Consider the following 57671-nt stretch of genomic DNA (forward strand, 5'->3'; position numbering starts at 1 on the left):
ATAAACGGTGCTAAACTGTTCTCAGTTAAGTAACAAAACAGAATATCCAACGTGTAACTGATTCGATCAGGCATGAGTGATTTACAGTATTTTGGTTGTTTAACCCCTTGTTGGGGTAATCTAACTTTAGGGTTAGACTACAACCTGTATGCTGTATTGCTCATGCCTTTTTTGACTTTGTTGGCTTCTGTTGAATGGACATTAAGATACTAAGGAAGTGACCACAATGTTCAAAAAGCTATTTGGCGTCCTGCAAAGAGTCGGCAAAGCGCTGATGCTTCCAGTGGCGATCTTGCCTGCGGCTGGCCTCCTTCTTGGGATCGGCAATATGCTGGTGAACCCTGACTTCCTTCAATACGTGCCTGCGCTGGAGAATAGCGTAGTGCAAGCCATCGCTAACGTATTGATGAACTCGGGGCAAGTAGTCTTTAACAATCTGTCGCTGCTATTCGCAGTCGGTGTAGCCATTGGTTTGGCTGGCGGTGAAGGCGTGGCGGGACTTGCAGCGATCATTGGTTATCTCGTTATGAACATTACGATGGGTACGGTAGTAGGCGTTAATGATTACGTACTCAAACAGGGCAACTTTGCCTATGCTAATGTGTTAGGGATTCCAACACTGCAAACCGGGGTCTTTGGCGGTATTCTCGTCGGGATTCTAGCTGCATCAATGTACACGAGGTTTTTCAAAATCGAGCTGCCATCCTACCTCGGATTTTTCGCGGGTAAGCGTTTCGTTCCAATCATGACTGCGGTGACGTCGCTGATCCTTGGCCTTGTCTTGACGCTAATATGGCCACCGATTCAGCACGGTTTGAACTATGTATCGCAAAGTATGATCGATACTAACAAGACACTAGCCGCCTTTATTTTCGGTTTGATCGAGCGTTCGCTCATTCCGTTTGGCTTGCACCATATCTTCTATTCGCCGTTCTGGTATGAGTTTGGCAGCTATGTGGATAAAGCTGGCGACCTGATTCGCGGCGATCAGCGCATCTTCATGCAGCAGCTTCGCGATGGTGTGCCGTTCACAGCGGGTACTTTTACTACAGGTAAATATCCGTTTATGATGTTCGGACTTCCGGCTGCGGCGCTGGCGATCTACCATGAAGCAAGACCAGAGAACAAGAAAGTTGTCGGCAGCTTAATGATCTCTGCCGCGCTGACTTCGTTCCTGACGGGGATTACCGAACCGCTGGAATTCTCATTCCTGTTCGTAGCTCCGCTATTGTTCGCGGTACACGCCGTATTCGCAGGACTTTCCTTTATGACCATGCATCTTCTGAATGTGAAGATCGGGATGACGTTCTCCGGCGGTTTTATCGACTATGTGCTGTTCGGAATTATTCCGAACCGTACACATTGGTGGCTGGTGATTCCGGTAGGACTGGTTCTCGCAGTGATTTACTACTTCGGCTTCCGGTTCGTTATCCGCAAGTTCAATCTCAAGACACCGGGTCGTGAAGACAAGAGTGAAGAGAGCGCTGAGGTCAATACGGCCAGCGTGTCTACTAGCGGAGATGATCTCCCACGCAATATTTTGGCCGCCCTGGGCGGCAAAGAGAATATCACCCATCTGGATGCCTGCATCACCCGCTTACGGGTCGAGGTCAAGGATAAAGGTGGGGTCGATAAGAACCGGCTGAAGAAGCTGGGCGCCTCTGGTGTGCTGGAGGTCGGTAACAACGTGCAAGCAATCTTCGGCACTCGTTCCGATACAATCAAGTCACAGATTCAGGATGTCATTAACGGCAGAACACCTTCTCCGGTCACAGCTGCGCCGCAGCCAGTGATTGAGGAGCAAGTCGGTGAAGAGGGCGAGGGCATTATCCCAGAGGATATTGTGTCTCCAGTAAACGGGGAGCTGCTAGATATTACGCAGGTGCCAGATGCCGTGTTCTCGCAAAAAATGACAGGTGATGGCTTCGCCTTCCTGTCAGATGACGGTAAAATCGCTTCACCGGTTTACGGTAAAGTATTCAACGTATTCCCGAGCAAGCATGCCATCGGCATCATGTCCGATGGAGGCAAGGAGGTTCTTGTTCATATCGGTGTGAATACCGTCAAGCTGAAAGGACAGGGCTTCACTATTCTTGTAGAAGAAGGAGATCTTGTGGCGGCCGGACAGCCGATTATGGAAGTGGATCTGGAGTATGTGAAGGCTCATGCACCTTCCGTTATTTCACCGGTTATTTTCTCCAATCTGCCTGAAGGTTCCTCGGTTACGCTCAAGAAACCAGGCAAGGTATCTATTGGCGACAAGGATATTATTACCATACAGTAATGTGCAATGGCCTAGCACTTCCTTTATAATTTAAAGGGAGTGCAAGGTCTTTCACCATAAATTAACTTATACCTAGAAAGCGAGTTGGATATTATGCAAACAACATTCAGAATTATTGACGAAGATGGAATTCACGCTCGTCCGGCAACAGCGCTGGTGAATACAGCTACAAAATTCAAAGGTACTGAAGCTTTTGCGGAAGCTAAAGGCAAGAAAGTAACCCTGAAATCGATCCTGGGTGTATTGTCCCTTGGTCTTGAAGCTGGCGACACCTTGACCCTGATTACAGAAGGTAGCGAAGAAGCAGAGGCTTTGAACGCACTTCAAGAAATCATGGTTAAAGAAGGGCTGGGAGAAGTTCATGAGTAAGATTTCAGGAATCGCGGCTTCAGCAGGGATTGCAGTAGCCCGTGCGTTTATCCTGGAACACCCGGATTACTCCATTACTAAGGCTGTCATCACCGATACTGAAGCGGAAGTTGCCAAGCTGAATGATGCACTGGAGAAGTCCAAAGCCGAGCTTACGGCCATCAAGGAACGCACTTTGGCTGAACTGGGCGAGAAGAAAGCGGAGATTTTCGAATCACATCTGCTGATTCTTGAAGACCCAGAGCTGATAAGCCCTGTTATTGATAAAATTCGTGAGGAACTGGTCAATGCGGATTATGCATTGAACGTGGTTGCCGCACAATTTATTGAAATGTTCGAGAACATGAAGAGTGCGTACCTGCAGGAACGCGCTGCCGACATGCGAGATGTAACCAAGCGTGTGCTGAACCATTTGCTGGGTATTCACTATATCAGCCCAGCTGAGATCAGCGAAGAGACCATTGTCATTGCTGAAGATTTGACGCCTTCGGATACGGCGCAACTAAATCGTCAGTATGTCAAAGGCTTCACCACCAACATTGGTGGACGCACCTCTCACTCAGCGATCATGGCCCGCTCGCTGGAGATTCCGGCGGTAGTGGGAACCAAGAATGTTCTTTCCCAGGTGAAGGCTGGCGATCTTGTGATCGTGGACGGACTTAACGGGGATGTTATTATTAACCCAACTGACGACGAAGTTGCTGAATATAAGAAGAAGCAGGAAGCTTACAATCTGCAAATTGCAGAATGGAAAAAGCTTCGTGATGAGCCGACCGTTTCGGCGGACGGCAAGCATGTTGAACTGGCTGCGAACATTGGAACTCCGAACGATGTGAACGGAGTTATCGACAACGGCGGGGAGGGCGTAGGCCTTTACCGTACGGAATTCCTCTACATGGGCCGTGACAAACTGCCTTCCGAAGAGGTTCAGTACAATGCGTATCGCACAGTGCTGGAGAACATGAAAGGCAAGCCGGTTGTTGTGCGTACCCTGGACATCGGCGGTGACAAGGAACTGCCGTATCTGGATCTTCCGAAGGAAATGAATCCATTCCTCGGCTACCGTGCGATCCGTCTTTGTCTGGACCGTCAAGATATCTTCCGCACACAGCTCCGCGCGCTCCTGAGAGCAAGCGTACACGGCGATCTGCGCATTATGTTCCCGATGATTGCTACGCTCGGTGAATTCCGTGCAGCCCGCGATCTGCTGCTGGAAGAGAAAGCTAAGCTGGTTGCTGATGGCAAGGAAGTTTCTGAGAACATCCAGCTCGGCATTATGGTGGAGATCCCATCCACAGCGGTGCTGGCTGACCAGTTCGCTAAGGAAGTGGACTTCTTCAGTATTGGAACGAACGATTTGATCCAATACACAATGGCTGCTGATCGGATGAATGAGCAAGTATCCTACCTGTATCAACCGTACAACCCGGCCATTCTGCGCCTGGTCAAAATCGTTATCGATGCTGCCCACGCCGAAGGCAAGTGGACCGGCATGTGTGGCGAAATGGCTGGCGACAGCACAGCGATTCCACTGCTGCTAGGTCTTGGTCTTGATGAATTCAGTATGAGTGCAACCTCTATCCTGCCGGCGCGCAGCCAGATTTCCAAGCTGTCCGCAGCCGACATGAAGGAATTAGCTACTCAAGCGCTGCAACTAAGTACCGCTGAAGAAGTGGCTGCACTGGTGCAAAGTATCAACAAGTAAGATTCGCTAAGGAGTTCCCGTTTTACTCACTTTTCCGACTTCTTTTACCGGCCCTTTGGGGCCGGTTTTTTTATTGATTTAGGTGCTCCGCCCGCGTTATGAAATTACTTCTGGTATCAGCCATCCGGCGGACGTTATACTTTCTAGACAACTTAAGTGCACAGAGGTGTACGTCGATAGTATAGTAGTAGGTAGGAAGTAGTGATACACCCAGACATGTGAACTTACGGTTACATATTATAGTAATATGTAGGGGCCAACGAGTCATGAGCAGAAGCAATACCAGATTTCTTATAGATGTCTTGCAGAGCAGTGCAAGTATTAAGATGGCGTCTAATGGAAATATATGGACTTATAAGCTCCTCGCTATATGGACAGGGAGTGACTCAGGATGGTGATTACGAATGAACAGCAATTATATAAATGCAGAATCTGCGGTGGAACTTTACGAGGGCAAGGATTTGGGTCTGACGTATACACCTGGGAGCAGCCTATTTAAAGTCTGGGCCCCTACGGCATTTGCCGTATCCCTGGTGTTGTATGAGACCGGTGGCAATAATAATCTTCTGGAAGCTGGAAGCGGCATCAAGGACAATGGTAAGATCATTCAGATGCAGCGTCACAATACGGGCGTATGGCAAGCCACGGTTCACGGTGATGTCAAAGGGAAGTATTACATGTATCGGGCTGTTTTCTCGGATGGAACCATCCGGGAGGCTGTGGACCCGTATGCAGTGGCCGTATCGGCCAATGGTACGCGGACAGCCATTGTGGACCTGAGAGATACTGATCCCCTGAACTGGAACAGCGATATCTCGCCGACGCTGGCTCACCCTGCGGATGCTGTTATCTATGAGCTGCATGTGCGTGATTTTTCCTCGCATAGTAGCTCGGGCATGAAATATAAGGGCCTTTTCAAAGCCTTCACTGAGAATGGGCTGACTGATGCTGACGGTAATGCCATCGGCATTGACCACCTGGTTGAGCTGGGCATCACTCATGTGCATTTGTTGCCAGTGTTCGATTATCAGACAGTTGACGAACTGAAGCAGGATGGCCCCAATGCGGCAGAACCGCATTTTACCGACTATAACTGGGGTTATGACCCACAGAATTATAATGTACCGGAAGGTTCTTATAGTACCAATCCTTCTGATCCGGTAGCCCGTATCCTTGAACTCAAGGAACTGGTGCAGGCGCTGCACCGTCACGGGATCTCTGTGATCATGGATGTAGTCTACAATCATACATTTTCGGTGGAAAAAGGACCCTTTGATGGCCTGGCACCGGATTATTTCTACCGCCGTGATGTGTATGGTCAATTATCGAATGGTTCAGGTGTAGGAAATGAAGTTGCTACGGAGCGTCCGATGGTGCGCAAATATATTAAAGACTCTCTGGCCTACTGGGCAACAGAATATCATATCGACGGCTTCCGGTTTGATCTTATGGGACTGATGGACCGTGTAACGATGCGGGAGATTGCCGAGGAGCTGCGGCTGGAGATTAATCCTGAGCTGCTCTTGTACGGCGAGCCATGGACAGGCGGAGATTCTCCGCTGCCGGACAAGACACTGAAGGGTGCGCAGCGGGGCAAAGGCTACGCCGTGTTCAACGACAACTTCCGTTCGGCCATCAAAGGGGACAGTGACGGCTGGGGCAAGGGGTTTGCCACCGGAGAATGTGGTAAGGAAGGCGAGATTGCGTCAGGTATCCAGGGGGCGATTTATGATTTTGCCGACTCGCCAGTGGAAACAGTGAACTATACTACAGCGCACGACAACCTGAACTTGTGGGATAAAATATTGACGGTTCAAGGTTTGCGCGAAAATGCCGCTCTGCCGGAACTGGAGAACGGTAGGCTGAAGAATGGAGGCAGTGTAGAGGCTGCTGTCGCCTTGGCAGATCCCTATGTTACCGTGGACAAAGGGGACATTTTGAAGAATGAAACGGTTCGCCGTTCTCTTTTGGCCAATGGGATTGTGCTGACTTCACAGGGTATACCGTTCCTCCATGCCGGAGATGAATTGTTGCGCAGCAAATATGGCGACCATAACAGCTACCGGAGCAGCGATGCGATCAATGGGATTCGTTGGGGTAACAAGCAGGTATTCAAACCTGTATTTCAATATTATAAAGGCTTGATTGCCTTACGGCGGTCCCATCCGGCCTTCCGTCTTCACGGACGTGAGGAGATTGAACGCTGTCTGGAAATTCTACGCTGTGACAGCGGAATTGTATCCTATATACTCAAGAATCATGCGGGGGGCGACTCGTGGCGGAATATTGTTGTTATTTTTAACGCCAATCCAGGGGCTGTAACCCTCGGTCTTCCAAATGTCGCTGAACGCTGGAATGTAGTGGTGGATCACTCTTCTGCCGGTCAAGATGCTTTCCGGCTGATTGAAGGCGGCGAGGTGGAGATTGAAGGGCTGTCCATGATGGTGCTATACGATGTGTATGGAGAACCTGCTCCCCGGTCCAAGACAGTCGAGGTGCATTATGAGCGACCGGATGGCGATTACCGGGGCTGGAACTTGTGGGTATGGGATACCGGCATTCAAGACGGTCAGTGTGATTTTCGGAATCTAGAGGATGGACGCGCGGTAGCCCGCATAGAAGTGATGCCGGAAGTGGAATCTATCGGCTACATTCTGCGTCTGAATGACTGGGAAGAGAAAGACGGAGAAGGCGATCGCTTTATTGACTGTCCCCCAGGGGAAGCTGTTATCCGGGTGCTGATTCTGGAGCGTGAACAAGGGAACGGTGAGGCGACCGTTGAACATTTGCAATTGATGATTTAACAGGGGAAAGTTAAGCAAAAAAGGCTGTTTCCCCGGACCTATCGTAATAATGGTCCGGGGAACAGCCTTTTACATGTTGGACAGAAGTAAGCTGCTGCCACCTCAGCCATTCTTCTGCTCGGCATATTCTTCTTCCATATTCTGTTTGTAGATGTTGGACTGATTACCGCCGCAGTTCTTGGAGTAGTACATCGCAACATCGGCGGCATGCAGCAGTTCATTGACCGTGTTGCCATGCTGCGGATAGAGCGCTACGCCGATGCTGGCTGAAGTGTGGAAGCCGGGACTATTCTGTAAAGACCATGATTTGCTGAACAGTTGAAGTATCCGCTTCAACGTTTCCTCAAGTCTCTCAGGGTTGTTGAAGCGATGTAGTACCACTGCGAATTCATCTCCGCCGATTCGGAAGGCCTGGCCTACGCCTTTGACCGTCTGCTGCAGCTCCCCCGAGAGTAGTTGCAGGAACTCGTCACCAGCAAGATGTCCCAATGTGTCATTAAGCTGCTTGAACCGGTCGCAGTCGAGCATTGCGAGGGCAACCTCCTGCCTGCGTTCCGGCGGCTGCGAGATCAGCTTTTCCATGTACATGATGAAATGGGCTCGATTTGGGATGGAGGTCAGATGATCATAGAAGGCTAACTTGTGCAGTCGTTCTTCGTATTGCTTCCGCTGGGTGATTTCCCGGGATACTAGCATGAATTGCGCTGGAAAAGCACCACTACCCTGCACGGGCGTGACTTTGGTCTCCAGCCATACCCAATGCCCCTCGGACCCACGCATGCGTAGCTCGGAAGTCCGAGGCGTGCCCTGAACAACGCTTTTCAACTTGGCCCAGGCGATCTCCGGCTCACGGATATAATTGGACAGGGGGGCGCCTTTTTGTGGAACATAGCCCAGAATGACTGAATGGGAAGGGGAAGCGTAGAGGATCAGGCCATTCGGATCGGTCAGAATAATGAAGTCAGACATTTTCTCACCGATTAACTGATAGAGGTTCTGTTCCTCGAGTTTTTCATTTTGGAGGGTAAGGATTTTGCGGCCCAGATAAACAATGATTAATAAGAGTCCGGATAGCAGAAGTGTGAACAGTGCAAAAAGTATGATTTTCTTTATTTGGAATTCTTGACGCATCTGTTCGGCAGGGTTGAGCGCTGCCTGATGGAGATCACGGTCAGTGCTCGGGATTTGTTCGGAGCTATGGTACAGACTGCTGTCCAGGAAACCGGATAGCTTGTTGATGGTGCTATTTAAATAGACCAGTGAAGCGATGCTGATGCCGATCAGAAGCACAGAGATAGAGGAGAATAATAAAATTAGTTTTCTTCTTATGCTAACTTCGTACATATCAGCCAATTTCATTCACTCCCCGCATAGGACAAATTGAGTACGCGCATAATTAACACGGCTGTTGGTTGTGAAATGTGATGAATTCCATTATATGCTCAAACATATTCGCAGCGGCGGTTTTAGTTTCATCATATTAACCAGTACAAATGGTAGTTTTCTTTACTATACCAGAATTTACATATCTCACATATAGGTTTATCTATTATGTAATGTTTGCGGGAAGCAGCAAGGAGGATTGTTTCATCTGCTCTAAAATTCATATTGCCTTATTCATATTCCGGTTCCTGAGACCTAGTACATCGTTTTATAACCAAATGGTGTAGAGGATTGTCCATCTAATCGCAAAAAAACTGCCACCCACCCATCTTCATGGAAGGTGACAGTTGACTTAACCAGTCCTTAGTCTTTAGACTTTTGCATTTGCTTAGTCAATACGAAGAGCATGAATCGGCCGCAGTCTTGCAGCCTTATTCGCAGGCATCATTCCGAAGACCACACCGATCAACAGGGAAAAGAGGAACGATGCCAGCACCATGTTCCAAGCGATGGATACCGACAGAGGGGAATAGGTACCGAGCAGCCAGCTGCCCCCGACACCAATTCCGACACCGATGATCCCGCCGAGGCCACTAAGGACAACGGATTCGATCATGAACTGGGCCAGGATATCAAGCTTTTTGGCTCCGATCGCTTTGCGGACCCCGATCTCTCGTGTTCTTTCGTTAACGGATACGATCATAATGTTCATGATGCCGATACCGCCAACCAGTAGCGAGATTCCGGCAATACCAGCAAGTGCCATCGACAGCGTATTGGTTGTGGAATTAACTGTATCGAGCATTTGCTGAGAATCAAATACGGTGTAGGCATTGGTAGCATTGCTGAATTTGGCAGCTAGAAGGCCTTCAAGTCGGGTTTTAACCGTAGCTACAGTATCTGCCGAAGTGGTAGCAATTGTAATGGAACGTACGCCTTTGCTTTGTAACTGACGTTCTGCTGTAGAGATCGGAATCAGGATCTTATCGTCATTGGAGCCACCTAGGCTGCTGCCCTTGGTCTCCAGCAAGCCAACAATTTTATAGCTGATGCCATTTAATTGGACAGTCTGTCCGACCGGGTTATCTGTACCGAACAAATCATTCGCTGTACTGGAGCCGATCAGGGCTACCTTTTGCCGATACTGGGTATCAATATCCAGCAGAAAACGTCCAGATTGGACGTGAAAATCCTTCACATCCTCATAGGAGGGCGTAATCCCTTCCACAGAGACACTGACATTATCCGTATTATGCTTGGCCGTCACATTGCCGCTGATTACCGGCGCGACCTCCTTGATACCTGGTATATCGCCCAGTGCCAGCGCTTCATCATAGGTAAGGGAGGTGGTTGCTCCGCGTCCGGTGATGTTGACAGTTAATTGGTTGGTCCCTAACCCGTTCAACTGCTCGGTAATCTGTGAGGTGGTTCCTTGCCCAACGGATACGAGAATAATGACGGAAGAGACGCCGATAATAATCCCCAGCATGGTTAGCAAAGAGCGGACCTTGCTGCTGTAGATGCTTTTTAATGCCATTCTCATGCTTTGAAATAACTTCACCTACGCCTTCCTCCGATCTTCCACGAGATTGCCATCCTGTATGCGTATGATGCGGTTGGCCTGTTCGGCGATCTCCAAATCATGCGTAATCAGAATAATCGTATGGCCCTGCTCGTTCAGTTGTCTGATCATTCCCATCACTTCCTTACCGGTCCGGGTGTCAAGCGCCCCGGTGGGCTCGTCGGCAAGCAGGATAGGCGGGGAGCCTGCCATCGCCCGCGCAATGGCCACCCGCTGCTGCTGTCCGCCGGACAGTTCAGCTGGACGGTGGTGCATGCGGTCACCGAGCCCTACCTTGGTCAAGGCTTCCTCGGCAAGCTGCCGCCGTTGCCGGTGCGAAAGTCCCCGGTAAACGAGTGGAAGCTCCACATTCTCCACAGCTGAGAGCTTCGGAAGCAGATTGAAGCTCTGAAAAATAAAGCCAATCTTCTCGTTGCGAATGGCTGCCAGCTTGTTATCGGACAGCTTGCGGATCTCCTGTCCGTCCAGAAGATAGCTGCCTGTATCCGAAACGTCCAGGCAGCCGAGCATGTTCATAAGCGTGGACTTGCCGGAACCGGAAGGACCGATAATTGCTACGAACTCCCCGAAGTCTATCGTGAACGACAGGTTCTTCAGGACCGTCATCCTCTCACCAGCCATGGTATAGCCATGGCTCATGTCACTAACCTCGATTAGCGTGCCTGATGTACTCATTGACCTCCACCCCGAGTTCCTGTACCGCCACTGCCTGTACCAGTCCTGGCTCCGCCAGAGCCCCCACCGCTAAAGCCACTGCCTGTACCAGCCCCGGCTCCGCCAGAACCACCACCAAAGCCACCGCTGCCTCTTCCGCCTGCACCGAAGCCTCCGGCCGCACCGCCGCCAAAGCCGCCGAAACCACCGAAGGCACCGCCGCCTTGGACCTGTTGCGCTGCTGCTCCATTACCGGAAGAAATGACGGTTGGAATAACGACTTGATCCCCTTCTTTAAGGCCGCTGGTAATTTCCATGCGACTCTCGTCATGAAGGCCTACTTCAACAGTGATCATTCGCTGGGCGGGTGTTGTACCGGCTCCAGTTCTAGTGCCGGTTCCTGCTTTTCCGGCTTGCCCCATACCCTCGCGAGTTCCGCGGGCACCGCCACCGTAAACCCCGGTTCCACTGCCTGTACCCCCAAAGCCGCCACGATTCCCTGCTGAAGGGGTACTGCCCGAACTGGCACTGCTACCGTCTGTTCCGGGAGCTGCGCCGCCTGCACTACCTGGAGCCTGTCCAGCACCTGCGAATCCGGTACCCTCCCCGGTACCTACCTCTCCGGAGGTTGCTGGTACGGCGATCATGTAGGTACCGTTTCTATCCCGGACTGCTTCAATCGGTACGGTTAGAACATCCTTTTTCTCCGCGGTCGTGATAGACACTTCCGCTGACATTCCTGCACGTGCACCCTTGGAGTCTGTCAAATCTACCGTGACATCGAACAGCGACACGCCGCCCGAGCTGGTGCCTTCATTAGCAATAGCGGTCACTTTTCCCTGATACTTCTTATCGGGCAAGGCATCCAGCTTAATGGTGGCTGGCATGCCGAGCTCGACCGAAGGAATGTCCAACTCATCAACCTGAACGACAGCGCTGAGGTTGGCATAATCGGTAATGTCGATCAGTTCCGATCCATCCATGGCTTTTTCGCCGTTCGCAATATTTACCGCTGTAACGGTTCCGTCAATCGTTGCAGTCAGTGGAGCAGGTGGCACCATAGATTCCTCCACAGAGGCAACTTTGTATTGCTGGTTCTCGACATCTGTCTTTGCTTTATCAAGCGAACGTTTGGAGCTTTTTACTTGATCCTCTGGAGCACCGCTATCAGCCAGCTTGTGATATTGTTCTCGCTTGTCTTCGAGGTCAAGCTGGAGGTTGGCAAGGTTGTTTTTTTCCTGCCGGAGATTATCACTGAGATCTGCTCCTTCGAACGTAATCAGAGTTTGTCCCTTCTTGACGACATCGCCTTCCTTGACCAATACCTTCAAAACTTTGCCGGAATCCTTGGTCTTGACTTTGCCTGTACGGGGAGCCGTGACAGATCCTGCACCGGTAACACTTACCACAATGTCGCCTTTCGTTACAGTAGCCGTATTGAGGGGGACTTCTGCCAAAGCACTGCTTTTGTCAGGCAGATAGGCATATACCAGCAATCCAGCTGTTACGACAGCCGCTGCCCCAATGGACAGTAGTGCTACTTTCTTCTTCTTCATCGTTGTCCTCCGTTTAATCGTTAAATTTCTGGATCATGACCTGCTGCCGTAGAAAATATCAAATGTGGCTGAATGCTAGCTGAAAATTGCTGCCAAAACCGGCCTTGAACCTTAAAGCCAGCTTAAAGGAAGATAAAGATTTGCCCAAATTTGTCCGGCTTGCCAATGCCAATGAATTTGCATATAATAAAGTGACATATCTTTTCATAGGGAAAGATTCATGAACATTTGAAAGAACTGCCAAATGCAGTGATGGAGAAGAGTACGCAGTGCCTGACTTACAGGGAGGAGACGCCGGTGATTGAGAGCGTTTCTAAGAGTGCAGAGCTGCTGAAGTTCACTCCGGAGCAGTTCCCTGAAATTATCTAAGAGGCTTAGGTTCTCTGGAAATGGGTAGGGGATACCGGCCGCAGACCGTTACTTCTGCATAAAGTGAGACAGGGCTAATGTCTGTGGTGAGGGTTGATTATACTCTTGAAGCAAACAGGCTATGCTGTCTAACAAGGGTGGTACCACGGTCTTTTCGTCCCTTACCGGGAGGAAAGGCCTTTTTTTGTTGGCTTGGCTGACTACACAATGATTGAAGGGGGCTGTACACGGCCATGAAAGAAAAGTTGGAAGCATTGAAGGCTGAGGCGCTGGCGAAGCTGCAGGAGGTCTCGGACCCGCAGGTACTTAATGACTTGCGCGTGAAATACCTGGGGAAAAAAGGTGAACTGACAGAGGTGCTGCGCGGCATGGGCAGCTTGAGCGCTGAGGAACGTCCGGTTATCGGGCAAGTCGCCAACCTCGTTCGGGGTGCGATTGAAGAGATTATTGGAACGAAGCAGGATGCTTTCCAGCAGCAGGAGACGCAAAACCGTCTGCAAGCGGAGAAAGTGGATGTTACCCTGCCAGGTCGTCGTTTGCAGCAGGGCGGCATTCATCCGCTCAGCAGAGTGGTGCAGGAGATTGAGGATATTTTCATCGGCATGGGCTATCGTGTGGCTGAAGGTCCTGAAGTGGAGACCGATTATTATAACTTTGAGGCGCTCAACCTGCCGAAGAACCATCCGGCACGTGATATGCAGGACTCCTTCTACCTGACGGAAGACCTGCTTATGCGCACCCAGACTTCTCCGGTACAGATCCGTACGATGCAAGCCATGAAGGGAGAAGCTCCGGTCAAAATCATCTGTCCAGGTAAAGTATTCCGCCGCGATGATGACGATGCGACCCACTCCTTCCAGTTCCATCAGATTGAAGGTCTGGTGATCGGACGGAATATCCGGATGAGCGACCTGAAGGGCACGCTGCAACAATTCGTGCAGGAAATGTTCGGACCGAGCACAGGCATTCGCCTTCGTCCAAGCTTCTTCCCCTTCACAGAGCCAAGCGTTGAGGTAGACGTGAGCTGCTTCAAATGCGGCGGCGAAGGCTGCCGTCTGTGTAAGCAAAGCGGATGGCTGGAAATCCTTGGTGCAGGAATGGTGCATCCAAATGTGCTGCGTATGGGTGGCTATGACCCTGAGGAATTCAGCGGTTTCGCGTTCGGTATGGGTGTAGAGCGGATTGCTATGCTTAAGTACGGTATCGATGATATCCGTCACTTCTACAACAATGACATGAGCTTTGTGAAGCAGTTCAAGGGACTCTAGGCATTTGTCAGATGGCTGGCAATGTCTTTTGTACGGGATAAATACATTGAATTAAGAGGAAGTGAGCCGAAATGAAAGTATCAACGTCATGGTTGAGTGATTATATATCGCTAGATGGAGTAACCGCCGATGAGCTGGCTGAGAAGATTACGGCTGCAGGCATTGAGATCGACGGTGTGGAAAATCGTAATAAAGGCATTACCGGCATTGTTACCGGCTATGTTAAATCCAAAGAAAAGCATCCTGATGCTGACAAGTTGAATGTCTGCATCGTGGACGCCGGACAGGGCGAAGATCTGCAAATCGTCTGCGGCGCGAAGAACGTCGATGTCGGTCAGAAGGTTCCAGTTGCTCTTGTAGGAGCCAAGTTGCCGGGTCTCGTAATCAAGAAAGCGAAGCTGCGCGGCGTGTTGTCCCAAGGGATGATCTGTTCGGCCAAAGAGCTAGGTCTGAACGACAAGCTACTGCCTAAGGAATTGCAGGAAGGTATTCTTGTGCTGCCGGAATCCACAGAAATTGGTCTGGACATTACCAAGGTGCTGGATCTGAACGACGAGGTGCTGGAATTCGACCTGACGCCGAACCGTTCCGACTGTCTTAGCATGATTGGTGCTGCCTACGAGGTGAGTGCGATTCTTGGCCGTGAGCTGAAGCTTCCACAGCCAGAGAAGGATATTGTAGAGGCGGGAGGTTCCGCTGCGAATGACATTTCCGTCCGAATCCTCAATGAAGAGCTGTGCAGTCATTATTCGGCACGTTATATTACTGGTGTTAAGCCGGCGGCTTCTCCGCTATGGATTCAGAACCGTCTGATGGCGGCAGGTGTACGTCCTATCAACAACATCGTGGATATCACGAACTACGTGATGCTTGAATACGGACAGCCGCTGCATGCTTTTGATGCGGATACCATCGATGGAGGCGTCCTTGGTGTGCGTCTTGCGGATGAAGACGAAGTGCTGACTACGCTGGACGGACAGGAGCGGAAGCTGGAGCCGCATATGCTGGTAATTACTGACGCGGCAAAAGCTGTGGCGCTGGCCGGAGTGATGGGCGGTTTGGAGACAGAGGTTACCGATAGCACCGTGAATATCGTGCTGGAATCGGCCAAGTTTGACGGTGGTACGGTTCGCAAAACTTCGCGCCAGCTAGGTCTTCGTTCCGAAGCCTCGCTGCGTTTTGAGAAGGAAGTGGACCCGAATAGAGTGATTCCGGCTCTTAATCGTGCAGCAGCGCTTATTGCGAAGTATGCAGGTGGTACAGTGCATGAAGGTATCATTCAAGCAGGAACTGACGTTGTGGAGGAGAAGGTTATCACGCTGTCGCTGGATAAGCTGAACCGCTACCTTGGCACTGACTTGTCCCTGCTGGAAGTCAAAACACTGTTCGGACGTCTGCATTTCAAATGCGGGGATGCCGCACAAGGACTTATTGAGGTGCAAGTGCCAACAAGACGCGGTGACATCAACTATGATGTGGATCTTATTGAAGAAATCGCTCGTCTTTACGGATACGATAATATCCCTACAACGCCGATTGAAGGCCCTACGACTCCTGGAACCTTGACAAGATCGCAAGCGATCCGCCGTGAAGTCCGCCGCCTGCTGTCGCATGGCGGATATCAGGAGGTGCTTGGCTACTCCTTCATTCAGCCGGAACAAAGCAAGCTGTTCCCTGCATTGACAGGTGAGGGTCTGGCCGTGAAGCTGGCAATGCCGATGAGCGAAGAGCGCAGTGTGCTGCGCACGAGCCTGCTGCCGCAATTGCTTGATATTGCTGGTTATAATACGAATCGTCGCCAAAGCGATCTGGCACTGTTCGAGATCGGAAATGTGTTCTTCACGGAGGAAGAAACACTGACTCGTCAGCCGCATGAGCTGCCGATGCTTGGCCTGCTGCTGAGCGGAACCCGTGCTGCTAAACAATGGAACGTGCCAGTGCAGCCAGTCGACTTCTTCGATCTGAAGGGTGCGCTGGAGACAGTCTTCGACCACTTGGGTCTTACTGGCCGAGTGGTATATGAAGGGGATGCGCCGGAAGGCTACCATCCGGGACGCTCTGCTTCCATCCTGCTGAAAGGTACGGAAGGTACTGTCAAAATCGGAACGCTGGGCCAGATTCATCCTGAACTGCAGCGGAAGCTTGATCTGACCGATACTTATGTCGCTGAAGTTTCGCTGCAGCCGCTGTATGAAGCGGCACGGAACAAGCTGCAATATCATGAGCTGCCAAGATTCCCAGGGATGGAGCGGGATATCGCGGTGGTTGTGGACACAGCTGTACCAGCCGGTCAATTGCTGGATTCCATTCGTGAGAACGGAGGAAGTCTGCTACAGAACGTACAGGTATTTGATCTCTATACCGGCGGCAAGCTGGAGAGTGGAAAGAAGAGCGTGGCTATTTCTCTCTTGTACCGTCATAATGAACACACCTTGACGGATGAAGAGGTTGCAGAAGTGCATGATAAGGTACTAACCGAGCTTCAGCAAACTTTTGGCGCAGAATTGAGAAAGTAGCAGGAATTGTGTAAAGCCGCAGCGAATCCATTTAGAACCCGAGATTCGCCGCGGCTTTTTTTCATGCGGCAAACATGCGGAATCCCGGTTCAATCTACTGATTCGAGCAGCATTTTGCCAAATGTTTAACTATACAGATACAATGGAAGCAGAGGAAACCAGCTTAGAATCCGCACATATATAAAGGAGGGCACAATTGTGGCTATGGACCGGACACGTGTCGCCGTGGAGATATACGGAACTTCTTATAAACTTGTAGGAAGCAGCACTGAATATATGAAACAGGTTGCACACTATGTGGATGAACACATGCGTGCAATCTCTAAATCCCATAATCGATTGGATACACCGCGCATTGCTGTGCTTGCTGCTGTACATATGGCCGAACAGGCACTTCAGGTACAGGATATTAAGAACGAAGTTAATATGCTGACTGGGGAACGCAGCGAACTACGGGTGGAGGTATCGCGCCTGCTGGAGGTGCAGCGGGAACGGCAAGAGGAACATGAACGTCTGGATGCAGCAGCGAAGGAAGAGGCGAAGCGGCTGATCGCTGCTGCAGAGGAAGAACGCAAGCGGCATTTGGAAGCGCAGGAGCAGAAGCAGGCCCAGCATCTCCAGCAGTTACTGGAAGCGGAGCAGGCTGCAGAAGACGCTCGTCGCAAGCTGACTGAGGAACTTCAGTCCCGTGAGCAGGAACTTAAGGAGCTGAAGTCTGGTTACGAGCAGGAGCAGACGTCCCAGCGAGAGAGTCGCCATCAGGAGTTGGCCGAGGCAGAGGCTGCCCGTCTGGCGGAGCTTGAAGACCTGAAGACTGCACATCTTCTCGAACTGGAGTCCATCCAAGAGGCCCTGGTGAAGGAGAAAGGGGAGGCGCTGGCTGCTGCAGAGCAAGAGCTTGCGGCAACTCGTGAATCTCTTGGCAAAGAGCTGGAGGATACGAAGACCCGGCTTGAACAAGCGATTGAAGAAGCCAAGTCGACCCTGGGCAAGCAGCTTGAGGATACAAAAGTTGAGCTAGATAAGGAACAGGCTAAGAACAAGGAGCTGCGCCAGACGCAGGGATCGCAGGAACACAGGCACAAGCAGAATGTGCAGGAACTGGAGAAGCAGCTGGCCGAGCTACGCGGCGGTACTGGGCAGCTCCAGTCCAGACTGCGAGCTGCAGAAGCGGGCGTCAAGAGCGAACGCGAAGCGCGTCTTACTTTGCTGGAACAATACGAAGTTATTGTCAAGCGAGAGGAACAGCTCAGCGGAGAGCTTCAGGCAGCCACGGAACTTGGCGAAACGCTCAGCAGCGAACTGGAAGAAGCTCGTCAGCGTTATGATTCTTCGCAGAATGAGGCTGTGGAACTGCGCGGTTCCTTTGAGGAAGCAGCGAGCGGCTTAAGTGCTGTTCAGGCAGAACTGCGCACAGCTAACGAACTGGGCGAGATGTTGGATACTGAGCTGGGAGAGTTGCGTCAGCGATATGACGCCTCGCAAGAGGAAGTGAAAGAGCTGCGCCAGCGCCATGCTGATTCACAAGAAGAAGTGAAGGGGCTGCTTGGTTCTCTCGAGAAAGCAGAGAGCAATCTGAGCACTGTTCAGGAAGAATTGCGCACAGCCAATGAGCTTGGCGAAGCATTGGATGCTGAACTGAGTGAACTGCGCCAGCGTCATGCTGATGCACAGGAAGAAGTGAAAGAGCTGCGCCAGCACCATGTTGCTTCGCAAGCGGAGGTTACGGTGCTGAGTGAAGCTCTGGAAGAGGCTAAGAGCAGCCAGGGCCACGTGCAGGAAGAACTGCGAACAGCTAACGAACTGGGCGAGATGTTGGATGCTGAGCTGGGAGAACTGCGTCAGAGATATGACGCCTCGCAAGAGGAAGTGACAGAACTGCGCCAGCGCCAAGCTGATTCACAAGAAGAAGTGAAGGAGCTGCGTGGTTCACTAGAGGAAGCAGAGAGCAATCTGAGCACTGTTCAGGAAGAATTGCGCACAGCCAATGAGCTTGGTGAAGCTCTGGCGGAGGCCAAGAATATTCAGGGCCGTGTGCAGGAAGAACTGCGCACAGCTAACGAACTGGGCGAGATGTTAGACACTGAGCTGCAAGAGCTGCGCCAGCATCAAGCTGCTTCGCAAGAGGAAGTGAAAGAGCTGCGCCAGCGCCATGCTGATTCACAAGAAGAAGTGAAGGAGCTGCGTGGTTCTCTCGAGGAAGCAGAGAACAATCTGAGCACTGTTCAGGAAGAATTGCGCACAGCCAATGAGCTTGGCGAAGCATTGGATGCTGAGCTGAAAGAGTTGCGTCAGCACCATGTTGCTTCGCAAGCGGAGGTTGCGGGGCTCCGCGAATCTCTACAAGAAGCCCAGGGTAACCTGAGCAGTGTGCAGGAAGAACTACGCTCTTCCTCGGAGCTAGGTGAGCTGTTGGATGGTGAGCTGGAAGTTCTGCGTCAGCAGTATGCTGCTTCACAAGAGGAAGATACGTTGCTACGTAGTTCTCTTAAGGAAGCAGAGAACAAACTGAGCGCGGTGCAGGAAGAGTTACGTACAGCCAATGCGCTAGGCGAAGCATTAGATGGTGAGCTTGACGAGCTGCGCCAGCGCCATGTCGCTTCACAAGCGGAAGTTGCGGGGCTCCGCGAATCTCTGCAAGAAGCCCAGGGTAACCTGAGCAGTGTGCAGGAAGAACTACGCTCTTCCTCGGAGCTAGGTGAGCTGTTGGATGGTGAACTGGAAGAGTTGCGTCAGCAGTATGCTGCTTCACAAGAGGAAGTTAAGACGCTGCAAGGTTCTCTTGAGGAATCTGAGAGCAATCTGAGTGCGGTTCGGGAAGAATTACGCACAGCCAACGAGGTTGGCGAAGCTTTGGATGGTGAGCTGGAGGAGTTGCGTCAGCGTCATGTAGCATCGCAAGATGAGGTCGCGGTGCTCCGCGAATCTCTGCAAGAAGCCAAGGGCAGTCTGATCCAAATTCAGAAGGAACTTCAGTCTTCAACAGATCTCGGCGAGATGTTAGATGCTGAATTGGAAGAAGTGCGTCAGCGTTATACTACGTCACAGAATGAAGTAACAGTGCTGCGGGATGCTCTGGATGAAACTAAGAATAGCTTAGTCCGTGTCCAAGAAGAGCTGCGCTCGACAACGGAACTTGGCGAGGTGCTAGATTCGGAGCTGGAAGAGTTGCGCGAGCGTTATGATCTTTCGGTGCAGGAGGTTTCGGGCCTGCGGATCTCCCTTGGCGAAGCTGGTGACAATCTGAGCCAGGTACAGCAAGAACTTGACCGTGCTGCGAGTGAGGCGGCTTCTTATAGAGAGCTTGCTGACAAGCGAGTGGAAGAAATCAATGAGCTGGAAACGAGTCTCCTGGAGACGGAAGACAGGGCTCAGGGACTGAACCACGAAATCGAGAACCTGCGAGGCCAGTTGAACAACTTGGCGAACAAGCTGCATGAAGAAGTTCTCCGGCGTGAGGAAGTAGAGCTGCTGAACGAGGTGCAGATTAGTGAAGGTGAGCAAGTGCGTAAGGAGCTGTTAGGACTTCAAGCCCGTTATGAAGACATGATCTCACAGTACGATGAAGTTCTTCAGAATGGGGAGCGTCTGCAGGAGCGATTCCGTCTGCTGGAGGAAGAGCGTGAGGAAATGGCGGTTCGCCTCGAAGAGATGTCCGAGGCCGGGCGCGAAGCGGCGGCAGCGGCAGCCGAGCAGCAGGATGTGCTGAAGGAAGCCCGGGACTATGGGGAATCATGGAAGCACAGGTATGATGAGCTGGCAGCACGTCAGCAGCAGTGGGCCGAGGCAGAAGCCAAGCTGCGCGAGGAGATCGAGATCTGGCAGCAGGAGGCTACAGAGGCTGAAGCGAAGCGGGAAGCCGCACATCAGGAACGCAGCAAGGTACTGGAGCAGCTGAACGAGGTTGGGGAGCATTATGAACTGGCGCAAGGCCAACTTCGCTTGCTCCAGATTCAGTCCGAGATTAAGCAGGACGAATTGGACAAACTGAATCAGGAACATCGCAGCCTGCAGGCGGAATATTCCAAGCTGCAGATTGAATATAATGAATGGATTCAACTGATCGAGCAGGACAGTTGAATAACGGATGAAGGTAGAAAAGCCGGTCCCGACGCATACGCGTTTGGGGTCGGCTTTTTTTAGGGAGAACAATGAGTTCACCTTCCAGTTTCTGCAACTTTGTCCAGCTTGAAATCGTCTGGAGATCGAGGTGATATTTATGAAACTAAAGCGTAATTTTTTGCTACTACCAGTCATACTTATTCTGATGATTTCAGGCTGTGTGGATGTGGAGAGAGGAAGTGTTCCTACATCAACTGGTGCTACCGTATCGAAAACCGTGGAGGGAACTGATAAAGCGGGGCCAGATGCAACATCCGAACCGAATAGGGACGATAAACCAAACAACAAACAAAACCGAAAATGTCCTTACGAAATTGTAGAGTGGGTAGATGTCCTGATGATCAACGACATCAAATACCAGCGGAATTATGAAGGTACACAAGAAGTTAAAGCTGATCAGGTCGGTAAAAAGGTAGGGGAGGTAGCCTACATGCTGAACGATAATGCTTGTTCTGACCACATCACGGTGAACGGAGATGCAGCTTTTCTCCCAGTTGGCACCGAGATTTATGAGCTGAAAGGATACCGGCCCGAGTACCGGGTTGTGGCTAACCATTACATCTATGAAGTGAGCGACAATTCCCAAGCACGCACTGTCGGCGATTTACTCGATATTGGGGGAAGGATTAGTAAAGTCAGTATTGAGAGTGGGATTGATGGCAGCCTAATTCGGTACTTTGATCCTGAGGCGGCAAAGGTCTTTGAAGAAGAGCTTTTGAGATTAAAAGCATCTGATTTCAAGGAAATCTATGCTGTAACAAGCCGTACAAAGAATGAGCGGCAGATTTTTTTGCGCGTGCATCTTCAGGATGGCACCTCGCTGCGGATGATCTTTTATGCGGAAGCCAATGCTATTCATCCGGGAGGATTCGGGACCGAGAAGCTGAAGGAGGTTATCCTCTCGCAGAAAGATGCTCAGGGGAAATAGGTTGGATTGTCTGTTAAAGTAACTAACTATGCTGGATTGCTGAAGTAACTGATCGAAGTAACTGATCGAAGTAACTGATCGAAGTAACTGGGTGGAGTAACTGAGTGGAGTAATTGAGTAGAGTAATTGAGTAGAGTAACTGAATGAAGTAGCTGATTGGAGTAACAGACTGAAGTAAATAGCTGAAGCGACTAATCTGAAGTAATTAGCTCAACTCTTGACTTTAGCAGCACTGTCCCTAGCGGTTCGGCGTCGAATAACTGGAAAAACTCCCGTTAATATCGCATGTTGGAGCAAATGAGCAGTCCAAGGAGCGAAATAACAGGAGTTTTTCCAGTTAAGGAAAGCAATTTCGGTTGATTTGAGAAAATAACAGGATAAATTCCCGCTAATTCCATAAGATGCGTGCTAATTGAAGACAAATAGATGCTACAGCCGAACGTGAGATGCAGACGTCTGGAAATGGAAGCTAAACCGAAGCGCTAGACGCTGCCCCCTAAAATGGGTATTGTTCAAATACCAGAGGCAAACGTCAAACGGTATGTAGCGTGATTGTCATCCACTAAGTCCTTCACACTAACCTAGCCGCTATCTCCTGCATGCTGTCGCTAAACCCCACTCCCAGTTCTCACTCCTCGACGATTACATTTGCGACCATGCCAGTGTGGCCGGCGCCGCACATGATGGAGCAGGTCATTTGGAAGGTTCCGGTTTCTTCCGGAACGATGACCTTGTTATTTTTTTTGCCGCTTAGTTGCAGATTTAATTCGGGAACGAGAATGCCGTGATTACCGCTTTCATTTTCAAAAATGATCTTGACGGGTACGCCCTTCTTCAGATGGTACTCCTCTTGGTCGAAGCTATAATTCTTGGCCTTGATGACGAGTTCGGTCTCTGCTTGAATTTCAGGTTCCTTTACAGCGTTAGTGCTGCTCCCCGCGTTGCTCCCGCTATTGGCGCAGGCGGCGAGAATCAGAATACAGAACAATGACAGAAAAAGTGCAATTTTAGACTTCATTATGCTCCCCCTCACCTATGGAACGATTAAATGTGACAATTCTGTAGACATCATAACTTATAAATTTAGGAAGCGCTCCATAAAGTTGTGAAAAGTTGGTGAACAGAGGGGGATATCAAGTCTATAAAATTCGACATTTTTCGCAATGTCATTGTCGAAGAATGCAAAAATATGATGCAAAAACAATTTAAATTTATTATAATGTAACCTATTATATCATGGGCTAGAAGTAGGGGATCCACATGATCGTTGTAACCGATTCGCTGAACGCAGAGGCCTGGCATCGTAGAATATTGAATGGGTATTGGATTGTGTTGGCTTTCATGCTGATCGCCCAAGTTCTCTTTGTGCTGTGCGCGGATCAACTTAGACTGAAAAGCAGCCCAGGGACGGAAAGCGGCTATTTATTCATTGCTTCTAATATCCTAATCGTTTTGTCGGTGGCTGCTGCGGAGATTTGGCTGCGTTCCACTTTGCAGTATCACAAGCAAGCCATCGTTGGCTGCGGTTTTATCATTTCTTATTTATTTTATTTTGTAATAGAGCCTTTTGTGGACGGCGCCCAGATGGCGCTGATGCTGCCGATCATGATTTCGTTAATCTATTTTGATCGCAAGCTTCTGTACACATTGGGCCTTTTTAGCATATTCTTTTACGCTGCGGTATACTTCGGCCTGGAACGAGTGTACCTGAAGAAGCCGCTGCTCGAATTTATGGCTGTGGAGTTTGTTTTTTTACTCGTTATGCTTATGGCACGGGCTGTGATTGTGAGGTCGAAGGAAACCGGAGAATACTTGGAGCAACTGACGAAATCGGAACAGGGGTTACTAGTGGAACGGGCTATTTCGGACAAACTGTTGAAGATTGATGCGTTGACGGGACTGTACAATCACAAGACCTTTCATGAATATCTCGATTCCTTGCTGGAACAGTGCGAGAGCAATGGCCTTAAGCTGCAACTAGCGTTGTTTGACATTGACAACTTCAAGCAGGTCAACGACACTTATGGGCACTGGGTCGGTGATCTGGTGCTGAAGGAAGTCGCGGCTAAAGTGGGCGGGATGATTGGGCTTAATGATTTTGCGGCGCGTTATGGCGGGGAAGAGTTTGCAGTGATTTTTACAGACCTGGACTGTCCCGAGGCCTACAACGCTGCTGAAGAGCTACGGATGACCATTGAACGGATGGAGCATCCTTATGCTGGAGGCCGTCCTGTCACGGTTAGTATCGGTTTATGCCGTTATCAGCTTGGCGATGGCAAGGAACAGCTATTCCGCAAGACAGATGAAGCGTTATATCAGGCGAAAAGATCTGGCAAGAACAGGGTCGTCACCGCTTCTGTCGAACCACAAGAAAATTTCAACCTGTCGATTGGATGAAAATGAACAGCCCCCCTTAAACCGGATAACCGGAACAAGGGGGGCTGTCTTCGCGCCTAAAGTGATCGTTATTTCGCAGCTTCAAATGGTGTAGATACCGGCAGGAATAGGTCGATAATACCGATGACCAGAGCTGCCAGAATCGCACCGAGAATGGAAACACTAACTCCGCTGACTACAAACTGTGCGATCCAGATGACTAGCGCACTGACGAGAAAACCGACAATACCGCGACCAAATGGTGTCGCTTTTCCGCCGAAAATTCCTTCGACCACCCAACCAAGCAGGGCGATCACAAGTGCCAGCACCAAAGCGCTCCAGAAGCCGCCGACGTGGAATTGGGGAACGATCCAGCCGACAATGAGCAGCACAATCGCTGATACAACAAAACGGACTACATGACCTAAAAATCTCACTGGTTTAACCTCCTTTGGCCCAAGCTGAGGATATGTGCAGTTGTTATTATGACCCGGATACGGAATTGTTATGTTGGGAAACGATACCCAAATAGCGAAATTCGCCCATATTCGGTATAATGGATTCATATATGAAGGGAGTTGTGACTGTAATTGGACGACAAAATTTTGCATACGCTTGAATATCGCAAGATTTTAAATAAATTAATGCAATATACGCAAACCTCGATGGGGCGTGAAACCGCGGAACAGCTAAGACCTTCTGGTGATTTTGAAGGTGTTAAGCTGCTGCTGAAGGCTACCGATGAGGCTGCTAACGTGGACCGCCTGAAGGGCATTCCATCGTTTGGCGGAATTACCGACATCAAGGCGGCGCTGAAGCGGGCGTCTATTGGTGGATTGCTTGGAACGCATGAACTGCTCTCCGTAGGCTTCACCATTGGCGGGGCACGCAGAATCAAGCGTTTTTTGGCTGCTATGCATGAGGATGAGGCTGTCGAATCTCTATTTGCCCTCAGTGATCTCTTGTCCGAGCAGAAGCATGTTGAGGATGCTATCCGCGCGTGTATTGACGAGAATGCCGAGGTGATGGATTCCGCCAGCCCTGAGCTGGCGAATATTCGCCGTGAGCTGCGCGGGGGAGAGGCCAGAATCCGCGAGAAGCTGGACTCGATGATCCGTTCCTCCTCGGTATCTAAAATGCTGCAGGATCAGCTTGTCACAATCCGTGGCGACCGATTCGTGATCCCGGTCAAAGCGGAATACCGCGCCCACTTTGGTGGTATTGTGCATGACCAATCCGGTTCCGGTGCGACCCTGTTCATTGAGCCTGAATCCATTGTGGCGATGAACAACAAGCTTCGGGAGACGCGTCTTCGTGAGGAACGGGAAGTAGAGATTATTCTGCATCGGTTGACGGCACAGGTTGGCGACATTGCGGAAGAGATGACTTATGATGTTGATATTGTGGGCGAACTGGATTTCATTTTCGCGAAGGCTCGTCTGGCCCGTGATATGAAGGCTTCCCAGCCGCGCATGAATGACCGGGGATACCTCAAACTGCGCAAGGGACGTCATCCACTGATTCCGGCAGAGCATGTAGTGCCGCTGGATGTGGAACTCGGGAACCAATACAGTACGATTATCGTTACCGGACCCAATACCGGTGGTAAGACGGTGACCTTGAAGACCATTGGGCTGCTGAGCCTAATGTCCATGTCGGGTTTGTTTATTCCGGCCGAGGAAGGCAGCCAGATGTGTGTGTTTGACGCGATCTATGCTGACATTGGCGATGAGCAGAGCATTGAGCAGAGTCTCAGTACCTTCTCCAGCCATATGACCAATATTATTTCCATTCTGCGCAAAATGACTCCGAAGAGCCTCATCCTTCTGGATGAAGTCGGCGCGGGTACAGACCCGGCGGAAGGATCGGCGCTGGCTATTGCGATCCTGGAGAACATCCACCGGACAGAATGCCGGATGGTGGCGACTACTCACTACAGCGAGCTGAAGGCCTACGCTTACGAGCGCAAAGGGGTTATCAACGCCAGCATGGAGTTTGATGTGCAGAGCCTTAGCCCGACATATCGGTTGCTGGTCGGTGTGCCCGGACGAAGCAACGCGTTTGCCATTGCTGAACGCCTCGGCTTGCCGAACGCTATTCTGGAGCATGCGCGCGGCGAGGTTAAAGAAGAGGATCTGCGGGTGGAGCACATGATTGCTTCCCTTGAAGAGAACCGTCTTGGTGCGGAGAACGAGCGGGAGAAAGCGGAGCATATCCGCCGTGAAGCCGAAGAGTTCCGCAGTAAACAGAAGCAGGAACTGGAGAAGCTGGAGAGCCAGCGCGACAAGCGTCTGGAGAAGGCCGAGAAGGAAGCCAGTGACATTCTGGATAAAGCGCGCAAGGAAGCCGAACAGATCATTAGTGATCTGCGCAAGCTGGCGCTGGAGGAAGGGGCTTCGGTTAAGGAGCATAAGCTGATCGAAGCTAGGCGCCGTCTGGATGAAGCGGAGCCTGCGCCGCGCAAGAAGGCGGCTTCCCGTACAGCGGTCAAGCCGCCGCGACAGATTGGACCTGGAGACGAGGTTCGGGTCTACAGCCTGAATCAGAAAGGTCATGTCGTGGAAATGAGCGGGACCAAGGAAGCGGTAGTACAGCTTGGCATTATGAAAATGAAGGTGCAACTGGATGATCTGGAGCTAGTCTCTGCCCAGAAATCGGGCAATCCTGCGCCGCTACGCCAGGCAACGACTGTGAAGCGTACGCGCGACGAGAATATCCGCAGGGAGCTGGATCTGCGCGGAGCCAATCTGGAGGAAGCGCTGCTGGAGACGGATCGCTTCATCGACGAGGCGTTCCTCGGCAATCTGGGTCAAATTGCGATTATTCACGGCAAGGGAACCGGGGTATTGCGATCAGGCATTCATGATTACCTACGCAAGCACCGAAATGTTAAGAGCTATCGTCTAGGTAACTATAACGAAGGCGGGGCAGGCGTGACGGTAGCCGAGCTGCAATAGCGAAGGAAGCATGTTGAGGAGAGAAGGGTGAGCATGCAGGAAAATGTTGATCTTTTGCTGAGGCATCCGCTGGGGTCGCTGCTTGGCTACTTCACCGTAGCAATCTTGGGGCTGGTCGTATTCCTCTCCTTTTTTGAAATGGTGACGAAGTATAACTGCTGGGAAGAAATTCGCAAAGGAAATGTAGCGGCGGCCATGGCAACCGGGGGCAAAATCTTCGGAATTTGCAACATCCTCCGCTTCAGCATCCAGGCCGGGGCTTCAATTTACGAGACGATGAAATGGTCAGTTGTAGGCTTTTTATTGCTGTTGTTGGCCTATTTCCTCTTTGAGTTCTTGACGCCTGTATTTTCTATTGATGAGGAGATTGCCGCAGACAATCGGGCCGTGGGTTTGACAGCGCTGCTGATCTCGGTATCCTTATCGTATGTTATTGGAGCTTCCATCATGTAGGAGGAAACCATGAAGATTCTAACCCGGGTCCTGTTTGGTTGCGCCGTTGCTTTTTTGATCGGTGGCATCATATATTTGACGATTAATTAAATATCAAGCATGTTAAGAAGGAGAACTTAAAGATGGAAACGACTGTATGCCCTTGGTGTGATACCGAAATTGTGTGGGATGAAGAATTTGGACCCGAGGAGTATTGCCCGCACTGCAACAATGAGCTGAAAGGCTACCGGACAGTGAATGTCACCAGTGACGATCTGGAGGACGAACTGGAAGTGAAGGAAGACACGGACGAGGAGTCTATTAATGATGACGACCTGTGGGATGATAGCGAGAAGGACGGCGTAGTGCCTATCTTCAACACGCTGGAACAATTCCGGGACGATTACGATCTTAAGAAGTATGAGCAGAACAGCTCGGCTATTCTGTCGCAGCAAGAAGAAGCACCGGAATGCCCACAGTGCCATGAATTGCTGCTACTGGCTGGAACACAGGAAGTGACAGAGTTTGATCCTTCAACCCCGGCTGTTCTTGGTGGACCTGTGCTGAAAGCACCGTTCTCGTTGAACGTATTCGTATGCCCGTCTTGCTTCCATATTCAGCACAATCTGGCGCAGAAGGACCGGGTACAGCTTGTTCGTAATTTGAGCATCGGCAGTGAGTAAATTGATCAATTCCAGCCTGTATGGGCATGATATTCAGAATCATGGCTATAGGCAGGGGGAAAATCATGAAAGCTGCATCAACGAAGGTTCAGGCTTCGCTGCTGCTGGGAGTGAACGGTTTGTTTCTGCTAGCGGGGGCGTTGTCGGGTACCTTTCTTAACGTTTATTTATGGAAAAGCCGTCAGGATTACATAATGATCGGCTGGTTCACCGTGGCCCAGCAGATTGCGCTGGGCCTTAGTTTTTGGCTCGCAGGCAAATGGGTCAAGGAGCGTAACAAGATGAGTGCTCTTAGGCTGGGGATTGCCGTTTCGGGCCTGTTTTATCTGATCGTACTGGGTATTGGCGGGAATGCGATCCAGTATATCTGGCCGCTGGGCCTGCTCCTGGGTGTAGCTATTGGATTATTCTGGTTAGCCTTTAATATCGTCTATTTCGAGATTACGGATGCTGCGAGTCGTGATTTCTGGAACGGCTGGATGGGACTGCTGGGCTCGTTGACAGGCATCATTGGACCTTGGCTGTCAGGGTGGCTGATCTCGTCGCTATCTGGAGAACGCGGCTATCGGATCGTATTTATGATCTCGCTGGGTATCTATGGGGCAGCGGCAGTGCTCAGCTTCTTTCTCAAGAAGCGTAAGAGTGAGGCGAATTATGGCTGGCTGGAGCCATGGCGGCAGCTAAAGGGTTCGGGGCAGTGGCGAAGGGTGGCTGCAGGCCTTTTTTTTCAGGGATTGAGGGAAGGGGTATTCTCGTTTCTAATTGGTCTGCTGGTCTTTGTTGCGGCTAAGGAAGAGAGTAAGCTCGGGCAATTTGCGTTGGTGACATCGGCGGTATCCCTTGTCAGTTACTGGATCGCAGGCAAGTTGTTCAAGCCAGCATACCGGTCTGCCGGCATGCTGATTGGTGGGGCGCTTTTGGTTGGAGTGATTACCCCGCTGCTCTGGCAGGTTAACTACGGAACTTTGCTGATTATGGGGATCGGCACTTCACTGTTTATTCCACTGTATATGTTGCCTATGACTTCAACGAGCTTTGATCTGATTGGAGAGTCTGAAGAGAGCGTGAGCAATCGGGTGGAGCTTGTCGTGCTGCGGGAGTTAAGCTTGATGAGTGGCAGGCTACTGGGTATCCTGATTTTCATTGCAGTGTTGTCTGTTAACCGATCGCCACGTACGATAACAGTGCTGCTGCTGTTGCTTGGTGCGGCACCGCTAGGAAGCTGGCTGATCCTTAGGCGTTCTTTATCCCGACAAGAGGACAGCCATCCGGTCTAAACTGCTTTATTTTATTGTTATGGGAGAGGCCTACATTGGTCAAAAGAAAACGGATTAACAGCATGGTCACGACGATTGCCATCATGGTGTCCACAGTCGTGTTTTCGGTACTGCTTGTACTGTATATTATTTTCATTAATCATATTTTACCCCAGACTCGAAAAGCATTGGAGGGCAAGGCTCTAAGCATTGCCCACACAGTTGCCCTGGCACCGCTGGTGTCCAAAGGTCTGGAGGAGGGTGTCAGCAAGGAAATTCAAGCCTATACGGGCAAAATCGCTCGTCGCAATGATAGTCTATTCGTAGTGGTGTTAGACATGAATAGTATCCGCTACTCGCATCCCGATCCAGCGCTTATTGGTAAGCCATTTGTTGGCGGAGGACAGGAATTGGCGCTGCAGGGTGATGATAGCATTTCGGTGGGATGGGGAACAATGGGCAAATCCCTACGTGCATTCGTACCGGTATATAACGACAAAGGGCATCAGGTTGGAGTTGTTGTTGTCGGCTTTTCCATGAAACGGGTGCATGATATTATAAAGAAAAACGAGTGGACCATCGTCTTGATCCTGTTATCGGGGGCTCTGCTTGGCACTATGGGCGCCATTGTACTGGGAAAAAGGATTAAGAAAATGATGTTCGGGATGGAGCCATCCGAAATTTCAAGACTACTGGAAGAGCGCAGTGCCATGCTGCAATCGGCGCGTGAGGGCATTATTGCTATAGATGCAAAGGCGCGAATCACGTTGATTAATGTGGAAGCGGAACGGCTGTTGACGGCTGCTGGAATTACAGGAAAGGCTTTGGAATCATACATAGAAGATTATTGGCCAGCTCTGCGCCTGGATAAGGTTTTGAAATCAGGCGATGTGAAGCTGGATGAAGAAATTGACCTCAACGGGATTTCGCTACTGGCTAACAGTTTGCCAATCCGCGTAGGGGGCGAGATTGTTGGAGCGATCGTCACTTTCAGAGATATGACGGAAATTACCCAGCTAGCAGCGCAGTTATCCGGGGTATCTGTATACGCAGATGCGCTACGGGCAGGTGCGCACGAATATATGAACAAGCTGCATGTTATTTTGGGCATGACCCATATGGGGATGTATGATGAACTGCAGCAGTATATTTCCGGAACAGTAAGCAATTATCAGAGTGAGATTGGTTCCATCACAAGAGCAATTAAAGATCCGGTTATGGCTGGATTTCTGTTAGGCAAATTGAGCAGGGCTCGCGAGGACGGTATTAATCTTGTGCTGGAAGAAGACAGCTATCTGCCGGAGTCAGCCCAAGCGGAGCTAACCCATGAGCTGATCACGATTGCCGGCAACTTGCTGGATAACGCGATGGATGCGCTGAGTGATACGACATCTGAGGACAAGGAAATACGGCTCGCTTTTCACTATGATGACGGCCGTTTGAGCTGTACAGTCAAGGACAACGGTCCCGGCATACCGAAATCGCTGCAAGAGAGTATCTATACGCAGGGCTTCTCCACAAAAGGAGAGAACCGGGGGATGGGCCTCCATCTGGTCCGGCGAAGTGTGAATAAACTGAACGGGCATTTGCAATTGCTTCCCGGTCATGGGCCAGGAACGGTTTTTGTGGTAAATGTGCCGTATTTGACTAGAGGTGATGAGTCTAGATGATTAACGTAATAATCGTAGAAGATGATCCGATGGTAGCTAAATTTAATCGACATTATCTGGAGCAGATGGACGGGTTCAGGTACACCGGTTGTGCTGCTTCTGTTGAAGAAGCCAAATTGCTGCTGGCAAGCCAACAGGTGGATTTGATTCTTCTGGATATCTATATGCCAAAGTGTAACGGGCTTCAACTGTTATCCTCTTTACGTGAACAGGGAAGCACGGTGGATGTGATTGTTATATCGGCAGCAAGCGATAATGTCAGTATCCGCAATGCCTTGCAGCATGGTGCAGTGGATTATTTGATCAAGCCCTTTGAGTTTGCCCGCTTTCAGGCGGCCCTAACTACGTACCGGGAGAACAACCTGCTGATGAGGCATAGGGAAAATCTTAATCAGGAGCAACTGGATAAGCTGGTTCGGCACCGAGGGGAGATAGAGAATTCTCCTGTCGCTGTGGCTTCTGCTCCTGCGCTTCCCAAAGGTCTCAGCGAGAGTACCTTGGATAACATTTGGGAGATTATCAACGGGCTATCACAAGATTCCTTCTCTACAGACGACATTTCTACAAGAGCGCCTATTTCCAGAATATCGGTGCGCAAGTATTTGATGTATCTGACGGAGACCGGAGCGTTGTCCATGGAGATCAGCTATGGTGCGATAGGGCGCCCTGTGTATATGTACAAGGTTATCAGAGGGGCATAGGTGAAATGCCTACTATATGAGCAGACAAGGCGTTTGAGAAGAGGCTGTAAAGCCTAAAATGATGAGAAACCCAGGTCATAACGACCTGGGTTTCTTTAAGTTAATAATATAGAACGTCACGTGTAATCAGCCTTTTGGATTGATCATATCGATATCATGGTTATTGCTGCCCTTATTGCTACGCATTGAATACAGAATAAATAGTAAGATAAACCATAACGGGGTAAACAATAAAGCCGGTCGTGTCTCTTCTGCAATAAGCATGATGATGAGGATTACGGCAAATAACGCCAGGACAGCATAATTAATAGCCGGTGTGAACGGTGCTTTGAACTTGGATTTAGCCTGTAAGTTCGGCCGAGTCTTCTTGTATTTGATATGGCATACAAGAACAACACCCCAAACCCATATAAAACAAATGGCACTAATGGTAGTGACGATTCCAAAAGCTTGGCCCGGAATAATTTTGCTTAATAGGGTGCCAACAGATATAACTAACGTCGAAACAAATAACGAGTTCCCTGGCACATGATTTTTATTCAGCTTGGCAAAATGAGGTGATGACTGGTTCTTCCTGCTCAAATTATAAAGAATTCGGCTTGTCGAGAACATCCCGCTGTTGCAGGCGGAAGCGGCTGAGGTTAATACGACGAAATTAATAATCCCCGCAGCGATTGGTATTCCTACTAAACTAAAGGTTTTCACGAATGGACTTTCTGCCGGACTAAGTTCAGTCCATGGGTTAATGCACAGAAGGACGAATAACGCGCCAACGTAGAAAAATAATATCCGCAAAGGGATTTTATTAATAGCAGATGGAATGTTTTTCTCTGGATTGGATGTTTCCGCTGCCGAAACACCAACTAATTCCACGCCTACATAAGCGAATACAACCATTTGAAAAGAAAATAAAAAACCTGAGGCGCCGTTTGGAAAAAATCCACCATGCTCCCACAGATTTCGGATAGTTACCGATCCTGAATCCGTCTTGAATCCGATGATTAGCAAAATGACACCGATGCCGATCAAGGCGAGAATCGTGATTACTTTGATTAAAGCAAACCAAAACTCCAATTCCCCGAAATTTTTTACTGTTAATAGATTGAGTGCTAATAAAATGATCAGACAGATGATGGCCGGCACCCATTGCGGGATATCAAACCAATAGTTCACGTAGATGCCAACGGCGATAACATCAGCCATGGCCGTCATGATCCAGCAGAACCAATAGGTCCAACCCGTGATAAAGGCTGCTCGAGGGCCGAGATAATCTTCGGCAATATCCGTAAACGATTGATAGCCAGCCTTAGACAATAGAAGTTCTCCCAGTGCTCTCATCACAAAAAACACAGCAATTCCCACGATTAAATACGTGATCATGATGGAAGGGCCTGCCTGTTGAATCGCTTTGCCCGATCCCAGGAATAGTCCTGTCCCAATAGTGCCGCCAATGGCGATGAGCTGAACATGCCGGTTAGCTAACTCTCTCTTTAATTCTGTTTGTGCCATACTTTTGTCCCCCTTAATCAATATAATGCCAATAAAAAAGAGATTGGATGTCATCCAATCTCTAGGTCCTAAGAATATTAAATAATCTTTGCCCTGCTAATGATAATCAGCATGACAAATACATATTCAGTACTCTTCTGTCCTTTTGCCTGAGATTGTGAACCCTTCGGCGCCGCAGATTTCCTGCGGTCTCTCCAGAAGCTGCTCCTGCTATAGTGTGATCCATAGCAATCATAGCTTGTGATTATGAAGTTATGTTTGTGTAGCGGCGCTGTTATTCTGATATCCAACATACTACATTTAATGTGAATACCTGAACAGTGATAAAAGTCTCCCTGCTACCTATATAGTATAAACTATAACAGGGCATTCATGTTACTTTAATGACGAAACGATTTCTTTAATTACGTAAACTATCCTGAACAGCCCTTTTTCCGTTATGATTAATTTGTGAAAAAAAGCACAAGGGGGCAAGTTTTAAAATGAAAAAGAAGTCAGTAGCTGCTCTTATTCTCATTCTCTCTGTTATGCTCGTGATCGCAGGATGCGGCAATAGTGGCAATAACAGCAAGACCGTCAATAACAGCAGCACCGGGAGCAAAAATCAGGATAACAAGGAAGCGACAAAGGAAGCAAAAATAGAAGCTGTTTCAGGGGCATCGGAAGCAAGCTATACACCGCTCGATCAACTGAAGGATAAGTACGATATCATTATTGTCGGTGCAGGTGGCGCTGGAATGTCTGCCGCGCTTGAAGCTAAAGCCAAAGGAATGAACCCTGTTATTTTTGAAAAAATGCCGGTGGCCGGCGGAAATACAACCAAGTCTTCTTCGGGAATGAACGCTTCCGAAACGAAATTCCAAAAGGAACAAGGCATCACCGACAGCAATGATCTATTTTATGAAGAGAGCTTAAAGGGTGGTCATGATACGAACGATAAAGAGATGCTACGTTTCTTCGTTGACCAATCCGCAAGTGCTATCGACTGGCTCGACTCCATCGGGATTAAATTAAGCAATATCACCATTACAGGCGGTATGAATGAGAAGCGTACGCATCGTCCTGAAGATGGCTCCGCCGTAGGACAATACCTTGTAAAAGGTCTAGTGAACAATGTTCAAGAGCAAGGTATCCCGCTTTTTGTGAACGCTGATGTCAAAGAAATTACCGAAAAAGACGGCAAGGTCAATGGTGTCAAAGTCATCTTCAACCAGACTGACGAGAAGAGCATTACAGCAGCGGCTGTCGTTGTGACAACCGGCGGTTTTGGCTCCAACAAGGAATTGATCTCCGAAGTCAGACCCGATCTGGAAGGATATGTAACGACCAATCAAATCGGCAGCACCGGCGACGGCATTAAGATGATAGAGAAGCTTGGTGGCGTCACCGTCGATATGGATCAAATCCAAGTTCACCCGACAGTGCAGCAAGAAAAATCCTATCTCATTGGGGAAGCCGTCCGCGGAGAAGGTGCCATCCTCGTATCTAGTGAAGGTAAACGATTCACGAATGATTTGGGTACTCGTGATAAAGTTACCGCTGCAATCAATCAACTTCCTGAAAACGCGGCTTTTCTGGTCTTTGATTCCGGTGTGAAATCCCGTGTTAAAGCCATCGAACAATATGAGAAGATGGGCTTCGTGATCCAAGCCGATTCGATCGAGGGATTAGCGCAAGCAATGGGTGTGCCCGGGGATCAACTGCAGAAAACACTGGACACCTGGAACAGCTATGTGAAAAATAAAGAGGATGCTGAATTCGGCAGAAAGACTGGAATGGATAACGACTTATCCAACGCTCCTTACATGGCAATCAAAATCGGTCCGGGGATTCATTACACCATGGGTGGCGTAAAAATCAACACCAACACAGAAGTTTTAAATAAAGAGGGTAATCCGATTACAGGTCTGTTTGCCGCAGGTGAGGTGACAGGAGGTCTGCATGGTCAAAACCGGATCGGCGGGAACTCGGTGGCGGAGATCATTATTTTCGGCCGCCAGGCGGGTATCAAATCTGCTGAATTTGTAAAAGCGAACTAAGCATCAATCCATTCATCTTGCTTATCGGAAAATAAACAAACGCTTGGGCTGACTACAGTCCAGGCGTTTGTTGTTATATGTCATGAAACGCTGTGGGGCGAGGGTCTGGATGAACGGGTCAGCGAGAACAGTTCCAGTTCCGGCCTGTGCTTTCCGCCAAGTATATCCGTTAGCAGCTCTGCTGCAATATTGCTGTAGGCAGTGCCATTACCGCCGTATCCTTCAATAAAGTAACTGTGTGGATAATCCGGGTGCGGGCCGATATAGGGCAGCCCGTCACGCGTCGACCCGAATACGGCCCCCCAGGTGTATTCAACTTCTATGCCGCGAATTTCCGGGAACAGCGCTTCAAGCTCCTCCAGTAGTTTTTTACTCTGGGAGAGAACTCTTACCTCGCGTTGCTTATCATCTGTCAGAGGCTCATCCTTACCGCCAGCAATGATGCGTCCCTCCGGGGTGGTCCTGAAGTAAAGGTAGGGACGAGCCGTTTCCCAGAGCAGGCTTTGCTCATACCATTTGGGAAGCTCCTTCAGGGGCCGGGTCATGATAGCATATGTATTAATCAACTCGGCGCCTCGGTCCTTCTTCATTTCTTGTGTCTCATAGCCCATCGCAAAAATAACATTTTTCGCAAAAATTCGGCCATGCCGAGTGTGGCAGATGACGCCGTCTTCCTTGAATTCATAATGCTGCGCTTTGGTCTGCTCATATACACGAACCCCATTCTTGGCGGCCTGATGGATCAGGCTATGCACCGTTCGGAAGGGATTGGTCTCCGCGTCTCCCCGGGAGTATAGGGCTGCTGGTTTGGTAAAAGAGTATAGCGAAGCAATCTGGTCCTGCTCCCAAAATTCCGAATGAAAGCCGTGTGCGGTCAGATTCCGGTGTTCTTCGCGCAGTGCAGGCACATCCTCTGGTTTACTGGCATACAGCAGGCTGGAGCGGGGAATGATCTGTGGGTCCATCTCCAGCTTGTCAGGAAGGTCAAGAATGTTGCCGAGGGCCTTCTGACAAAGCTTATAGAACAGCACGCCCTGCTCCTCACCAAATGTGTTGATACAGGCAGTCAATGACTTGTCGTTGGAGATCTGCAATAACCCGGTGTTGGCGTGTGAGCTTCCGCCTGCTACGGATCGTTTGTCGATCAAAATCACATTCGCCCCATTCACAGACAGCTGGTATGAAGTCATGGCTCCGCCCATACCGGCACCTACGATGAGACATTCACAATGGGCATCTCCTTGTAACGCCGGGTAAGCAGGTGGATTTTGCAATGTATTACTCCAGGGCGTTTGCCCGCTGATTAGTTTCATCGTTGATCTCCCTTTCGTATCTTCCGGTTTCAAAAGTATTCGCAGGAAATGGTGGGCTCATGCATATTTTAGCTGTGTTACCTTGCGCTTTTTGGCACATAATGTGCCCGGCGCAGACGCATACTAAAAGTGGTTTGAATCATCTATAAGGAGGGAAAACATCGCATGCAATCTACACAAATGCAGGCACTCAGCGGTAAAGAGCTGGAATACATCGCCGACTCCATTTCTAATGAGGATTTGCTAATCAAGCAATTAGCGGCTACAGCCGGGTCCACACAGAATCAAGCTGTCCGCCAAATCTGCATTCAGCATATCCAAAGCCACACCCAGCATATGGGGATGTTGACACAAATGCTGCAGCAGCACCAGCAATATGCCCCAACGCAACCGCAATAACAGAGGTTCCAAACTTTAAGGAGGTTATCTTAGTGAACGCACAAAACGGATCATTTATGGCGGATGAGGACCTAATGAACACGGTGCTGGCCGATCTGAAACGGACCGTACGTGAATATACCACAGCCGCAACAGAATCTGCCTGTCCATCTGTCCGTCAAGCCTTCAACAACTTGACGATGGATACGCTGCGTCTTCAAGGGGATTTGTATACCCATATGTCGCAAATGAACATGTATACGGCTCCTTCCAAGGCCTTGCGTCATGATGTGGACAAGCAAATTCAGACCGCACAGCAGACGCAGCAAAAATGTCAGCAGTTCGTGCAGCAAAAAACAGGGGAAGTTGGCGATTATAGCCATAATCTCAACGTGACTCATCAACAGTCCAACTCAAATAATTCTTACTATATGTAACTCGGCATTGAAGCAAGCGAAGCAGATAGACATGATTGTCTGTCAGTTATAGCTCGCTTACAAAAAAAGGTTGACCCCTGAAAAATAGGAGTCAACCTTTTTTACATTTTATAACGAAATAAGAACAAACATTATCCAAAGACGCCAAGCAGCACAATTCCGCAGAAAATGACTACAGAGCTGGCAATACGCTTCAGCCCTTGCTGCTCTTTCAGTAGCATGATTCCGAGAAGCGCGGCAAATACCGTTCCAATCTCCCGCAGAGGGCTAATATGAGCAATGGGTGCTTGCTGCATAGCGAACAGAAACAACAGGTAGGAGCCAGGATTCAAAATGGCCCCAAGCAGCAAAGTATTACGATTGGCCTGCCATTCCGCCCGAATGCGTGGTGAAGCCAGCACTGCCGGAGTTAATCCTAGGACGAAGCCGATATTGGTCACTTCCAGCAGAGCAAGCGGCGACAGATGCTGAAGATTCAGCTTATCGACGAATACATAACAGGTGGTGCATAAACCGACACTGAGCGCCATCAGCACAGGCTTTGCCTGAGTGAGCACAGTAGCGCCAGGATGGTTTCTGACTCCGCCTGATGAACCTAGAACGATAAACCCGGCCAGCATACAGAGAATGCCTGCCCAACCCACTGGCGATAGCGATTCGCCTAATACGAGAATCCCGATGATGGGAACAAGCAGAGTGCTTGTGCCTCTCATGATCGGATAAATCTGAGAGAGGTCGCCTAGCTCATAGGTTCTGGACAAAAGCCAGGCGTAAAGACCCTGGAGAACGACAGACAACAGCAGCAGGCCATAAGCGCTGGCTGAAAGCGGATTGCGCCATAATTCAATGATCAGTACAGGCAAGAGCAACAAAGTGGATACCATCATAATAGACCATAAAAAGACACTTTTGCTGCGGCTTTTCTTGGTGAAGAGACTCCAGATGGCATGCGCCATGCCGGAGGCGATAACTAGGAGTATAGGCAGCAGCATGAATGGTTTCGCTCCCTGCTACTTAGTGCTCAGAAGCCGGATCGGGTTCATGCGGAGGCTGATGTTCAATGAAGGATCCGTCTTCCAAGCGCAGCCAGGTGTCGAAGGTCTTGGTGCCTTCAGATAGTCTGATGACCCGGGCCCCGCGCATAAAGCCTTCCCGGCCATAAGTATTGAAGCCGCTGGCCCGGCCATAGATCAGCTTAATTCCGTGCAGGCTTCCGCTGTAGTCGTTGATATGGTCGTGACCGCAGAAGGTGCCCAGCACATCACCCATCTCCAGCAGGGCCGCGAACAAGCCCGAATTTACAGGTGCGCTACACACGCGCTCGAACTTATTCCCGTAGCAGACCTGAGTGTCCCAGACCTCCTGATATTCCGGCACAGGGATATGGAAAAAGGCAAGGGCAGGCAGTTTATCCTGCCCGTTTTGCGGGTTAAGCCTTGCAGATTCTGCTGTCAGCCAGTTGATTTGGCTAGGCTTGACCCAATTATATCCGGGAACATGCGCAAGTTCCGAATAGCTGCCGGAGTCAAGGAAATAGAGTACCGCTGCGGATTCACCATTACGTCCATTAATGGTTAGCGAATAATTGCCCATTCCTGCGATTTCCACCGGTCCCGCTTGAGCCAAGGCATGCGGGTGTTCCAGCGCTACTTGCATCAGCTCTTCAGGGGTAATCCGGCTCTCTGTATCATGATTGCCAAGGACAAAGGCCCAAGGGATATTCCGGGCTTCCACGACAGCAACTGCATCACGGAAGGCTTGCTTCGGGTTCTCGCATTCCGGCTTTCCTGGGGAGACTGGCCCCGTATAGATGACATCTCCTGTAAACACGACGAGATCCGGCTGCTCCGCCTCTAGTACGCCTTCCATTAGGTCACGGGTCTGACGATCCTCCGCTCTGCCGTCCATCCAATGAAGATCTGTGAATTGTACGATTTTAAATGTTCCGTCCTGTCGAAAAGATAAGCGGGTGCTCATCCTTTTCATCCCCTCTCTGTCTGTTCCATTCAGTTACCAATGTTGATTTATGTGCTTTTGTTTGGTTTCATGTTGATTTTAGGTCTCGGTTTACAATTTGTCAAACCTCATTTTACAAAGGGTTTGCACTTATATTATAGTTCCTTTAGGTTGACAAGTGTGGCATAGAATTTTACACTTTGAACTGTTCACGGCAGTAAAACAACAACAAAACACATAAAACCACTTTAAATGAAATCATATGGCCAGACACGATTCAGGAGGAAGAAGCAGAATGTCCCTAACGTACGAGGAACGAAAGGAAACAATTCTTTCCCAGCTTGAAATGGAGGGGAAGATACAGGTTCATGCCTTGGCCGAACTGTTCAATGTCACAACAGAGACGATTAGACGGGATTTGGACCGACTGGAGAAAGAAGGCAGACTACGCAAGGTCTACGGAGGCGCTGTACGGATGCGTTCCGAAATGACGGAGCCGACCTTTCTGAGGCGCTCCCAGATGCAGCTGAGCGAGAAGCAGGCGATCGGCCAACTGGCAGCATCGCTGGTCCGGGATGGAGAGACAGTTATTCTCGATAACGGAACGACGACACTTGAGATCATGCGCGCCCTGAAGAATCGGACTCAGGTCACGGTTATTACCAATTCGGCGCCGATTTTGAGCTGTGCGCTTGAAGGATTTCAGGGCAAGCTGGTTTTTACCGGCGGAGAGGTGAATCCCTTATATCAGGCCGCAACAGGTGTGATTGCCCATGAACTGCTGGATCAGTTTAAGGTCAACAAGGCCTTTATCTCGGCGGGTGGCGTCTCGCTGGCAGACGGGATTACTGATTATCATCTGGACGAAGCATTAATCTCTCGCAAAATGATTCAGCGAACAGAGGAAGCGATCCTTGTCGCTGATCATACCAAATTCGGTGTCACCACCTTCGCCCAGATTGCGCCGATTGAAGGCATAGCTATGGTGCTTACGGATTCCGGCTGCTCCAGGGAATGGCTGGATGCCTTCGCCCAGCTGGATATCGAGGTCTTGGTCGGTGCCCAATAAAGCATAATGCCGCATGGTCCCTTGACCAGTCTGTGAAAACAGGCCGCTTAAGCGGGCCTATTTTGTTTGCAGAGAAGGCACTTTCGTGTCATATTAGTATTATTAAACTCATTTCGCAAAGTGGCGCTTTACCGCGCTACATCTTCTGCGAAGGTATTTCGGAGGGAAGGCATGAAGGAAATGGATGAATTGAAGAGGAAAGTGCTGGAACTGCTCAAAGAGGATGCGCGAAGCTCCACAGCGTTGATGGCGACGCTACTTGGGGCGGAAGAAGCCGATGTAAAGACTGTGATTGAGCAGATGGAACAAGACAATGTTATCGTGAAATATTCAACGGTCGTCAATTGGGATAAGGTGGATGACGAGCGGGTAACGGCACTGATTGAGGTACAAATTACGCCTGAGCGCGGCCGCGGTTTCGAAGGCATCGCCGAGCGAATCTACCTGTACCCGCAAGTGAAGTCCGTCTATCTGATGTCCGGCGCATATGATCTGCTGGTGGAAGTGGAAGGCCGCAATCTGCGTGAAGTCGCAAATTTCGTATCCGAGAAGCTGTCGCCGATTGATTCTGTGCTCTCTACCAAAACCAACTTTACGCTCAAAAAATACAAACAGGACGGGATCATCTTCGAAGAGCATGAAGAAGACAACCGTCTGATGATCTCTCCGTAAAGGAAGAACGCCATATGATCACGAACAATACCCAATCTAACGGAGATACCGGCAAGTCAATGAACTCTTATCTGGCTCCATTGGTCCGGGAGATTCAGCCATCAGGTATCCGCAAATTTTTTGATCTGGCCGCTGGAAGCAAGGACATCATCTCGCTGGGGGTCGGTGAACCTGATTTCAAGACGCCTTGGCATGTCCGGGAAGCTTGCGTATATTCATTGGAGAAAGGCTTTACCGGCTATACCTCCAATGCAGGTATGCCCGAATTGCGGGAAGGAATTGCCAACTACCTGCATGACCGTTTTGCTGTAGATTACGATCCGGCTGACGAAATCATTGCCACAGTAGGGGGAAGCGAGGCGATTGACCTTGCTCTGCGTGCTCTAATCTCACCAGGCGACGAGATTCTGATCCCGGAGCCATGTTATATTTCATACTCTCCTATAACAGCCATCGGTGGGGGTATCCCTGTTGGCATTGAAACCTTTGGCGAGAATAACTTCAAGCTGACCGCGGAAGGACTGGAAGCGAAGATCACGCCGCGCTCGAAAGTGCTGATCCTTTGCTATCCGAGCAATCCGACAGGTGGGATTATGACCCGCGAGGATTGGGAGCCTATTGCCAGAGTCGTGGAAAAGCATGATCTCATCGTGATTTCTGATGAAATCTATGCGGAACTGACCTACGGTAGCAACCATGTAAGCTTCCCTTCAATGCCCGGTATGAAAGACCGCACGATTCTCGTTAGCGGCTTCTCCAAGGCCTTTGCGATGACGGGCTGGCGTATGGGCTATGCCTGCGGCCACCCGGAGATTATCTCCGCCATGCTGAAGATTCACCAGTATACGGTGATGTGTGCGCCTTCCATGGGGCAGGTTGCAGCGCTAGAGGCTTTGACCAATGGGCTGGAGGAGAAAGATCGGATGATCGATTCCTACAACCAGCGGCGGCGCTTGATTGTTAAGGGCCTGCGGGATGCTGGACTAGAATGTCATGAGCCGCAGGGAGCGTTTTATGCTTTTCCAAGCATCCGTCATACCGGTCTGAGCTCTGATGAATTCGCCCAGCGGCTACTGCGTGAGAATAAGGTCGCTGCGGTTCCGGGCAATGTGTTCGGCCTGGGCGGCGAGGGTTATTTGCGTTGTTCCTATGCAACCTCGGTAGCTCAGATTAATGAAGCTGTTGAGCGAATCGGTGCATTTGTTGCCAAACTCGAAAGGGAAAGAACGGAATAAGAAGTAAAATTTATGAAAAGAGTCTAGTAAATCTCTCAATGTCATGGTATAATTTTACTTTGAGAGAGTAATTATTGCCTTTGATGACAGTTGGAGGTCAACGTTGCTCTGGGAACAAAGCGGATGCTTTCTAGCCGGTTGTTTCGATGCTATTTTTTAGCAGACGCTCAACAAGATTTTTTAGGAGGTATGATTGTGCTCAGTGCCGATTATTACTTACCTTCCTATGGCGGGGAATGTTTTTCTGGAAGCGGGAAACGCTCCTCTAAGGGCGATGCTTCTGTACGCAGGCTCTCTTTGGAAGATGAAATTCGGATATTACGCACCAAGATGGAGCAGCTTTTTTTGCAGGAGAAATCGTTCACCTCGGACAATGTCATTGAAATCAGCAGTATGCTGGATCTAAAGATAAATGAATATATGAAGGTACGTCCCCGTAGAAGCTAATTGTCCGGGACGCAGCTCGGAGGGCCCATTTGGGCCCTCTTTTTTATGCTGATAAAGAGGCTTATCTTGGGTGTATTACCTGATATTTTGCACATGCATGGAAACAATTGGCACAAAACTTCTGGAACCTACCTGAGTACATACACTTGAATCTATCAATCAGCCGAGGTGAAGACAACATGAAGAGAACTAGACAAGCGGCACTGCTTCTGCTACTGGCACCGCTGCTGTACTCAGCTCCGGCACATGCCGATTCCGCACCTGTCAATCAAGAAACTGCCATCTATTTGGATGGTCGGCCCCTTCAATTTGGTGTTCAGCCACTATTTGTGAATGATACGGTCCTTGTGCCGATGCGCAAACTGTTTGAGGAGCAGGGAGCCAAGCTCTCCTGGGACAATCAAGCTAAATTGGTGACAGCGAGCAAGGGAGAGACCGTGTTGACTTACCGGATTGGGGACGGGGCTGCTTATACGAATGGTAAGCCGGTAACGCTGAGCGTGCCGGGTCAGATCGTTGCTGGGAATACGATGATGCCGTTGCGTTATTTTAGCGAAGCGCTGGGCAACCAAGTGAAATGGGATCCGGTCAGTCATGAAATTCGTATTAATTCAGCCAGTGAGTTCAATACCAAGATTTTGAATGGCGTCAACCTGCGTACCGTGCCGGATTCGGGTACAAGCTCTAGCGTCATTGAATTGCTGCCGGCCGGAGCGAAGGTTCAGGTGCTTGAGGAGAGTAATGCATTATGGCTGAAAGTACGCACACAGGACAATCAGACAGGTTACATTTCTGCAAAACCGGGCTTTAGCGACTACACCAGTGCTTCCCTCGCGGATCTGCAAGGAAATGCGTTGCTAGCTTATGGCGAGAAGTTTTTGGGAACACCTTATGAATTCGGCGCATCTCCGGATCAGACACGTACATTCGACTGTTCTTCTTTTGTCGGCCGGGTGTTTAAGGAGGTTCTGTCAATTGATCTGGCGCGTGTCTCCTACAATCAAGCCAAAGAGGGCAAGGAAGTAAGCATCGGAGAACTGCGCAAAGGGGATTTGTTGTTCTTCAGTGCGCGAGGACTCAATATCGGGCATGTCGCCATTTATGCCGGGAACAACCGGATTCTGCACACCTATTCGAAGGAACAGGGCGTTCATTATGAAACGCTGGACAGCAAGTGGATGAAGCGTTTTGTGACGGCCCGCAGAGTATTTTAGGTGTTACTCTTAGCCACTAATAAAAGTTGTAAGGTTATGAATGACAATATAACAATATTGATACCCTATAATTGTTGTGCTAAGGTATTCGTATGAAAAATGAACAGATGTTAACCAAAGAAATGATTCTGGATGCAGCGGAGAGCGTGCTGCGTCGGTTTGGTCCTGATAAAAGCTCGGTAGTGGATGTTGCCCGCGTACTTAAGGTCAGCCATGGAACGATCTACCGCCATTTTCCTAGTAAAGCCGCTTTACGGGCTGCGGTAACGGAGCGGTGGTTGCATCAAATCTCTGATCCGTTGCAGGCAATAGCAGAGGAAAAGGGCGGAAGCACGGCCCAGCGTCTGCGGCAATGGTTTCTGGTCCTGTCACAGAGCAAGCTGGCTTACGCTGTAGACGATCCGGAGATGTTCGCGATGTATACGGCGGTTACCTTGGAGACCGCGGATGTGATCTCGGAACATGTGGACTGCTTGATCTCCCAAATTGCTCAAATTGTTGAGCAGGGGATCAAGCAGGGAGAGCTGAAGCCGGGACAGCCTGAAGGGATGGCGAGAGCGCTGTTTCTTGCGATGGCTCATTTTAATCATCCCGCCCATGCCTACGAATGGTCCGAGATCACGCTCGGCCAGGATTTTGACTCCGTATGGGGGTTGCTGGTTGAAGGGATTAAAGCCTCTTAACTCAATGGGCTAAAGGTAATGTGTAACAAAATTAAAGGGAAGCTCTTCTGATGAAATTCTATTCAGAAGAGCTTCCCTTTTTTCAATTGAAAATAAAAAAAAGTAAAATGACAAAAATATAAATTTGTCAGTTGATTATTGATATTTGTTATTATATAATCAATTCACCGGGCGGATGCAGCACAGAATTCTATTGGGCGCCCACTTCAACAGAATCTTTAGAAGATGCATAGCAGGTGAGAAACGTGCCGACATTATGAAAATCGGACTAGTAATCAATCCATTTTAAGGAGAGAAAACATGAATCACACTCGCAAATCAGTTGTTCTCGTCACAGGTGCTTCTACCGGAATAGGCAACTTGTCCGCCCGCACTTTGGCGACAGCAGGACATATCGTATACGCCAGCATGCGCGATGTTGAAGGACGGAACGCCCCCCGGGCCAAGGAACTGCATGATTATGCAGCGGAGAATGGATTAAGCCTCAAGGCTCTGGAACTGGATGTTCTCTCTCAGGAATCGGCAGATCGTGCGGTGCAGGTTATTGTGAAAGAGCAGGGCTTTTTGGATGTAGTCATGCATAACGCCGGTCATCTAGTAGTTGGTGTGACTGAAGCTTTTTCCCCGGAAGAAATGGCTAAGGTATATGACACCAATGTTCTCGGGACACAGCGGGTGAACCGGGCGGCTCTGCCATATATGAGAGCACAGGAATCTGGCCTGCTGCTTTGGATCAGCAGCACTACCGTTCGCGGCGGTTTCCCGCCGTTCCTTGGGCCTTATGTAGCTGCCAAAGCGGCTATGGATTCACTGGCCCAGACGATGGCATATGAAGTCGCTTCTTTCGGGATCGAGACTTCCTTCGTAGTACCCGGTGCCTTTACGAAAGGAACTGCGCATTTTCCGAATGCTACCCCTCCAGCTGATGGAGAGACTTCAGCAGCTTACGCAAGAATTAACAGGCTGCTTGAAGAGGTTGGCGACAGACTAAGCGCACTTACACCTGATGACGCTGATCCACAAGCTGTAGCGGATGAAGTGGCCCGTATTGTCAGTCTGCCCGCTGGCCAGCGTCCTGTACGATCGGTTATCGACTTTGTCGGTGACGGTGCCGCTGAAGTAACGGAGCTTTCGGAGAAACTGCGGATTGAATTTTTGGAGCGGATCGGACTCGGCGGTTTGTTAGAAGCTGCTGTATCTGTTGATTAAATCTATCTATTGGCTGGTAAGTTTTAGTTGGCTTAATACTACTTGTACTATTTAATCAAATCACTTGGAGGTTATTAACATGGGAAACAATCTTTCTGGTAAAGTGGCAGTTGTAACAGGATCATCGAGAGGTATCGGCCGTGCAATTGCAGAGGAACTGGCTCGAAACGGAGCAAAGGTTGTAGTGAATTACAGCAGTAGCCCAGCCAAAGCAGAAGAGGTTGTCTCGGCTATTAAGCAAAACGGCGGCGAAGCCATAGCAATACAGGCAGATGTCAGCAGTGTAGCCCAGTTGGAGAAGCTGTTTGAAGAAACGGTGAAAATATTTGGAGCCTTGGATATTCTGGTGAACAACGCCGGTGTAATGATGACCAAACCGCTTGCGGCAGTCACTGAGGAGGATTTTGACAAGCAGTTCGGCATCAATGTAAAAGGAACCTTCTTTGCTATCCAGCAAGCTGTCAAACACATGGGTCAGGGCGGCCGGATCATCAATTTCTCCACTTCTGTCGCTGGGGTAATGTTCCCAACGTACAGTGTTTATGCAGGCAGCAAGGGTGCTGTAGAGCAGTTTACCCGTCAACTGGCTAAAGAACTGGGACCTATGGGAGTCACGATTAACGCCGTTGCACCAGGACCGGTCAACACTGAGCTGTTCACTGTCGGCAAATCCGAGGAACAAATTGAAGGTATCACCAAAATGAATGCCTTCGGACGTCTGGGAGAGCCGGAAGATATCGCAGGGGCGGTTGTGTTCCTTGCCAGTGATGCATCACGCTGGGTGACCGGCCAGACACTGCGTGTCAACGGAGGAATGGTGTAAAGGTAGAGCTTCATCACTGAAGGTTTGAAAATAAGCAATAAGCGGATCTATAGATCATGCTTATTGCTTATTTTGTGTTTTCACGGCGTGTCTCTCTATATTTTGCGAAAGTATAAGCTCCCCGGATTTTATCCGCGAATAACGGTACAATCAATATAGTCGATTTCTATATATTTGCCTTCTTTACGCAAGACCGTTTAAACTGTTATTATGTGATTTTTAGGACTAAGGGGGAAGCGGATTGAAGGGAAAGTGGAAAGGCAGCATTGCCGCTGTACTGCTGGTAATGATGACGTTGATTGCAGGCTGCGGTGGGAATAACACGAAGGATACGGTAAATATCTTCATGATGTTGAACGGAGTGAATCCCGATACCGAGTTTGTCAAGGGCTTTGAGAGTCAACTGAAGGACAAGCTGGGCGAGGGAGCTAAGGTGGAGTTCAGCACAGCGCCGATCTATAATATCCAGAAACTGATGGTTGAATATGCGGCTGCTATGAATGATATTGTAATCCTGTCTAAGGAAGATGTACTTAACTATGGGAAAAGCGGAGCCAACCGCCCGCTGGATGAATATTTTAATCCGGACGATTACCCGGAAGGCGTCTTTGAAGGCGGGGTTGTAAAGGAAGGAACCAAGGATATTGTTCAGGAGAAGCACTTGTTCGCGATTCCATTGTCGAAGTTGAAGATGTTCAAGGATGCGGGGTTTGCACCGGATGATGCATTTTTGACGATCGCGGTTTCTGCGGACAGCTTGGAACAGAGTATTGCGGCGATTAAAGCCATGATGGAATAAATTCGATTCAAGCATTTGTGAAAAGTAGAGGGGAGTGCGCGATATGGGGATTTATACACGCACCGGCGATAAAGGGGAGACCTCGGTCATCGGAGGTCGGGTGGCCAAAGATGATGTCCGGGTTGAAGCTTATGGAACCATCGATGAGCTGAACTGTTTTGTGGGACAGGCACGCAGTTTGATGGAGGATGAGAAGTTTGCAGATGTGCGGGAACAACTGCTGGAGATCCAGCACGAGTTGTTCGACTGCGGCTCGGATCTGGCATTTGTGAAGCTCAGCGAGAACAAATATAAGGTGAAAAGTGAAATGGCGGAGCGGCTGGAGGGCTGGATTGACAGCCTGCAAGCTGAGAATCCAGAGCTGGAACGGTTTATCCTTCCAGGAGGAAGCCAGGTGTCCTCCGTGCTGCATGTGTGCCGTACCGTCTGTCGCCGTGCCGAGCGGCGGTCTGTGACGCTTGCCCGAAGCCACGAGGTGAACCCGGAAGCGGTTATATACCTGAACCGATTGTCGGATTACTTCTTCGCACTGGCCCGCACCGCCAATACAAGGGCAGGGATTGCTGACGTGGAATATGTACGCAGTAAAAAGGTGTTTCGAAAATAAGATGAGCAGCTATTATTCACCTATCATTTATATCGTCCCGCCCGAGGAGGACGGCTATCTGCTCAAGACCATCCTGCAGAAGCGGATGGAAGTATCACGCAAGCTGCTGTCCCGGCTGAAAATGACGGAGCAGGGCATTATGGTCAACGGGGAACGTGTCTATATCAGCGTGAAAGTTCGAGCTGGCGATACCGTTGAAATCCGCATGGAGACAGAAATCTCTGAGGATATTTTGCCTCAGCCGATTCCCTTCGAGTCGCTGTATGAAGATGAGCATCTGCTTGTGGTCAATAAAGCGGCAGGGATCATCGTGCATCCGACCCATGGTCATTACACGGACACCCTGGCCAATGGTATTGTTCATTACTGGGCGGAAAAAGGGGAGCGCTACCGCTTCCGGCCAGTACATCGGCTGGACCAGGAGACCTCGGGCGTTCTAGTTATCGCCAAGAACCCGTTTGCGCACCAGCATATCTCTGAGCAGATGATCGCCGGAACGGTGGACAAGCGGTACACGGCCTTCGTACATGGCTGTCCGCCAGCGCCGGAAGGCGATATCGATGGACCGATCGATCGTGATCCGGCGGAGCCTCACCGGCGCATTGTGACGCCGGATGGCTATCCTTCCCTGACCCGTTATAAGGTCATGGAAGTCTATGGCGGAGGCTCAAGAGTAGAGCTGAAGCTGGAGACCGGGCGCACGCATCAAATTCGTGTGCACATGACCTCTATCGGCTGTCCGCTGATCGGTGACGGTATGTACCGGCACCCGCTTTACAGCGAGACCGCGCCGACACCTGACCAGGAAGCGCAACTGGCAGGGATTGCAGCGCTTGATGCTGCTATGCCGCGTCAGGCGCTGCATGCAGTGAGACTCTCGCTGCGGCATCCGGTGCGGCCGGAGAACCTGGTCTTTGAAGCGCCGCTGCCACCGGACATGGCAGCTTTGGAGATTGAGCTGAAGCAGGGAAAGCTTGAGGATGCGGCGGAGTAGCATTTTAAACCATGGGGCAAGTAGAATGGTCATTTAAAGGAACTACAAGAGCTGTATATTCATACTGAGGTGAAGTGCAGTGTCACTTTGCCCGCTATTCATAATCAAGGAGCAAACTATGAGTAAATTGAAAGTCTATCAGTATCCGAAATGCGGCACTTGCCGCAATGCGGTCAAATGGCTGCAGGGCCAAGGTCATGAACTGGACCAGCAGGATATCAAGGAGCAGCCTCCGGGAGTGGAGGAACTGCGTGAATTATTCAAGAACAGTGGTCTGGAGCTGAAGAAGTTCTTTAATACCAGCGGTGATGTCTACAAATCGCAGGGGCTTAAGGACAAGCTGCCAGGTCTCAGCGAGCAGGAGCAGCTGGAGCTTTTGTCCAGCAACGGTATGTTGATTAAACGTCCAATCGTCAGTGATGGAACCAAGGTTACTGTCGGATTCAAGGAAGACCAGTATGCAGGGGCCTGGAGCAAGTCTAACCAATAAGAAGAATTAGGAGAGATTTACACATGACAGCAGAAACGAAGGGCCGCGTGATGATCGTGGACGGAATGGCTCTGCTGTTCCGTGCCTATTACGCCACGGCTTATGGCGGATATATCCGCAAGACTAGTGCAGGACTGCCGACGAACGCCGTGTATGGCTTCCTGCAGTATTTTTTCGACGCGGTGAGCACATTTAATCCTACACATGTAGTATGCTGCTGGGATATGGGTAAAGGCACGTTCCGTACGGAGAAGTACGCAAATTATATACCCCTTTGATAATGGGAAAATTAATATTTTCATTATGGTAGTGTGTATTTGAAATAATCCCATTCTATTTTGGGATTATTCAGTCTCAAAATCAAAAATAAAGCTTTATTTTGGAGTTGAAAGATTATGATAACAGAAGACAAAAAAAGAGTTCTTTTGGTAGATGGAATGGCCCTTCTTTTCCGAGCCTACTATGCCACATCTTATTCAGGTTATATTCGTAAAACAAGTGCTGGATTGCCTACTAATGCTGTTTACGGGTTCCTACTGTATTTTTTTGATGCACTAAGTAAATTTAATCCTACTCATGTAATTTGCTGTTGGGACATGGGGGCAAGTACTTTCCGAAATGAGAGTTACAGTTTGTATAAGCAAAATCGTTCGGAAGCTCCGCTTGAACTGCATCCCCAATTTCAACTAGTTAAAGATGTTGTTGAAGTGATGGGTGTACTTAATATCGGTGTAACTGGTTATGAGGCAGATGATTGTATTGGAACCTTATCAAGAAAACTACAGGACAATTCCGAAGTATATATTTTGACTGGAGATCACGATATGCTTCAACTGATCACTGATCAGGTAAAGGTTGTTATCATGAATAAGGGAAGATCGAATTACACTGTTTACGATATGGAAACACTGCTTGCGACTAAGCAGCTAACTCCACTGCAAGTTATTGATTTAAAGGCATTTATGGGTGACTCTTCAGATAATTATCCAGGTGTAAAAGGTATTGGGGAAAAGAGTGCTTTAAAGCTAATTAGTGAGTACAAATCAGTTGAAGGATGCCTTGAGAATCTGGACAAGCTTTCGAAAGGGATTAGAAGCAAAATAGAGGCTGATTTGGATATGCTCCATCTTTCCAGAGACCTTGCCCGCATTAGATTGGATGTTCCAATTGAATGCGAATTGGAGCAATGTATTTGGCAATTACAACGCGAAGCAACAATAAAGAAATTTGACGAGCTGGAATTTAGCGGGCTCTTTAATTCATTGGGAGTTAGCTAGTCAATAATGTCGAAGTGATTTTATTGCATTATTTGATAAATGAGCTGTATAATTTAATTAGTTGCTTCTTACAAAGTAAATGGGAACCGACACTTATAAAGAGACGAGAGAACATATTGGATACGTGTTCTTCTAGTCTCTTTTCTGTGCTTACCTATTGTTTCCGTTCTGTTAATCCACGGTCTTATTCGATGAATTTCCTGCCTTCAAGCTATTCCCCTTTTGTCCACACGCCGAGATAGTAAATACGGACTAACAATGTTTTTCCAATTAATTCGTATTTACTTTTGACTTCGGTAATTTTGAATAATTCATGAGCATTTCAGCGAATGAACATAATTTGTCAAGAAGACAAAGCCTAAGAGATATTATAGTTGTGAAGTGAAGATTAAAGTTATCAGGTGTCTAATAATAGAAAAATTACTAACTCATTAAGTGAGAATATTTACATCTAGAGGGTAGTATGAAAAAATTATAGACGATAGGAAAATAATGTTTTATATTTGGGTTTGATAATGAGAAATGAATCAATATCATCTTACATAGCAGAGGAGAAGTATTATGGCACCAGTAACGTTTCCTAATAAGTATTTTTATCACTTCACACATTTAGATAATATAGAATCTATTATCGAAAATGGATTGATTTCAACAAATGAAAAGAAAAAAAATGGAATTACCCACGTGAATGTAGCTAATGAAAGAATTCAAGGGAGAAGAAGTAATATGATTGTTCCATGCCATCCCAATGGAACAATACACGATTATGTCCCATTCTATTTTGCTACGACCAATCCGATGCTTCTCTCTGTAGTAAATAGAAAAAACATCGATCAGCCACTTGTTGTATATCTAGCTATATCAATTGATAAGATCCAGAATAGTAATGTAATCTTCACAGATGGATCAGCGAATAGAAATACCGCACCTAATTTCTATAGTGAGCCGAATGATTTAGACAAGTTAAGCTGGGATAAAATAAATATAACAACATGGAAAAAGGGCACACCGGATGAACTGCATGCAAGAATGGCTGAAGTGTTAGTCTATCAGAAAGTGCCATTAGATTGGATAGATTCATTTATCGTTTATAATCAAATAGGGGAAGAATACATAAAAAAAATTTTTAAGGAAAAGGGCTTGGGAAAACCTCCAATTAGTTTACAGCCTTTTGATAGTAGATTTTTGTATTTCACAAAATTTCTTATGAAAGGAAGGGAGAACGAAACGCTTGTTACGGGCCCACGTTTCTTAAAATTCCTTTTTGAAAATAATGTGGATTCAATAATAGAAAGTAGATCTGAAAATGAACCTTCTTCTCCAGCATTTCAGGATGTAGAAGATGCTCTGAATAAAATTAAGGATAACTTTTGTATTATCGATGAATTAGATGGGATTTACCAATTAGAGACTTCAAATGAAATGCACAACCAAAAAGTTTGTGATCATACAAAAGAAGTGGTAAAAAATTTAGATCTAATTAGTTACTATAATGACCTTGATGATGATGACAAAGCGTTAGTTAAATTAGCAGCTTATTTCCATGATATTGGAAAAGGTCCAAAATCGAAGTGGCAGGATGGTATTCAGTCAAATTATCCGGATCATCCAGCTGATTCATTGAAAATGATGAAGAGAATTCTTGTTGAGGAGTTTGAAGAACTAACGAAATATCAAATTAGGTTGATTTGCCTTTTGGTCGGTTATCATGATTTAATTGGTGATATACTTAAAAAAGACAGAAGTGAAAAAGAAATAGTTGATTTAGGTTTGAATGAAAATGAACTATCTATGTTAGCAGCAATTTCTTTAGCTGATGTTAAATCAATTAAACCGAGTTGGTATCGGGGTTTGTTAATTGAAATTCCTGATTTTATCGAGAGACTTTAATAAGGAGATTGTGCAAATGTTAGAATTCGTAACAGGTGATTTTTTCGATTACGAAGCAAACATTCGAGTGAATACAGTGAATTGCGTAGGGGTTATGGGTGCAGGGGTGGCTTTAGCATTTAAAGATCGTTATCCTAAGATGTATAATGATTATGTTCACGCATGTAAACATAAAGAGGTTGCTCCCGGCAAGCCTCATATCTGGGTAGAAACTGACTTATTATCGAGTGTTACAATAATTAACTTTCCTACAAAGATTCATTGGAAAAATCCTTCTGAGTATGAGTACATTGAAAAAGGCCTGACCTGGTTACGAGAATATCTTTCGGATAAGGGGAGTTCTGCTGTAACGTTGCCGGCATTAGGGTGTGGCCACGGAGGACTTGATTGGGCTAAAGTAAAGGGAATGATTATAGATTTTTTGGGGGACTTGGAAGTTAAAATTTTTGTTTTCAATCCTAAAAGTTCGACTGCTGCAAGAGGTAATGATAATTGGTTACACGAACTTGAAAAAAACAATATATTAACAATTTCACCTTCAGATGAAGGATACCCGAAAGAAATTTTAGGGCGTTCAAGTTATAGTTTATACTGTATTGGTAATACAGCTTTATTGAAAGAGAAGAAGCTGTCAATATTAGCTAATTCAAAATCTTCAGAAAAAGAAATTAACTCATTAACAAAAGTAATTAATGAAATGCCTATTCAAAGTGCGGTTTTATTGCTTAGTTTGAAAAATAATAATGATTATGAATTTGCAGACATGGTAATAACAAAGGGGTTTTGTGTGATTTTTGTAATTCCTTATGGAATTCTTAAGTTTGATGTCCAGAACAGATATCGTAAAAACTGGGACATGAATAAGTTTCTCGTTGTGTCGACAACAGTACCAGATCAAAGTTGGAAAATATACGAAAATTCAAATTCATTAAGATTCCGTCAAAAGCTTGCTGACGTCACGTTAATAAATTCACTAGATTTAAAAGCAATAGAATCATTGTCGAAATATGTAAAAGGACCTACTAAAAAAAATTATTACATTAATTATTGGTTGAACGAAAACGAGACACTTAGGAATCTAAATGCCATAAAGATAGGTAATAATAATCAAACTGGAAAAATTAATCTAGCTCCGCTATTAGAGTCACTTATACCAGGTAAGTATTTGTTAGAATAATTGACGTTTCTATTGCAATGCACATATGGGCTGTTTTACTACTCTCAGAAGCAAACAAAGTATTAAGCTGGAAAATAAAATGTTAGACTCAGGAAACAAAGCATTGGATTGAAAAAATAAAGTTATAGACTGGTAAGCTGGCGAAACTCGGTAGCATGGTGCTACCCAGCTTCGCCAGCTGCCGCATCGAGCGGTGGTAGCGCACGTTCTAGTCGCTTGGATTTTCCGAATTTGCTTTGAGGTCCAGTCGTACATCGAAAATACTTAGATAAATGAATTCGTAAATAAGAAATTGGGAATTATACAATTTCTATTATATCTTCTGAAACTCCATAAGCGTTAGCAAGCGCCTCTGCCACTTCCTTTTCAGAGTGATATTCGTCATTATTCACTTTATCTTGATCATCGTATAATTGCTCATCATCTTCCCCGAATAACATGACATGCTCAATTCGATATATACCTAACATTTCTTCTGGTTGTTCGATTGATAACTCAATGCGTTCTATTTTTCCAATAACATCTGGTAAGCAACTGTCATCTATAGCCCATACCTCACCATGACTTACAATAATTGTTCCATCACCTGTATACTCATCTACTTTTGTCATAACCAATCTCCTTTCTGATGTATTTTATAGTACATTTTCTAATTTTTATTATATCTGAAAATCGGGAATTCCTATATATTTTATTTCTCGGGAATGTAGGCTGTTGCGTTTCTGATTGCTTTCAAAGAAAACAAAATATTAGACTGAAAAAATAAAGTTGTAGACTGGTATGACGGACTGAACAGCAGCAGCCAGGTGTTTCCGGGCTTTGCTGGCCACGAAACAGTATCGGATCAAGCAGTTAGAGCTCCAGTCTACTACTTATTTTTCAGAACCGAACCATAGCGGTATGTATTCCGGACACGTGATCTGCTGTTTAATATAAGGTTTTGTACAGCGAAAGATCAAACCTTCTCGATAACAGCAATGAATGTCTATAAAAATATTATTATGGAAAAAATACATTAAGCTGTCCTATTAAATCAGGATGGCTTTTTTAAATGGAGGCAGAAAAATAAATACATCTTAATCTCTACCTCTCTCATGTGGAGTTTGTTATTTACTTTTAGAAATACGATAGCAGTTGTATGTTCAAATATGCTACTCAAATAAAAGAATCTATTAGCGTTAATAAATCAAATACAATTTAAAGATCTTTTGTGAAAAAGGATATACATAGATTGTTTAGAAAGGATATCTAGTTATATGTAGAAAAATTACATTATATGAGGATTAATGTTAGAATGGGATATGAACAGTAAGTCTTTGTATCTATAATTTTAGATCAAATTGAATAGGAGGTTGATAAAGTATATACCTTCTGGTAGTTTATTACTTTTCAAAAATCAGTCCAGAAAAGAGATGAATATTCATGGAATCACCTTATATATCCAGGGTTAAAATTGAAAATTATCGTAATTTTGAATTTGTTGATGTTCAACTTAAAGATAAGCAGGTTTTAATTGGTGAAAACAATGTTGGTAAAACGAATTTTCTCAGAGCAATTCAACTAATCCTTGATCCTAACCTCAGTGATCAAGAACGCTTTCTAGAGGATATTGATTTTTATAATGGTTTAAAATCCCCCATGGAGTTAGGAGCAATTATTGAGATTGTAATAGAGATTAAAAGCTTTAGTCACAATAAAAATTTACTGTGTCAACTAAGTGATGCTACTGTAAAAGCAAGCCCGGATACGTTAAGGCTTACATATCGATATTTCCCTCGAATTAGAGAAGATGGGAGCATTGAGGGATATATCTTTAAGATTTTCAAAGGTGAAAATGAAGATAATGAGTTCACTCATATTGACCGGAAATATCTTAACATAAAAGTTATTAAAGCTCTGCGAGATGTGGAGGCTGAAATAAAAAACTCACGAAAATCGCCTTTAAGTGTACTACTTAAAGCTTATGACATTGAAAAGGCTAAGCTAGATGTAATAGCAAAAAATATAAAATCACAGAATGATCAAGTATTAAGCTTAGGTGAACTGAAAGATTTAAACAGAAGAATAGATAATCGATTTAAAGAATTCATCGATTTTAATCCGGATTCTGTTGAACTTGGTACAAATGAAGTTAATACTAATCGAATTTTAACTACATTAAAAGTACTTCTCGGTGGTAGAACCGTAAGTGATACATCTTTGGGATTAACTAATATTTTGTATATAACTTTAATGTTACTGGCAATTGAAGATAAAACGATTCCTACTTTTATAAATTCTATTTTATATCAAGGATTAAGAGGAAAAGATAAAGAGGGAATCTTACAAAAAGCATATAAATCAGATGGAAATGGAAATTACATATTAGTGAATAAAATAAGTTCCACGCTTGAATCTAAACTATATGAGTTTATGGATATGCACAATCCAATAGATGAAGGGGCGACTATCCTAGCAATTGAAGAACCCGAAGCTCATTTGCATCCAGCAATTCAACGTTCTATTTACAAGGATGTCTTTAGTCGATCAACTAATTCTGTAATAATGACAACTCATTCAACTCATATAGCCTCTATCACACCACTGGAATCGCTTATGCACCTTTATAGAGGAAGCAAAGGAGCCACTAAAGCACTTTCAAGTGCTGAACTATCGTTAAGTGAAGAAGAATATGCTGATTTAGCAAGATATATAGATGCTAACCGAGGCGAGATTTATTTTGGAAAAGGTGTCCTGCTTGTTGAAGGGATTACAGAGGAATATTTAGTTCCAGTATTTTCCGATCTATTGGGAAAGACACTTGATTATAAAGGTATTTTTGTTTGTAATATTAACTCCACTAATTTTTCACCGTATATTAAACTACTTGGACAGCTGGGAATTCCATATGCAGTTATAACTGATGGGGATTACTATGAGGTACTTAATAAAGAAAGAGAATATCATATTCTAGATCAAAAATCCGATAATGATTCTGGCTATTTAGGGTTAGAAATTGTAAAGAAACTAGTTGTTGAGAATGATATACTGACATCTTCTGAAATTCCGACGGAAGTTAATGCTATGGATGAACTATTTCGGAAGAAGGGTTTCTTCGTCGGTTTTTATACAGCTGAAGTAGACATCATGGAAAAATGCTATAAAGATAATGTGAGTAGAGATGCAATAAGTAAGATTTTTGATGATTTGACTGCAGGGGGAGACCAGCAGAAAAAGAATTTTTCAGCAAATCTTATAAAGGGAGACTTTTACGCTTGTCTGCGACAGATTGAATCTTCGCACAGCAGAATTGGTAAAGGTAGATTTGCTCAACGTTTAGCTCAACACTGTACTTTGAGTCATATGCCGGAGCATATTGAGCAGGCAATTGATTATATTTGCAAGAAAGTTGAGGAAATGGAATCAAATGGAGACTATGTATGAGAAAAAACTTACTCAAATAAGAAAAGATCAACAACAATATGATGCGTTTAGTTCACTTGAAAATACAGTAGTACTTGCGGGACCAGGAAGTGGGAAAACGACAGTATTAACTTTAAAAATAATGAAACTCCTTTCTGAAATTATTAAACCTCCTAGAGGGCTAGCATGCTTAACCTATAGTAATGAAGCTGCTAAGGAATTTAAAAAACGTTTAAAACAAATAGGTCTCAAAGAAAGAGGAAATGTTTTCTTAGGGACAGTCCATTCATTTTGTATCGCTGAAGTAATCACAAAATTCGCTCATTTATATCCACAATATAACATTCCCCTGCCTCTCAAAATTATATCTACAAAAAAGAAAAACCAATTATTTCAACGAGTTAAAGAAGAATTAAATATTTCAGAAAAAGAACTA

General features: G+C 47.7%; 46 protein-coding genes, 1 pseudogene, 1 riboswitch and 1 other annotated feature (1 of these 49 only partly in view). Of the genes and pseudogenes, 36 read left to right on the forward strand and 11 right to left on the reverse strand.

Annotated features, from left to right (window positions below):
• Positions 1 to 226 precede the first annotated feature (226 nt).
• From ptsG to pulA, 4 genes are all read left to right on the forward strand, one after another.
• Positions 227 to 2284 carry a glucose-specific PTS transporter subunit IIBC gene (gene ptsG, locus AC3Y23_RS25370; RefSeq protein WP_379204362.1) on the forward strand — a complete coding sequence of 686 codons (2058 nt, stop codon included), beginning with the start codon at positions 227 to 229 and terminating at the stop codon, positions 2282 to 2284.
• Positions 2285 to 2377: 93 nt separating this feature from the next.
• Complete coding sequence (locus tag AC3Y23_RS25375; RefSeq protein WP_175374104.1) at positions 2378 to 2653, forward strand: HPr family phosphocarrier protein; 276 nt, start codon at positions 2378 to 2380, stop codon at positions 2651 to 2653.
• Entirely contained in the window at positions 2646 to 4358 is a 1713-nt protein-coding gene (gene ptsP / locus AC3Y23_RS25380; RefSeq protein WP_379204365.1) for a phosphoenolpyruvate--protein phosphotransferase, read from the forward strand. Before AC3Y23_RS25375 ends, ptsP begins: the two co-directional genes overlap by 8 nt.
• A gap of 404 nt (positions 4359 to 4762) precedes the next feature.
• Positions 4763 to 7162, forward strand: a complete 2400-nt coding sequence (gene pulA, locus AC3Y23_RS25385; protein ID WP_379204367.1) for a type I pullulanase — start codon at positions 4763 to 4765, stop codon at positions 7160 to 7162.
• A 102-nt stretch (positions 7163 to 7264) separates the two neighbouring features.
• Here pulA and AC3Y23_RS25390 read toward each other — a convergent pair whose 3' ends face one another.
• The 4 genes from AC3Y23_RS25390 to AC3Y23_RS25405 all read right to left on the reverse strand — a co-directional run bounded on the left by AC3Y23_RS25390 (position 7265) and on the right by AC3Y23_RS25405 (position 12337).
• On the reverse strand, positions 7265 to 8506 hold the full coding sequence (locus AC3Y23_RS25390; protein ID WP_379204474.1) for a diguanylate cyclase domain-containing protein: 1242 nt from the start codon (positions 8504 to 8506) through the stop codon (positions 7265 to 7267).
• A 427-nt stretch (positions 8507 to 8933) separates the two neighbouring features.
• Positions 8934 to 10106 (reverse strand): ABC transporter permease, encoded by a 1173-nt coding sequence (locus AC3Y23_RS25395; RefSeq protein ID WP_379204369.1) that lies wholly within the window; start codon positions 10104 to 10106, stop codon positions 8934 to 8936.
• The gene (locus AC3Y23_RS25400; RefSeq protein WP_066373705.1) at positions 10107 to 10802 is read right to left on the reverse strand and encodes an ABC transporter ATP-binding protein; all 696 of its coding nucleotides are present in this window, start codon (positions 10800 to 10802) and stop codon (positions 10107 to 10109) included.
• Positions 10799 to 12337: an efflux RND transporter periplasmic adaptor subunit gene (locus tag AC3Y23_RS25405; protein ID WP_379204372.1), complete on the reverse strand. Its 1539-nt coding sequence runs from the start codon at positions 12335 to 12337 to the stop codon at positions 10799 to 10801. The genes AC3Y23_RS25400 and AC3Y23_RS25405 overlap by 4 nt, the downstream gene beginning before the upstream one ends.
• Before the next feature lie 240 nt (positions 12338 to 12577).
• Positions 12578 to 12871: a binding site (T-box leader), on the forward strand.
• Between the two features lie 68 nt (positions 12872 to 12939).
• Here AC3Y23_RS25405 and pheS point away from each other — a divergent pair.
• The 4 genes from pheS to AC3Y23_RS25425 all read left to right on the forward strand — a co-directional run bounded on the left by pheS (position 12940) and on the right by AC3Y23_RS25425 (position 21540).
• Positions 12940 to 13974: a phenylalanine--tRNA ligase subunit alpha gene (pheS, locus tag AC3Y23_RS25410; RefSeq protein ID WP_379204376.1), complete on the forward strand. Its 1035-nt coding sequence runs from the start codon at positions 12940 to 12942 to the stop codon at positions 13972 to 13974.
• Positions 13975 to 14045: 71 nt separating this feature from the next.
• Complete coding sequence (pheT, locus tag AC3Y23_RS25415) at positions 14046 to 16490, forward strand: phenylalanine--tRNA ligase subunit beta (protein WP_379204378.1); 2445 nt, start codon at positions 14046 to 14048, stop codon at positions 16488 to 16490.
• A 198-nt stretch (positions 16491 to 16688) separates the two neighbouring features.
• Entirely contained in the window at positions 16689 to 20570 is a 3882-nt protein-coding gene (locus tag AC3Y23_RS25420) for a cell division protein ZapA (protein WP_379204381.1), read from the forward strand.
• 139 nt (positions 20571 to 20709) lie between these two features.
• A complete protein-coding gene (locus AC3Y23_RS25425; protein ID WP_379204383.1) occupies positions 20710 to 21540 on the forward strand; it encodes a hypothetical protein in 831 nt (276 codons plus the stop codon).
• Between the two features lie 628 nt (positions 21541 to 22168).
• Here the strand turns inward: AC3Y23_RS25425 and AC3Y23_RS25430 are convergent.
• Entirely contained in the window at positions 22169 to 22558 is a 390-nt protein-coding gene (locus AC3Y23_RS25430) for a cupredoxin domain-containing protein (RefSeq protein ID WP_379204385.1), read from the reverse strand.
• Positions 22559 to 22800: 242 nt separating this feature from the next.
• On the opposite strand from AC3Y23_RS25430, the gene AC3Y23_RS25435 reads away from it, so the two are divergent.
• Positions 22801 to 23937, forward strand: coding sequence for a GGDEF domain-containing protein (locus AC3Y23_RS25435; RefSeq protein ID WP_379204387.1), 1137 nt, complete (start codon positions 22801 to 22803; stop codon positions 23935 to 23937).
• A 68-nt stretch (positions 23938 to 24005) separates the two neighbouring features.
• Here the strand turns inward: AC3Y23_RS25435 and AC3Y23_RS25440 are convergent, their stop codons facing one another.
• Complete coding sequence (locus tag AC3Y23_RS25440; protein ID WP_379204390.1) at positions 24006 to 24353, reverse strand: phage holin family protein; 348 nt, start codon at positions 24351 to 24353, stop codon at positions 24006 to 24008.
• Between the two features lie 153 nt (positions 24354 to 24506).
• Between AC3Y23_RS25440 and AC3Y23_RS25445 the strand changes: the two genes are divergently transcribed.
• From AC3Y23_RS25445 to AC3Y23_RS25470, 6 genes are all read left to right on the forward strand, one after another.
• Positions 24507 to 26873: an endonuclease MutS2 gene (locus tag AC3Y23_RS25445; protein WP_379204392.1), complete on the forward strand. Its 2367-nt coding sequence runs from the start codon at positions 24507 to 24509 to the stop codon at positions 26871 to 26873.
• Positions 26874 to 26906: 33 nt separating this feature from the next.
• On the forward strand, positions 26907 to 27326 hold the full coding sequence (locus AC3Y23_RS25450; RefSeq protein ID WP_066373746.1) for a DUF350 domain-containing protein: 420 nt from the start codon (positions 26907 to 26909) through the stop codon (positions 27324 to 27326).
• A gap of 122 nt (positions 27327 to 27448) precedes the next feature.
• Positions 27449 to 27988 (forward strand): hypothetical protein, encoded by a 540-nt coding sequence (locus AC3Y23_RS25455; RefSeq protein ID WP_379204395.1) that lies wholly within the window; start codon positions 27449 to 27451, stop codon positions 27986 to 27988.
• Positions 27989 to 28053: 65 nt separating this feature from the next.
• Complete coding sequence (locus AC3Y23_RS25460) at positions 28054 to 29265, forward strand: MFS transporter (protein WP_379204397.1); 1212 nt, start codon at positions 28054 to 28056, stop codon at positions 29263 to 29265.
• A gap of 35 nt (positions 29266 to 29300) precedes the next feature.
• On the forward strand, positions 29301 to 30914 hold the full coding sequence (dcuS, locus tag AC3Y23_RS25465) for a DcuS/MalK family sensor histidine kinase (RefSeq protein WP_379204399.1): 1614 nt from the start codon (positions 29301 to 29303) through the stop codon (positions 30912 to 30914).
• Complete coding sequence (locus tag AC3Y23_RS25470) at positions 30911 to 31615, forward strand: response regulator (protein WP_379204401.1); 705 nt, start codon at positions 30911 to 30913, stop codon at positions 31613 to 31615. The genes dcuS and AC3Y23_RS25470 overlap by 4 nt, the downstream gene beginning before the upstream one ends.
• Before the next feature lie 126 nt (positions 31616 to 31741).
• Here AC3Y23_RS25470 and AC3Y23_RS25475 read toward each other — a convergent pair whose 3' ends face one another.
• Complete coding sequence (locus tag AC3Y23_RS25475) at positions 31742 to 33124, reverse strand: amino acid permease (RefSeq protein WP_379204403.1); 1383 nt, start codon at positions 33122 to 33124, stop codon at positions 31742 to 31744.
• Positions 33125 to 33251: 127 nt separating this feature from the next.
• Positions 33252 to 33332, reverse strand: a riboswitch (glycine riboswitch).
• A 274-nt stretch (positions 33333 to 33606) separates the two neighbouring features.
• On the opposite strand from AC3Y23_RS25475, the gene AC3Y23_RS25480 reads away from it, so the two are divergent.
• Entirely contained in the window at positions 33607 to 35163 is a 1557-nt protein-coding gene (locus AC3Y23_RS25480) for a flavocytochrome c (RefSeq protein ID WP_379204405.1), read from the forward strand.
• A gap of 80 nt (positions 35164 to 35243) precedes the next feature.
• On the opposite strand, the gene AC3Y23_RS25485 is transcribed toward AC3Y23_RS25480, so the two are convergent.
• Positions 35244 to 36476: an NAD(P)/FAD-dependent oxidoreductase gene (locus tag AC3Y23_RS25485; protein ID WP_379204407.1), complete on the reverse strand. Its 1233-nt coding sequence runs from the start codon at positions 36474 to 36476 to the stop codon at positions 35244 to 35246.
• A gap of 165 nt (positions 36477 to 36641) precedes the next feature.
• Between AC3Y23_RS25485 and AC3Y23_RS25490 the strand changes: the two genes are divergently transcribed.
• On the forward strand, positions 36642 to 36875 hold the full coding sequence (locus AC3Y23_RS25490; protein ID WP_175374126.1) for a hypothetical protein: 234 nt from the start codon (positions 36642 to 36644) through the stop codon (positions 36873 to 36875).
• A gap of 56 nt (positions 36876 to 36931) precedes the next feature.
• Positions 36932 to 37291, forward strand: coding sequence for a spore coat protein (locus AC3Y23_RS25495; RefSeq protein ID WP_379204476.1), 360 nt, complete (start codon positions 36932 to 36934; stop codon positions 37289 to 37291).
• A 131-nt stretch (positions 37292 to 37422) separates the two neighbouring features.
• On the opposite strand, the gene AC3Y23_RS25500 is transcribed toward AC3Y23_RS25495, so the two are convergent.
• Together AC3Y23_RS25500 and AC3Y23_RS25505 are read right to left on the reverse strand one after the other, a co-directional pair.
• Complete coding sequence (locus tag AC3Y23_RS25500) at positions 37423 to 38283, reverse strand: EamA family transporter (protein ID WP_379204410.1); 861 nt, start codon at positions 38281 to 38283, stop codon at positions 37423 to 37425.
• A gap of 22 nt (positions 38284 to 38305) precedes the next feature.
• The gene (locus AC3Y23_RS25505) at positions 38306 to 39268 is read right to left on the reverse strand and encodes a metallophosphoesterase family protein (protein WP_379204412.1); all 963 of its coding nucleotides are present in this window, start codon (positions 39266 to 39268) and stop codon (positions 38306 to 38308) included.
• A gap of 274 nt (positions 39269 to 39542) precedes the next feature.
• On the opposite strand from AC3Y23_RS25505, the gene AC3Y23_RS25510 reads away from it, so the two are divergent.
• The 16 genes and pseudogenes from AC3Y23_RS25510 (at position 39543) to AC3Y23_RS25585 (ending at position 53833) form a co-directional block, all read left to right on the forward strand.
• The gene (locus AC3Y23_RS25510) at positions 39543 to 40316 is read left to right on the forward strand and encodes a DeoR/GlpR family DNA-binding transcription regulator (RefSeq protein WP_379204414.1); all 774 of its coding nucleotides are present in this window, start codon (positions 39543 to 39545) and stop codon (positions 40314 to 40316) included.
• Positions 40317 to 40487: 171 nt separating this feature from the next.
• A complete protein-coding gene (locus AC3Y23_RS25515; RefSeq protein ID WP_175374130.1) occupies positions 40488 to 40988 on the forward strand; it encodes an Lrp/AsnC family transcriptional regulator in 501 nt (166 codons plus the stop codon).
• A 14-nt stretch (positions 40989 to 41002) separates the two neighbouring features.
• Positions 41003 to 42223, forward strand: a complete 1221-nt coding sequence (locus AC3Y23_RS25520; protein WP_379204417.1) for an aminotransferase class I/II-fold pyridoxal phosphate-dependent enzyme — start codon at positions 41003 to 41005, stop codon at positions 42221 to 42223.
• A gap of 189 nt (positions 42224 to 42412) precedes the next feature.
• A complete protein-coding gene (locus AC3Y23_RS25525) occupies positions 42413 to 42670 on the forward strand; it encodes an aspartyl-phosphate phosphatase Spo0E family protein (RefSeq protein ID WP_379204478.1) in 258 nt (85 codons plus the stop codon).
• Positions 42671 to 42849: 179 nt separating this feature from the next.
• Complete coding sequence (locus AC3Y23_RS25530) at positions 42850 to 43884, forward strand: C40 family peptidase (RefSeq protein WP_379204419.1); 1035 nt, start codon at positions 42850 to 42852, stop codon at positions 43882 to 43884.
• 107 nt (positions 43885 to 43991) lie between these two features.
• Positions 43992 to 44567 (forward strand): TetR/AcrR family transcriptional regulator, encoded by a 576-nt coding sequence (locus AC3Y23_RS25535; protein ID WP_379204421.1) that lies wholly within the window; start codon positions 43992 to 43994, stop codon positions 44565 to 44567.
• Between the two features lie 300 nt (positions 44568 to 44867).
• Positions 44868 to 45776: an SDR family oxidoreductase gene (locus tag AC3Y23_RS25540; protein ID WP_379204424.1), complete on the forward strand. Its 909-nt coding sequence runs from the start codon at positions 44868 to 44870 to the stop codon at positions 45774 to 45776.
• Between the two features lie 79 nt (positions 45777 to 45855).
• Positions 45856 to 46599: an SDR family oxidoreductase gene (locus AC3Y23_RS25545; RefSeq protein WP_379204426.1), complete on the forward strand. Its 744-nt coding sequence runs from the start codon at positions 45856 to 45858 to the stop codon at positions 46597 to 46599.
• Positions 46600 to 46840: 241 nt separating this feature from the next.
• On the forward strand, positions 46841 to 47398 hold the full coding sequence (locus tag AC3Y23_RS25550; RefSeq protein WP_379204428.1) for a hypothetical protein: 558 nt from the start codon (positions 46841 to 46843) through the stop codon (positions 47396 to 47398).
• Between the two features lie 43 nt (positions 47399 to 47441).
• Entirely contained in the window at positions 47442 to 48005 is a 564-nt protein-coding gene (locus AC3Y23_RS25555) for a cob(I)yrinic acid a,c-diamide adenosyltransferase (protein ID WP_379204430.1), read from the forward strand.
• 1 nt (position 48006) lies between these two features.
• Positions 48007 to 48999: an RluA family pseudouridine synthase gene (locus AC3Y23_RS25560; protein WP_379204432.1), complete on the forward strand. Its 993-nt coding sequence runs from the start codon at positions 48007 to 48009 to the stop codon at positions 48997 to 48999.
• A gap of 118 nt (positions 49000 to 49117) precedes the next feature.
• Entirely contained in the window at positions 49118 to 49489 is a 372-nt protein-coding gene (locus AC3Y23_RS25565) for an arsenate reductase family protein (RefSeq protein WP_379204435.1), read from the forward strand.
• A 23-nt stretch (positions 49490 to 49512) separates the two neighbouring features.
• Positions 49513 to 49755: pseudogene (locus AC3Y23_RS25570) on the forward strand (5'-3' exonuclease); the annotation flags it as partial.
• A gap of 129 nt (positions 49756 to 49884) precedes the next feature.
• Positions 49885 to 50766 (forward strand): 5'-3' exonuclease, encoded by an 882-nt coding sequence (locus AC3Y23_RS25575; protein WP_379204437.1) that lies wholly within the window; start codon positions 49885 to 49887, stop codon positions 50764 to 50766.
• A 561-nt stretch (positions 50767 to 51327) separates the two neighbouring features.
• Positions 51328 to 52656, forward strand: a complete 1329-nt coding sequence (gene darT, locus AC3Y23_RS25580) for a type II toxin-antitoxin system toxin DNA ADP-ribosyl transferase DarT (protein WP_379204439.1) — start codon at positions 51328 to 51330, stop codon at positions 52654 to 52656.
• Positions 52657 to 52672: 16 nt separating this feature from the next.
• Positions 52673 to 53833, forward strand: a complete 1161-nt coding sequence (locus AC3Y23_RS25585; protein ID WP_379204442.1) for a macro domain-containing protein — start codon at positions 52673 to 52675, stop codon at positions 53831 to 53833.
• Between the two features lie 299 nt (positions 53834 to 54132).
• Here the strand turns inward: AC3Y23_RS25585 and AC3Y23_RS25590 are convergent, their stop codons facing one another.
• Positions 54133 to 54444, reverse strand: coding sequence for a hypothetical protein (locus AC3Y23_RS25590; protein WP_379204444.1), 312 nt, complete (start codon positions 54442 to 54444; stop codon positions 54133 to 54135).
• 811 nt (positions 54445 to 55255) lie between these two features.
• Here AC3Y23_RS25590 and AC3Y23_RS25595 point away from each other — a divergent pair.
• Together AC3Y23_RS25595 and AC3Y23_RS25600 are read left to right on the forward strand one after the other, a co-directional pair.
• On the forward strand, positions 55256 to 57256 hold the full coding sequence (locus tag AC3Y23_RS25595; protein WP_379204446.1) for an ATP-dependent nuclease: 2001 nt from the start codon (positions 55256 to 55258) through the stop codon (positions 57254 to 57256).
• A protein-coding gene (locus tag AC3Y23_RS25600) for an ATP-dependent helicase (RefSeq protein WP_379204448.1) crosses the window boundary here: on the forward strand, positions 57240 to 57671 show its 5' portion. 1377 nt of this gene lie beyond the right edge of the window; only the first 432 of its 1809 coding nucleotides appear in the window; it begins with the start codon at positions 57240 to 57242; its stop codon lies off the right edge, out of view. Before AC3Y23_RS25595 ends, AC3Y23_RS25600 begins: the two co-directional genes overlap by 17 nt.

It is taken from the genome of Paenibacillus sp. MAHUQ-45 (assembly GCF_058133325.1).

What these genes read in the sequence shown, in the direction of transcription:
- ptsG (WP_379204362.1), top strand. Translation starts at nt 227, where the DNA reads ATGTTCAAAAAGCTATTTGGCGTCCTGCAAAGAGTCGGCAAAGCGCTG.
- AC3Y23_RS25375 (WP_175374104.1), top strand. Translation starts at nt 2,378, where the DNA reads ATGCAAACAACATTCAGAATTATTGACGAAGATGGAATTCACGCTCGT.
- ptsP (WP_379204365.1), top strand. Translation starts at nt 2,646, where the DNA reads ATGAGTAAGATTTCAGGAATCGCGGCTTCAGCAGGGATTGCAGTAGCC.
- pulA (WP_379204367.1), top strand. Translation starts at nt 4,763, where the DNA reads ATGAACAGCAATTATATAAATGCAGAATCTGCGGTGGAACTTTACGAG.
- AC3Y23_RS25390 (WP_379204474.1), bottom strand. Translation starts at nt 8,506, where the DNA reads ATGTACGAAGTTAGCATAAGAAGAAAACTAATTTTATTATTCTCCTCT.
- AC3Y23_RS25400 (WP_066373705.1), bottom strand. Translation starts at nt 10,802, where the DNA reads ATGAGTACATCAGGCACGCTAATCGAGGTTAGTGACATGAGCCATGGC.
- AC3Y23_RS25405 (WP_379204372.1), bottom strand. Translation starts at nt 12,337, where the DNA reads ATGAAGAAGAAGAAAGTAGCACTACTGTCCATTGGGGCAGCGGCTGTC.
- pheS (WP_379204376.1), top strand. Translation starts at nt 12,940, where the DNA reads ATGAAAGAAAAGTTGGAAGCATTGAAGGCTGAGGCGCTGGCGAAGCTG.
- pheT (WP_379204378.1), top strand. Translation starts at nt 14,046, where the DNA reads ATGAAAGTATCAACGTCATGGTTGAGTGATTATATATCGCTAGATGGA.
- AC3Y23_RS25425 (WP_379204383.1), top strand. Translation starts at nt 20,710, where the DNA reads ATGAAACTAAAGCGTAATTTTTTGCTACTACCAGTCATACTTATTCTG.
- AC3Y23_RS25430 (WP_379204385.1), bottom strand. Translation starts at nt 22,558, where the DNA reads ATGAAGTCTAAAATTGCACTTTTTCTGTCATTGTTCTGTATTCTGATT.
- AC3Y23_RS25435 (WP_379204387.1), top strand. Translation starts at nt 22,801, where the DNA reads ATGATCGTTGTAACCGATTCGCTGAACGCAGAGGCCTGGCATCGTAGA.
- AC3Y23_RS25450 (WP_066373746.1), top strand. Translation starts at nt 26,907, where the DNA reads ATGCAGGAAAATGTTGATCTTTTGCTGAGGCATCCGCTGGGGTCGCTG.
- AC3Y23_RS25455 (WP_379204395.1), top strand. Translation starts at nt 27,449, where the DNA reads ATGGAAACGACTGTATGCCCTTGGTGTGATACCGAAATTGTGTGGGAT.
- AC3Y23_RS25460 (WP_379204397.1), top strand. Translation starts at nt 28,054, where the DNA reads ATGAAAGCTGCATCAACGAAGGTTCAGGCTTCGCTGCTGCTGGGAGTG.
- AC3Y23_RS25470 (WP_379204401.1), top strand. Translation starts at nt 30,911, where the DNA reads ATGATTAACGTAATAATCGTAGAAGATGATCCGATGGTAGCTAAATTT.
- AC3Y23_RS25475 (WP_379204403.1), bottom strand. Translation starts at nt 33,124, where the DNA reads ATGGCACAAACAGAATTAAAGAGAGAGTTAGCTAACCGGCATGTTCAG.
- AC3Y23_RS25480 (WP_379204405.1), top strand. Translation starts at nt 33,607, where the DNA reads ATGAAAAAGAAGTCAGTAGCTGCTCTTATTCTCATTCTCTCTGTTATG.
- AC3Y23_RS25485 (WP_379204407.1), bottom strand. Translation starts at nt 36,476, where the DNA reads ATGAAACTAATCAGCGGGCAAACGCCCTGGAGTAATACATTGCAAAAT.
- AC3Y23_RS25490 (WP_175374126.1), top strand. Translation starts at nt 36,642, where the DNA reads ATGCAATCTACACAAATGCAGGCACTCAGCGGTAAAGAGCTGGAATAC.
- AC3Y23_RS25495 (WP_379204476.1), top strand. Translation starts at nt 36,932, where the DNA reads ATGGCGGATGAGGACCTAATGAACACGGTGCTGGCCGATCTGAAACGG.
- AC3Y23_RS25500 (WP_379204410.1), bottom strand. Translation starts at nt 38,283, where the DNA reads ATGCTGCTGCCTATACTCCTAGTTATCGCCTCCGGCATGGCGCATGCC.
- AC3Y23_RS25505 (WP_379204412.1), bottom strand. Translation starts at nt 39,268, where the DNA reads ATGAGCACCCGCTTATCTTTTCGACAGGACGGAACATTTAAAATCGTA.
- AC3Y23_RS25510 (WP_379204414.1), top strand. Translation starts at nt 39,543, where the DNA reads ATGTCCCTAACGTACGAGGAACGAAAGGAAACAATTCTTTCCCAGCTT.
- AC3Y23_RS25515 (WP_175374130.1), top strand. Translation starts at nt 40,488, where the DNA reads ATGAAGGAAATGGATGAATTGAAGAGGAAAGTGCTGGAACTGCTCAAA.
- AC3Y23_RS25520 (WP_379204417.1), top strand. Translation starts at nt 41,003, where the DNA reads ATGATCACGAACAATACCCAATCTAACGGAGATACCGGCAAGTCAATG.
- AC3Y23_RS25525 (WP_379204478.1), top strand. Translation starts at nt 42,413, where the DNA reads ATGATTGTGCTCAGTGCCGATTATTACTTACCTTCCTATGGCGGGGAA.
- AC3Y23_RS25530 (WP_379204419.1), top strand. Translation starts at nt 42,850, where the DNA reads ATGAAGAGAACTAGACAAGCGGCACTGCTTCTGCTACTGGCACCGCTG.
- AC3Y23_RS25535 (WP_379204421.1), top strand. Translation starts at nt 43,992, where the DNA reads ATGTTAACCAAAGAAATGATTCTGGATGCAGCGGAGAGCGTGCTGCGT.
- AC3Y23_RS25540 (WP_379204424.1), top strand. Translation starts at nt 44,868, where the DNA reads ATGAATCACACTCGCAAATCAGTTGTTCTCGTCACAGGTGCTTCTACC.
- AC3Y23_RS25545 (WP_379204426.1), top strand. Translation starts at nt 45,856, where the DNA reads ATGGGAAACAATCTTTCTGGTAAAGTGGCAGTTGTAACAGGATCATCG.
- AC3Y23_RS25555 (WP_379204430.1), top strand. Translation starts at nt 47,442, where the DNA reads ATGGGGATTTATACACGCACCGGCGATAAAGGGGAGACCTCGGTCATC.
- AC3Y23_RS25560 (WP_379204432.1), top strand. Translation starts at nt 48,007, where the DNA reads ATGAGCAGCTATTATTCACCTATCATTTATATCGTCCCGCCCGAGGAG.
- AC3Y23_RS25565 (WP_379204435.1), top strand. Translation starts at nt 49,118, where the DNA reads ATGAGTAAATTGAAAGTCTATCAGTATCCGAAATGCGGCACTTGCCGC.
- AC3Y23_RS25575 (WP_379204437.1), top strand. Translation starts at nt 49,885, where the DNA reads ATGATAACAGAAGACAAAAAAAGAGTTCTTTTGGTAGATGGAATGGCC.
- darT (WP_379204439.1), top strand. Translation starts at nt 51,328, where the DNA reads ATGGCACCAGTAACGTTTCCTAATAAGTATTTTTATCACTTCACACAT.
- AC3Y23_RS25585 (WP_379204442.1), top strand. Translation starts at nt 52,673, where the DNA reads ATGTTAGAATTCGTAACAGGTGATTTTTTCGATTACGAAGCAAACATT.
- AC3Y23_RS25590 (WP_379204444.1), bottom strand. Translation starts at nt 54,444, where the DNA reads ATGACAAAAGTAGATGAGTATACAGGTGATGGAACAATTATTGTAAGT.
- AC3Y23_RS25595 (WP_379204446.1), top strand. Translation starts at nt 55,256, where the DNA reads ATGGAATCACCTTATATATCCAGGGTTAAAATTGAAAATTATCGTAAT.